Annotated in this window: 57 protein-coding genes and 1 pseudogene (1 of these 58 running past the window's edge); 19 read left to right on the top strand and 39 right to left on the bottom strand. The window is 56.6% G+C overall.

Features of this window, described 5'->3' with window-relative positions:
• The first annotated feature begins 98 nt into the window (after positions 1-98).
• Entirely contained in the window at positions 99-380 is a 282-nt protein-coding gene (locus HB664_RS04910) for a YjcB family protein (protein WP_008503385.1), read from the top strand.
• A 62-nt stretch (positions 381-442) separates the two neighbouring features.
• Here the strand turns inward: HB664_RS04910 and ssb1 are convergent, their stop codons facing one another.
• Positions 443-973, bottom strand: a complete 531-nt coding sequence (ssb1, locus tag HB664_RS04905; protein WP_029740211.1) for a single-stranded DNA-binding protein SSB1 — start codon at positions 971-973, stop codon at positions 443-445.
• A gap of 250 nt (positions 974-1223) precedes the next feature.
• On the opposite strand from ssb1, the gene uvrA reads away from it, so the two are divergent.
• Positions 1224-4046, top strand: a complete 2823-nt coding sequence (gene uvrA / locus HB664_RS04900) for an excinuclease ABC subunit UvrA (protein WP_219940423.1) — start codon at positions 1224-1226, stop codon at positions 4044-4046.
• A gap of 3 nt (positions 4047-4049) precedes the next feature.
• Here the strand turns inward: uvrA and HB664_RS04895 are convergent, their stop codons facing one another.
• The 4 genes and pseudogenes from HB664_RS04895 to tyrB all read right to left on the bottom strand — a co-directional run bounded on the left by HB664_RS04895 (position 4050) and on the right by tyrB (position 7060).
• Positions 4050-4403, bottom strand: coding sequence for an MmcQ/YjbR family DNA-binding protein (locus tag HB664_RS04895; protein ID WP_023310053.1), 354 nt, complete (start codon positions 4401-4403; stop codon positions 4050-4052).
• Positions 4404-4405: 2 nt separating this feature from the next.
• Positions 4406-4822 carry a secondary thiamine-phosphate synthase enzyme YjbQ gene (locus HB664_RS04890; RefSeq protein WP_023310052.1) on the bottom strand — a complete coding sequence of 139 codons (417 nt, stop codon included), beginning with the start codon at positions 4820-4822 and terminating at the stop codon, positions 4406-4408.
• 113 nt (positions 4823-4935) lie between these two features.
• A pseudogene (aphA, locus tag HB664_RS04885) lies at positions 4936-5649 on the bottom strand (acid phosphatase AphA).
• A gap of 217 nt (positions 5650-5866) precedes the next feature.
• Positions 5867-7060, bottom strand: a complete 1194-nt coding sequence (tyrB, locus tag HB664_RS04880; protein WP_219940422.1) for an aromatic amino acid transaminase — start codon at positions 7058-7060, stop codon at positions 5867-5869.
• Positions 7061-7266: 206 nt separating this feature from the next.
• On the opposite strand from tyrB, the gene HB664_RS04875 reads away from it, so the two are divergent.
• The 6 genes from HB664_RS04875 (at position 7267) to HB664_RS04850 (ending at position 10216) form a co-directional block, all read left to right on the top strand.
• Complete coding sequence (locus HB664_RS04875; protein ID WP_023334176.1) at positions 7267-7824, top strand: DUF2589 domain-containing protein; 558 nt, start codon at positions 7267-7269, stop codon at positions 7822-7824.
• A 75-nt stretch (positions 7825-7899) separates the two neighbouring features.
• Complete coding sequence (locus HB664_RS04870) at positions 7900-8502, top strand: DUF2589 domain-containing protein (protein WP_219940421.1); 603 nt, start codon at positions 7900-7902, stop codon at positions 8500-8502.
• Positions 8502-8951: a lysozyme gene (locus HB664_RS04865; RefSeq protein WP_048976345.1), complete on the top strand. Its 450-nt coding sequence runs from the start codon at positions 8502-8504 to the stop codon at positions 8949-8951. Before HB664_RS04870 ends, HB664_RS04865 begins: the two co-directional genes overlap by 1 nt.
• Positions 8952-8969: 18 nt before the next feature.
• Positions 8970-9452 carry a ribonuclease domain-containing protein gene (locus HB664_RS04860; protein ID WP_217072055.1) on the top strand — a complete coding sequence of 161 codons (483 nt, stop codon included), beginning with the start codon at positions 8970-8972 and terminating at the stop codon, positions 9450-9452.
• Between the two features lie 65 nt (positions 9453-9517).
• Positions 9518-9925, top strand: coding sequence for a hypothetical protein (locus tag HB664_RS04855; RefSeq protein ID WP_032662592.1), 408 nt, complete (start codon positions 9518-9520; stop codon positions 9923-9925).
• Positions 9926-10216 (top strand): hypothetical protein, encoded by a 291-nt coding sequence (locus tag HB664_RS04850; RefSeq protein ID WP_033144410.1) that lies wholly within the window; start codon positions 9926-9928, stop codon positions 10214-10216.
• A gap of 84 nt (positions 10217-10300) precedes the next feature.
• Here HB664_RS04850 and HB664_RS22785 read toward each other — a convergent pair whose 3' ends face one another.
• Positions 10301-10894, bottom strand: a complete 594-nt coding sequence (locus HB664_RS22785; RefSeq protein ID WP_226852583.1) for a response regulator transcription factor — start codon at positions 10892-10894, stop codon at positions 10301-10303.
• 317 nt (positions 10895-11211) lie between these two features.
• On the opposite strand from HB664_RS22785, the gene HB664_RS04840 reads away from it, so the two are divergent.
• Positions 11212-12342, top strand: a complete 1131-nt coding sequence (locus tag HB664_RS04840) for a hypothetical protein (RefSeq protein ID WP_032662597.1) — start codon at positions 11212-11214, stop codon at positions 12340-12342.
• A 51-nt stretch (positions 12343-12393) separates the two neighbouring features.
• Here the strand turns inward: HB664_RS04840 and alr are convergent, their stop codons facing one another.
• On the bottom strand, positions 12394-13473 hold the full coding sequence (gene alr / locus HB664_RS04835; protein ID WP_219940420.1) for an alanine racemase: 1080 nt from the start codon (positions 13471-13473) through the stop codon (positions 12394-12396).
• Between the two features lie 16 nt (positions 13474-13489).
• Positions 13490-14902: a replicative DNA helicase gene (gene dnaB / locus HB664_RS04830; protein ID WP_023310046.1), complete on the bottom strand. Its 1413-nt coding sequence runs from the start codon at positions 14900-14902 to the stop codon at positions 13490-13492.
• 66 nt (positions 14903-14968) lie between these two features.
• On the opposite strand from dnaB, the gene HB664_RS04825 reads away from it, so the two are divergent.
• A complete protein-coding gene (locus tag HB664_RS04825; RefSeq protein WP_219940419.1) occupies positions 14969-15952 on the top strand; it encodes a quinone oxidoreductase in 984 nt (327 codons plus the stop codon).
• A gap of 184 nt (positions 15953-16136) precedes the next feature.
• On the opposite strand, the gene pspG is transcribed toward HB664_RS04825, so the two are convergent.
• From pspG to HB664_RS04805, 4 genes are all read right to left on the bottom strand, one after another.
• Complete coding sequence (gene pspG / locus HB664_RS04820; RefSeq protein WP_023310044.1) at positions 16137-16379, bottom strand: envelope stress response protein PspG; 243 nt, start codon at positions 16377-16379, stop codon at positions 16137-16139.
• Between the two features lie 136 nt (positions 16380-16515).
• Positions 16516-17511 carry a tRNA dihydrouridine(20/20a) synthase DusA gene (gene dusA / locus HB664_RS04815; protein WP_063440741.1) on the bottom strand — a complete coding sequence of 332 codons (996 nt, stop codon included), beginning with the start codon at positions 17509-17511 and terminating at the stop codon, positions 16516-16518.
• A gap of 82 nt (positions 17512-17593) precedes the next feature.
• Entirely contained in the window at positions 17594-18904 is a 1311-nt protein-coding gene (locus HB664_RS04810) for a conjugal transfer protein TraF (protein WP_033144404.1), read from the bottom strand.
• A 172-nt stretch (positions 18905-19076) separates the two neighbouring features.
• Complete coding sequence (locus HB664_RS04805; RefSeq protein WP_023310041.1) at positions 19077-19565, bottom strand: cupin domain-containing protein; 489 nt, start codon at positions 19563-19565, stop codon at positions 19077-19079.
• A gap of 115 nt (positions 19566-19680) precedes the next feature.
• On the opposite strand from HB664_RS04805, the gene zur reads away from it, so the two are divergent.
• Entirely contained in the window at positions 19681-20193 is a 513-nt protein-coding gene (gene zur / locus HB664_RS04800; RefSeq protein ID WP_219940418.1) for a zinc uptake transcriptional repressor Zur, read from the top strand.
• A gap of 69 nt (positions 20194-20262) precedes the next feature.
• Here zur and HB664_RS04795 read toward each other — a convergent pair whose 3' ends face one another.
• The 4 genes from HB664_RS04795 to HB664_RS04780 form a co-directional block, all read right to left on the bottom strand.
• A complete protein-coding gene (locus HB664_RS04795; RefSeq protein ID WP_014830284.1) occupies positions 20263-20472 on the bottom strand; it encodes a CsbD family protein in 210 nt (69 codons plus the stop codon).
• A gap of 120 nt (positions 20473-20592) precedes the next feature.
• On the bottom strand, positions 20593-21930 hold the full coding sequence (gene dinF, locus HB664_RS04790; RefSeq protein ID WP_219940417.1) for an MATE family efflux transporter DinF: 1338 nt from the start codon (positions 21928-21930) through the stop codon (positions 20593-20595).
• 63 nt (positions 21931-21993) lie between these two features.
• Positions 21994-22602, bottom strand: coding sequence for a transcriptional repressor LexA (gene lexA / locus HB664_RS04785; RefSeq protein ID WP_023310039.1), 609 nt, complete (start codon positions 22600-22602; stop codon positions 21994-21996).
• Between the two features lie 108 nt (positions 22603-22710).
• The gene (locus HB664_RS04780) at positions 22711-23079 is read right to left on the bottom strand and encodes a diacylglycerol kinase (RefSeq protein WP_023334158.1); all 369 of its coding nucleotides are present in this window, start codon (positions 23077-23079) and stop codon (positions 22711-22713) included.
• A gap of 154 nt (positions 23080-23233) precedes the next feature.
• Between HB664_RS04780 and plsB the strand changes: the two genes are divergently transcribed.
• The gene (gene plsB / locus HB664_RS04775) at positions 23234-25654 is read left to right on the top strand and encodes a glycerol-3-phosphate 1-O-acyltransferase PlsB (RefSeq protein ID WP_033144402.1); all 2421 of its coding nucleotides are present in this window, start codon (positions 23234-23236) and stop codon (positions 25652-25654) included.
• 119 nt (positions 25655-25773) lie between these two features.
• Here plsB and gntU read toward each other — a convergent pair whose 3' ends face one another.
• The 5 genes from gntU to HB664_RS04750 form a co-directional block, all read right to left on the bottom strand.
• Positions 25774-27114 carry a gluconate transporter gene (gene gntU / locus HB664_RS04770; protein ID WP_023310036.1) on the bottom strand — a complete coding sequence of 447 codons (1341 nt, stop codon included), beginning with the start codon at positions 27112-27114 and terminating at the stop codon, positions 25774-25776.
• A gap of 3 nt (positions 27115-27117) precedes the next feature.
• On the bottom strand, positions 27118-27645 hold the full coding sequence (gene gntK / locus HB664_RS04765) for a gluconokinase (RefSeq protein WP_008503362.1): 528 nt from the start codon (positions 27643-27645) through the stop codon (positions 27118-27120).
• A gap of 126 nt (positions 27646-27771) precedes the next feature.
• Positions 27772-28767, bottom strand: a complete 996-nt coding sequence (gene gntR / locus HB664_RS04760) for a gluconate operon transcriptional repressor GntR (protein ID WP_021242747.1) — start codon at positions 28765-28767, stop codon at positions 27772-27774.
• Positions 28768-28868: 101 nt separating this feature from the next.
• Positions 28869-29564 carry a pirin family protein gene (locus tag HB664_RS04755; RefSeq protein WP_003861565.1) on the bottom strand — a complete coding sequence of 232 codons (696 nt, stop codon included), beginning with the start codon at positions 29562-29564 and terminating at the stop codon, positions 28869-28871.
• Positions 29565-29686: 122 nt separating this feature from the next.
• Positions 29687-30724, bottom strand: coding sequence for an oxidoreductase (locus HB664_RS04750; RefSeq protein ID WP_219940416.1), 1038 nt, complete (start codon positions 30722-30724; stop codon positions 29687-29689).
• A 256-nt stretch (positions 30725-30980) separates the two neighbouring features.
• On the opposite strand from HB664_RS04750, the gene yhhY reads away from it, so the two are divergent.
• A complete protein-coding gene (gene yhhY, locus HB664_RS04745) occupies positions 30981-31469 on the top strand; it encodes an N-acetyltransferase (RefSeq protein ID WP_033144400.1) in 489 nt (162 codons plus the stop codon).
• Between the two features lie 88 nt (positions 31470-31557).
• On the opposite strand, the gene ggt is transcribed toward yhhY, so the two are convergent.
• Positions 31558-33303, bottom strand: a complete 1746-nt coding sequence (ggt, locus tag HB664_RS04740) for a gamma-glutamyltransferase (protein ID WP_196355181.1) — start codon at positions 33301-33303, stop codon at positions 31558-31560.
• A 123-nt stretch (positions 33304-33426) separates the two neighbouring features.
• Between ggt and HB664_RS04735 the strand changes: the two genes are divergently transcribed.
• A complete protein-coding gene (locus tag HB664_RS04735; protein ID WP_045888353.1) occupies positions 33427-33804 on the top strand; it encodes a DUF2756 family protein in 378 nt (125 codons plus the stop codon).
• Here HB664_RS04735 and ugpQ read toward each other — a convergent pair.
• The 10 genes from ugpQ to livK all read right to left on the bottom strand — a co-directional run bounded on the left by ugpQ (position 33788) and on the right by livK (position 43960).
• Positions 33788-34534: a glycerophosphodiester phosphodiesterase gene (ugpQ, locus tag HB664_RS04730; RefSeq protein ID WP_045888354.1), complete on the bottom strand. Its 747-nt coding sequence runs from the start codon at positions 34532-34534 to the stop codon at positions 33788-33790. The genes HB664_RS04735 and ugpQ overlap by 17 nt on opposite strands.
• Positions 34531-35601, bottom strand: a complete 1071-nt coding sequence (locus HB664_RS04725; RefSeq protein WP_033144398.1) for a sn-glycerol-3-phosphate import ATP-binding protein UgpC — start codon at positions 35599-35601, stop codon at positions 34531-34533. The genes ugpQ and HB664_RS04725 overlap by 4 nt, the downstream gene beginning before the upstream one ends.
• A 1-nt stretch (position 35602) precedes the next feature.
• Positions 35603-36448, bottom strand: coding sequence for a sn-glycerol-3-phosphate ABC transporter permease UgpE (gene ugpE, locus HB664_RS04720; protein WP_219940415.1), 846 nt, complete (start codon positions 36446-36448; stop codon positions 35603-35605).
• Entirely contained in the window at positions 36445-37332 is an 888-nt protein-coding gene (gene ugpA / locus HB664_RS04715) for a sn-glycerol-3-phosphate ABC transporter permease UgpA (RefSeq protein ID WP_219940414.1), read from the bottom strand. Before ugpA ends, ugpE begins: the two co-directional genes overlap by 4 nt.
• Before the next feature lie 125 nt (positions 37333-37457).
• Positions 37458-38774 carry a sn-glycerol-3-phosphate ABC transporter substrate-binding protein UgpB gene (gene ugpB / locus HB664_RS04710; protein WP_143346394.1) on the bottom strand — a complete coding sequence of 439 codons (1317 nt, stop codon included), beginning with the start codon at positions 38772-38774 and terminating at the stop codon, positions 37458-37460.
• A 350-nt stretch (positions 38775-39124) separates the two neighbouring features.
• Positions 39125-39838, bottom strand: coding sequence for a high-affinity branched-chain amino acid ABC transporter ATP-binding protein LivF (livF, locus tag HB664_RS04705; RefSeq protein ID WP_008500102.1), 714 nt, complete (start codon positions 39836-39838; stop codon positions 39125-39127).
• A gap of 1 nt (position 39839) precedes the next feature.
• Positions 39840-40607 carry a high-affinity branched-chain amino acid ABC transporter ATP-binding protein LivG gene (gene livG, locus HB664_RS04700; protein WP_023310024.1) on the bottom strand — a complete coding sequence of 256 codons (768 nt, stop codon included), beginning with the start codon at positions 40605-40607 and terminating at the stop codon, positions 39840-39842.
• Positions 40604-41881 carry a branched chain amino acid ABC transporter permease LivM gene (gene livM / locus HB664_RS04695; RefSeq protein ID WP_023310023.1) on the bottom strand — a complete coding sequence of 426 codons (1278 nt, stop codon included), beginning with the start codon at positions 41879-41881 and terminating at the stop codon, positions 40604-40606. The genes livG and livM overlap by 4 nt, the downstream gene beginning before the upstream one ends.
• Positions 41878-42804 (bottom strand): high-affinity branched-chain amino acid ABC transporter permease LivH, encoded by a 927-nt coding sequence (gene livH, locus HB664_RS04690; RefSeq protein ID WP_008500099.1) that lies wholly within the window; start codon positions 42802-42804, stop codon positions 41878-41880. Before livH ends, livM begins: the two co-directional genes overlap by 4 nt.
• Before the next feature lie 46 nt (positions 42805-42850).
• On the bottom strand, positions 42851-43960 hold the full coding sequence (gene livK, locus HB664_RS04685) for a high-affinity branched-chain amino acid ABC transporter substrate-binding protein LivK (protein WP_219940413.1): 1110 nt from the start codon (positions 43958-43960) through the stop codon (positions 42851-42853).
• A 424-nt stretch (positions 43961-44384) separates the two neighbouring features.
• Between livK and panM the strand changes: the two genes are divergently transcribed.
• On the top strand, positions 44385-44768 hold the full coding sequence (panM, locus tag HB664_RS04680) for an aspartate 1-decarboxylase autocleavage activator PanM (protein WP_023334145.1): 384 nt from the start codon (positions 44385-44387) through the stop codon (positions 44766-44768).
• Positions 44769-44945: 177 nt separating this feature from the next.
• On the opposite strand, the gene livJ is transcribed toward panM, so the two are convergent.
• The 6 genes from livJ to ftsY all read right to left on the bottom strand — a co-directional run bounded on the left by livJ (position 44946) and on the right by ftsY (position 51931).
• Complete coding sequence (gene livJ / locus HB664_RS04675; protein WP_072163886.1) at positions 44946-46046, bottom strand: branched chain amino acid ABC transporter substrate-binding protein LivJ; 1101 nt, start codon at positions 46044-46046, stop codon at positions 44946-44948.
• 197 nt (positions 46047-46243) lie between these two features.
• Positions 46244-47509: a 4-aminobutyrate--2-oxoglutarate transaminase gene (locus HB664_RS04670; RefSeq protein ID WP_087823777.1), complete on the bottom strand. Its 1266-nt coding sequence runs from the start codon at positions 47507-47509 to the stop codon at positions 46244-46246.
• A 136-nt stretch (positions 47510-47645) separates the two neighbouring features.
• A complete protein-coding gene (gene rpoH, locus HB664_RS04665) occupies positions 47646-48503 on the bottom strand; it encodes an RNA polymerase sigma factor RpoH (RefSeq protein ID WP_023310018.1) in 858 nt (285 codons plus the stop codon).
• 251 nt (positions 48504-48754) lie between these two features.
• Positions 48755-49810, bottom strand: coding sequence for a permease-like cell division protein FtsX (ftsX, locus tag HB664_RS04660; RefSeq protein ID WP_032662628.1), 1056 nt, complete (start codon positions 49808-49810; stop codon positions 48755-48757).
• Entirely contained in the window at positions 49803-50468 is a 666-nt protein-coding gene (gene ftsE, locus HB664_RS04655; protein WP_025758973.1) for a cell division ATP-binding protein FtsE, read from the bottom strand. Before ftsE ends, ftsX begins: the two co-directional genes overlap by 8 nt.
• Before the next feature lie 2 nt (positions 50469-50470).
• Positions 50471-51931, bottom strand: a complete 1461-nt coding sequence (ftsY, locus tag HB664_RS04650) for a signal recognition particle-docking protein FtsY (RefSeq protein ID WP_047059433.1) — start codon at positions 51929-51931, stop codon at positions 50471-50473.
• Positions 51932-52058: 127 nt separating this feature from the next.
• Here ftsY and rsmD point away from each other — a divergent pair, with 127 nt between their 5' ends.
• Positions 52059-52661 (top strand): 16S rRNA (guanine(966)-N(2))-methyltransferase, encoded by a 603-nt coding sequence (gene rsmD, locus HB664_RS04645; protein WP_024906689.1) that lies wholly within the window; start codon positions 52059-52061, stop codon positions 52659-52661.
• Positions 52645-52926 (top strand): DUF1145 family protein, encoded by a 282-nt coding sequence (locus HB664_RS04640; RefSeq protein WP_010436509.1) that lies wholly within the window; start codon positions 52645-52647, stop codon positions 52924-52926. Before rsmD ends, HB664_RS04640 begins: the two co-directional genes overlap by 17 nt.
• Positions 52927-52986: 60 nt before the next feature.
• On the opposite strand, the gene HB664_RS04635 is transcribed toward HB664_RS04640, so the two are convergent.
• Positions 52987-53343 carry a DUF2500 domain-containing protein gene (locus HB664_RS04635; RefSeq protein WP_219940412.1) on the bottom strand — a complete coding sequence of 119 codons (357 nt, stop codon included), beginning with the start codon at positions 53341-53343 and terminating at the stop codon, positions 52987-52989.
• Positions 53344-53472: 129 nt separating this feature from the next.
• Here HB664_RS04635 and HB664_RS04630 point away from each other — a divergent pair, with 129 nt between their 5' ends.
• Together HB664_RS04630 and zntA are read left to right on the top strand one after the other, a co-directional pair.
• The gene (locus HB664_RS04630) at positions 53473-54099 is read left to right on the top strand and encodes a lysoplasmalogenase (RefSeq protein ID WP_029741976.1); all 627 of its coding nucleotides are present in this window, start codon (positions 53473-53475) and stop codon (positions 54097-54099) included.
• A 76-nt stretch (positions 54100-54175) separates the two neighbouring features.
• Positions 54176-56268: the 5' portion of a Zn(II)/Cd(II)/Pb(II) translocating P-type ATPase ZntA gene (gene zntA, locus HB664_RS04625; protein ID WP_219940411.1), read on the top strand. Its footprint extends 79 nt past the window's final position; the window shows 2093 of its 2172 coding nt (coding positions 1-2093); the start codon lies at positions 54176-54178; its stop codon lies off the right edge, out of view.

Genomic DNA, 56268 nt, shown 5'->3' with positions numbered 1-56268 from the left:
CTGGCGAATAAATCAACAAATGTGATATAGTTCACACATATTTTGTAACGAGAAACACCGTTTCATTCAGTTCGTCTGTTTTATAGAGGATGGGTTTTATGGCAACCATTACTACCAGCATGGTTCTCCTGCGCTGGCCTTTGTTGAGTGCGGTACTGATGTTTTTAGCCAGCACGCTGAACATTCAGTTTCGTAAATCTGACTATGCGGGTCTTGCTGTCATCAGCACCCTGCTAGGGCTGGGTGCGGCCTGCTGGTTTGCAACGGGCCTGCTTGGCATCACCCTGCTGGATATCGCTGCCGTCTGGGAAAACATTAAAGTGGTGATGGTTGAGGCGATGAGCCATACGCCGCCAGACTGGCCGATGGTGATTACCTGATCCCTTCCGGAATAAAAAAACCCAGACGATAGTCTGGGTTTTTTGTTTTCAGCACGCGGAAATCAGAACGGAATGTCGTCGTCGAAATCCATTGGCGGTTCGTTAGACGGCGCCGGAGCTGACTGCTGCTGCGGACGAGACTGTGCGCCGCCGCTGAACTGGTTGCCGCCCTGCGGCTGCTGAGGCTGACCCCAACCGCCCTGCTGCTGGCTCTGACCGCCACCTGCCGGTGCGCCACCGCCCTGACGGCCACCCAGCATCTGCATGGTACCGCCCACGTTGACCACGACTTCTGTGGTGTACTTCTCAGCGCCGGCCTGATCGGTCCATTTGCGGGTACGCAGCTGGCCTTCGATATAGACCTGAGAACCTTTACGCAGATACTCACCGGCCACTTCGGCCAGTTTGCCAAACAGCACTACGCGGTGCCATTCGGTCTGCTCTTTCATCTCACCGGTCGCTTTATCACGCCAGGATTCGGAAGTAGCCAGCGTAATGTTGGCAACTGCGCCACCACTCGGCATGTAGCGTACTTCCGGGTCCTGGCCCAGATTACCGACGAGAATCACCTTGTTTACGCCTCTGCTGGCCATGTTCGTGTCTCCTGAATACGTTTCTTAATAGTGTAAACGCGCGAGTGTACCATTTCCATGCTGCACTTTGATAGTTGCGTAGCACGTTCCAGAGTTCTCTCGCAACTCCACATTGTTACACAGCCAATCAGAAAATGCATTCCAATACTGTATATTCAAACAGGTCAAATTGTGTCATAATTAGCCGTTTCTGACAGCCGTTTGTCCTTCAAACAAATCAGGCAATCCGTGTTCCAACCGGGAAAGGTGAATGGATAAGATCGAAGTTCGGGGCGCCCGCACCCACAATCTCAAGAATATCAACCTCATAATCCCTCGCGACAAACTCATTGTCGTGACCGGGCTTTCGGGGTCTGGCAAATCCTCACTGGCTTTCGACACTTTGTATGCCGAAGGACAGCGTCGTTACGTTGAATCGCTCTCTGCGTACGCGCGTCAGTTCCTGTCGCTGATGGAAAAACCGGATGTCGACCATATTGAAGGGTTGTCCCCTGCTATCTCTATTGAGCAGAAGTCCACCTCGCATAACCCGCGTTCAACGGTCGGTACCATTACCGAAATTCATGACTACCTGCGTCTGCTGTATGCCCGCGTGGGCGAGCCGCGCTGCCCGGACCACGACGTCCCGCTGGCGGCCCAGACCGTAAGCCAGATGGTGGATAACGTGCTGTCGCAGCCGGAAGGGAAACGCCTGATGCTGCTGGCGCCGATCATTAAAGAGCGAAAAGGCGAACACACCAAAACGCTGGAAAACCTGGCAAGCCAGGGCTATATCCGCGCCCGTATCGACGGCGAGGTGTGTGACCTGTCCGACCCGCCAAAGCTGGAGCTGCAGAAGAAGCACACCATCGAAGTGGTGATTGACCGCTTTAAGGTACGCGACGATCTCGCCACGCGCCTGGCGGAATCTTTTGAAACGGCGCTGGAACTCTCTGGCGGCACGGCCGTGGTCTCCGACATGGACGACCCAAAAGCGGAAGAGCTGCTCTTCTCCGCCAACTTCGCCTGCCCGATTTGCGGCTACAGCATGCGCGAGCTCGAGCCGCGCCTGTTCTCATTCAACAACCCGGCGGGCGCGTGCCCGACGTGTGACGGCCTGGGTGTTCAACAATATTTCGATCCGGACCGCGTGATCCAGAACCCGGAGCTGTCGCTGGCGGGCGGGGCCATTCGCGGCTGGGACAAGCGTAACTTCTACTACTTCCAGATGCTGAAATCGCTGGCGGAGCACTACAAGTTCGACGTCGAAGCCCCGTGGGCGAGCCTGAGCCCGAACGTGCATAAAGTGATCCTGTTCGGTTCCGGCAAAGAGAACATCGAGTTCAAATACATGAACGATCGCGGCGATACCTCCGTGCGTCGCCACCCGTTCGAAGGGGTGCTGCACAACATGGAGCGCCGCTACAAAGAGACCGAATCCAGCGCGGTACGCGAGGAGCTGGCGAAGTTCATCAGCAACCGCTCCTGCGCCACCTGTGAAGGAACGCGTCTGCGTCGCGAAGCGCGCCACGTGTTTGTGGAAAACACGGCGCTGCCGACCATCTCAGACATGAGCATCGGCCACGCGATGGACTTCTTCAACAATCTGAAGCTCTCCGGCCAGCGCGCGAAAATCGCCGAAAAAGTGCTGAAAGAGATTGGCGATCGCCTGAAATTCCTGGTGAACGTCGGCCTGAACTACCTGACGCTTTCCCGCTCGGCAGAAACGCTCTCCGGCGGTGAAGCCCAGCGTATCCGTCTGGCGAGCCAGATTGGCGCGGGTCTGGTAGGCGTGATGTACGTGCTGGATGAGCCGTCCATCGGCCTGCACCAGCGCGACAACGAGCGCCTGCTCGGCACGCTGGTTCACCTGCGCGACCTCGGCAACACGGTGATCGTGGTCGAGCACGATGAAGATGCGATCCGCGCGGCTGACCACGTCATCGACATTGGCCCTGGCGCTGGCGTACACGGCGGCCAGGTGGTCGCGGAGGGAACGCTGAAGGACATCATGGCGGTACCCGAATCGCTGACCGGCCAGTACATGAGCGGCAAGCGTAAGATTGAGGTGCCAAAACAGCGCGTAGCGGCAGATCCGGAAAAAGTGCTGAAGCTGACCGGCGCGCGCGGCAACAACCTGAAAGACGTCACCCTGACGCTGCCGGTTGGCCTGTTTACCTGCATCACCGGCGTGTCCGGTTCCGGTAAATCGACGCTGATCAACGATACGCTGTTCCCGATTGCGCAGACGGCGCTGAACGGCGCGACGCTGGCCGAGCCTGCGCCGTACCGCGACATCCAGGGTCTGGAGCATTTCGATAAAGTTATCGACATTGACCAGAGCCCGATTGGCCGTACCCCGCGCTCTAACCCGGCAACCTATACCGGCGTCTTCACGCCCGTACGTGAACTCTTTGCCGGTGTGCCGGAAGCGCGTTCACGCGGCTATACGCCAGGACGCTTCAGCTTTAACGTTCGCGGCGGCCGCTGCGAAGCGTGCCAGGGCGACGGCGTGATCAAGGTTGAGATGCACTTCCTGCCGGATATCTACGTGCCGTGCGACCAGTGCAAAGGCAAGCGCTATAACCGCGAAACGCTGGAGATTAAGTACAAAGGCAAAACCATCCACGAAGTGCTGGACATGACCATCGAAGAGGCGCGCGAGTTCTTTGACGCCGTCCCTGCGCTGGCGCGTAAGCTGCAGACGCTGATGGACGTGGGCCTGACCTACATTCGTCTGGGGCAGTCGGCGACAACGCTGTCCGGCGGTGAAGCGCAGCGCGTGAAGCTGGCGCGTGAGCTGTCAAAACGCGGCACCGGTCAAACGCTGTACATTCTTGATGAGCCGACGACCGGTCTGCACTTTGCCGATATCCAGCAGCTGCTCGAGGTTCTGCATCAGCTGCGCGATCAGGGCAACACCATCGTGGTCATCGAACATAACCTGGACGTGATTAAAACCGCGGACTGGATTGTCGATCTCGGTCCGGAAGGCGGCAGCGGCGGCGGTGAAATTCTCGTCTCCGGTACGCCAGAGACCGTTGCAGAGTGCGAAGCCTCGCACACCGCGCGCTTCCTTAAACCGTTGCTGTAATTGTCACACGGAGAGTTGCTGTCGGGTGGTTTCCGGCAGCAGCTCAACCGCCTGCTGATAGGACGCGTCCACCAGGTAGTAAATCTGCGAGCCAGGAATCGATCCATCCAGATAGACGGTGCTCCAGTGCGCCTTATTAAGGTGCTTGCTCGGCCTCACGTCATCATGCTGCTGGCGTAGCAAATCCGCCAGTTCAGGGCTGGTTTTCAGCGACGCCGCCGGACGGCCTTCCACCTCTTTCACCATCGCAAACAGCACATCTCCCACTTTTATCTGCGTGGCTTTCCAGTCGCTATGAACGCTCTGCTCCGCGCCGGGCTTGCTCATGCAGTACTGAAGTATCTCCGAAATTGTCATCTTTATTCCCCTTGTAGCGTGGCGATAATTTTACGCGAACCACCGTGAATGCGATGCTCTCCCAGCCAGATCCCCTGCCACGTTCCCAACAGCAGCCGCCCGTTATGAACCGGCAGCATCAACGACACGCCCAGCAGGGAGGATTTAATATGCGAAGGCATATCGTCCGCCCCCTCATAGTCATGCTCGTAAGGCGCGTTGTCCGGGACGCTCTTCAGAAAATGGTGCTCCATGTCGGACCGGACGGTGGGATCGCAATTTTCATTAAGCGTGAGAGAGGCTGACGTGTGCTGAAGCAGCAGATGCAGCAAACCCGTTTTCACCCGCGACAGATCGCGGAGTTGCCCGATGACTTCATCCGTCACCAGGTGAAATCCGCGTGGTTTAGCGCTTAAGGTCAGGGTTTGTTGGTACCACATGTGCTGCTCCGTGATGAAAGATGAATCTTTCTAAGTGTGCAGCAAGAAGACGAAAGGTAAAACCCGCAGCAGCGAGATTTGATTAAAAAAGAGTCAAACCCGCTGCCGGATACTTAATACTCCGAGTTGACGATTACCTCTTCGCCAAACTTTCCGGCCATCGGCAGCGGTCGATAGGTCGAGTTAGAGGCGCGCAATACCCTGATCCCTCGGGCCCCCACGTCATGTGCGGCGGTGATGTCGTTATCCGAATCGCCGTAGAATACTTTGATATTTTTCTTTTCCAGCCACTGGGTTTTGGTGTTTTGCCCCTATTTGTCACCGGCAAAAATGACCGGGTTCATGCTGGTCGCCGGGATCTGGAAATCATCCTGCAGCGTTTTAGAGACGGTTTCGGTTTTGGTCTGGCTGCGGCCGGTAACAAAATAAATGCTGTCGCCGCGCTTCACGTGCATGGCAATAAGCGCACGGGCAACCTCTTTCGGGATGCTGAATTCGTCCCAGCCGTTATTCATTTTTTCCCAGAATTCCGGGTTCTTCAGATACGCTTCGCTGTCGGGTGAATACGTTTTCTTCCCGCGCCAGAAGCCAGGGCTTGAGAACAGTACGGTATCGTCAATGTCAAAACCCACGGCCATTGGCGCGCGGCCGATCAGGCTGTTTTCGATTTGGGCCACGGAAACCCAGTGAATGGGTGCCTGCTCGGCGAGAATGGCGGCGGTGGTGCCGGTGTAAAGCGGCGTCGGGGCAGAAGCTCTCGCGACGACGGCGCTGTTAAGCGAGAACAATAAGCAGGCGGCGCTGAGCGCCAGTGTGATCTTGCGCATATTTTCCCCTGAATATTCAGTTTGTTATCGTTTTAATTTGAGCGGATGGTCAAAAAACTATCCGACCATAACCCCAGCGGGAGGTGAAGGGAAGGAGTTTTTGCTTATGAAGCGGAATAAAAAGAAGACGATCACAGAATGCCGGGCAACGTTTTTGTGCGGCCTGATACCCTCACCCCAGCCCTCTCCCACGGGGAGAGGGTCGGTTGGTAAGTGCTTACATTACAGCAGCAAACGCCTGCGCCACGCGATGAACGTTGCTGGCATTCAGGCCCGCCACGCACATACGGCCGCTGGCGATCAGGTAGACGCCGAACTCTTCCCGCAGACGATCGACCTGCGCCGCGCTCAGACCGGTATAGCTGAACATCCCGCGCTGCTTGAGCAGATAGTCGAAGTTATGTCCCGGCACGGCCTCTTTCAGCACGTTAACCAGCTCCTGACGCATGGACAGGATGCGCTTACGCATCGCTTCCACTTCGGCAAGCCAGGACGCTTTCAGCTGTTCGTCACCGAGAACCGTCGCCACCACCTGCGCACCAAAGTTTGGCGGGCTGGAGTAAATACGGCGCACCGTCGCCTTCAGCTGGCCCAGGACGCGACCCGCCGCTTCGGCGTCTTCACAGACCACGGACAGACCGCCAACGCGTTCACCGTACAGGGAGAAGATTTTAGAGAAGGAGTTGCTGACCAGCGCTGGCAGCCCGGCGCTGGCCACGGCGCGGATGGCGTAAGCATCTTCTTCCATACCCGCGCCAAAGCCCTGGTAGGCGATGTCGAGGAACAGAATCAGGTCGCGGGCCTTCAGTACCTCAATCACCGCATCCCACTGGGCGTTGGTGAGATCCGCCCCGGTCGGGTTATGGCAGCATGGGTGCAGCAGCACAATGCTGCGCGCCGGTAGGGTGTTCAGTTTTTCCAGCAGAGCTTCAACGCGCACGCCGTTCGTTTCGCTGTCGAACCACGGATAGGTCGCCACGTTGAAACCTGCGCCCTCGAAGATCGCAACGTGGTTTTCCCACGTCGGGTCACTGACCCATACGCCTGAATCCGGGAAGTATTTTTTCAGGAAGTCTGCACCCACTTTCAGCGCACCCGAGCCGCCCAGCGTCTGGATGGTCGCCACGCGTTTTTGCGCGAGCACCGCGTGATCGGCACCGAATAACAGCGGAGCGATGGTGTTGCGGTAGGCGTTTAACCCTTCCATCGGCAGATAAAGAGAAGCACCGTGTGGAACAGCGTTCAGACGCGCTTCGGCTTCGGCAACGGCTTTTAATTGAGGAATGATGCCATCCTCGTTGTAATACAGACCGATGCTGAGGTTCACTTTGTCGCTGCGAGGATCTTCTTTGAAACGCTCCATTAAGGAGAGGATAGGGTCGCCGGCATAGGCGTCAACTTTCTGAAACACGCGATGGTTCTCCGGAATTCGATGAGGCAGGGATTTCAACAATAAACCGGAACATCACTCAACACCACCCCTTAAGATTATCCTGCGATCGGCATAGGTTTTTTGCGTCCTCTCGCCATGACATTTACCCAATATTTTCCCCTTCTCGCTTTCCGTAATGTGGCTCCTGCGCAACCGCGCATTCACTGATTCAAGGAGTTCACATCATGGATTCACAATTTATTGGTTCAGTTATTAACGCCCTGCCGCTGGAACATATGATCGGCGGTCCGCTGCAGGCGATGATCAAAGCACAGGTCCAGGCGAGCAAGGCCTATACCGACTTCCTGCTCTCCGTCTGTATTAAAGACGGCAAAGCTGTCGCGATCGAGTTCGATTACGACGAAACCGTAGTAGACGAACAGGGGGTCAATAAAGGCAGCGTGACCCGCAAGATGAGTATTCCGCTCCTGGCGGCTGTCACCCACCCCATCATCTGTATCGAGGACGGTACCATCGACTTTGAGCTGGAAGTGAGCCAGAGCGAAGCCAGTTCCAGCAGCACCGAAGCGGAGGCCTCCGTGGAAGCGTCCGTCGGCTGGGGCGTTTTCAAAGCGAAAATGACCGGCAAGGTCTCCCATAAATCGGAGCAGACCCGTTCGACCGATACACGCGCGAAATATTCCATTCATACCCAGATTAAACGCCAGGAGCCACCTGAAGCTCTGCAGCGCGTGATTGATTACCTGACCAACGCCAAAACCAAGCCTGTCGCCGCACAATAATCTTCCACGCCGCGACATACGTGCGATTCCGTAACGCAGGGGCTACCCGGGTAGCCCTTTTTCCAGGAGCGAAATATGTCTTTTAAAAAATGGCTGCGCGGCGGCAAGGATGAGGAGCCGGAAAACAGTGCGGACAAAGAGGATCAAGGCACGCCGTCGGTACAAGAAAACACGCCTCCATCGCCTCCAGCCGACATTCCCAGCGTGCCGATCTCGCTTGAAGATATCACGCGTGGGATGCAGTACGCGGCCACTGCGGCCAACGAACTGATTGCTCAGCAGTATATGAAGGCGCTGGATCCCTTTTTCGAACCCGCAGAAGACGGTTCGTTAATTCCACGCACGGTACAGCTGGCGCTGGATGAAAAGCATTACTTTGACCTGCCCTTGGTCGCGCTTTCGACACCGCGCGGGCTGATGCTGGAAAAGATGAAGGTCAACCTGACGATCCGTACGGAAGGCATGCAGGCGCCTTCCCGCCAGTCCGGTGAAAACGAATTTGGCCGCTTTCACGTCAGCCTTTCGCCTTCCAGCGATAACAAAGGCGGGCGTGACAGCCGCCACGTCGATGTAGAGATGCAATTTACCGCACTTGAGCCACCGGAAAGCGTCATGCGTTTAATTGACGAATACACCAACAAGGTGATTCCCCGCCCGAAAGCAGAGGAGACTCCGTAATGCAAAAACAACCAGAACGTACAGGTGACAGGGGCATTCAGCTTATTTGCCAGTTTGAAGGGCTGAGGCTGGAGCGTTATCGCGATGCCGTAGGTTTATGGACCATCGGCTACGGCCATTTGATCCTCAAAGAGGAGATGGAAAAGCTTACCAAAATTACCACCGGTGAAGCCAAAGATCTGCTGCGCAAAGATCTGAAACGCACCGAGGACGGCGTGAAAAAACTGCTGAACAACGCTTCGACGCAGAACCAATTCGACGCGCTGGTTTCGTTCGCCTTCAACCTTGGCGTGGGCAATTTAAAGAAATCCACGCTGCTCAAAAAATTCAACGCAGGCGATATCCAGGGCGCCGCACTGCAGTTCAAAAGCTGGAATAAGGCAGGCGGTAAGGTTTTGACCGGGCTTACCCGACGCCGCGAGGCGGAAATGAAGCTATTTCTTAGTTAATTCAACAGGAAAATTACAATGAAACCACTATACATAGTGAAAATGGCCGTACTGTCTGTTTCGTTATTCAACGTGTTACAGGCAACCGCCGCCATGCCAACCTGCGAAGAGGAAATAAAGGAAGCCAACGCCTTTTTATCTTCTCAGGGTATGGTGCCCGTCAATAACGTGACCGATCTGGCGACAACGCTTCGTCATATAAAAAATTTTGGGCGCCTGCCCGACCGCTATATTACCTCGGATGAGGCCAAACGCCTCGGCTGGTCGGGAAGTGAAAGCGAATCGCTTTGGGGTCTTAAACCCACCAATCAAAAATGGATCGGTGGCGATAAATACAGCGATCGCGCTCTTCCTGCCAGTCAGCCCTGGCTTAGCGCGGATGTCGATGTCGTGAAGGGGTATCGCTCTCCCAAGCGTTTGATTTACAGCCTGTCAGGGCAACAGCGCTTTATTACGACCGATAAGTATCAGCATATTGTTGAGCTGGATCCCTGCCAATAATAAGCGCCCGTTACGATAATAAATCCCCTTTTCCGAGGGGATTTATCCTTGCAGAGGATGAACGTATGTCTGACATCTATCTCCCGACCCTCATCAGTGAAGCCTTGCTGGCTTTTTCAGGTTTATTTGGCGGCGTCAGTATCTCGTTTTTCTGGCAACCGCAGCGATTGCACCAGCACAGCCGATTTATGGCAGGCATTATTTTTGGTGGAATCAGCATGGGCGCGGCCGTCGCATTAGGTGGATTAGCAGCCCGCTGGTTAAAGATAGACCTTAATCAGGCCGATATCACGCTTGGTTTAGGGTATATCCTCGGGGCAATGAGTAATGGCCTGATCGTCTGGCTGGCAAACTTTTTTCGCCGGCATGAGCAGCGCGATATTTTTGATGTTGCAAGCGTCATTAAAAATAAAGTCAGACATGAGTCACTTTCTCCGCCTGATTTAACCCACAACAAACCCGATGGAGAATAAATGCTTAACATAATGAATGGCTGGGTGCTTCCCTTTATTATCTTCGTCGACCTGGTAACATCGCTGCTGATTTTGTTTGCCGCCTATAGCCGAAGAGTCCATGCCCTGCCGGTAATGTGTAAAATTGGCTTAGCCGCCCTCGCCTTTGGTTTTTTTGGTGAGAGCAGCTTAAACATGAAATTTATTCTTACCGGTGCTGATATACTGAGTGACAGCTTTCCATTCTGGCTATTGCAGGACTTCGGAACGCTGGTGGTGGTGATATATTATTTCAAATCTCAGTACCGTTAAAAAACAAAGCGCAACAGAGGTCCATCTGTTGCGCTTTTCTTTTAACGCATTTTGGCTGCAGCCCTTCGCTTTGCTGAAAATCGGCTAATTAGACATATATTTAAAATAGAGCATTGCGGCCTGTGTCCGATTGTTGACCTGTAGTCGGTGAAAGATGGATTCCAGATGCACTTTGACCGTACCTGCGCTGATATTCAATTGCCGGCTGATCTGCTTATTTGTTCCTCCATTCGCCAGCAGCTTAAGAACTTCCTTCTGCCGACGACTCAGGGAATAGATTGGCAAACCGCCAGTGGGTTGTTCTCGCTGGACCACGGCTTGCTCCGGAAAACAGACCACCCCCGAGGAAACCATGCAAAGTATCTGGCTGATTTTCTCCGCGGGGAGATCCTTGGTAAAAATGCCCTTAATGCTTTGGCGGATGTAGAAGTTGAATATCTTATCCGTCGTTTTTCGTAACATCACCACGATCGGTAGCTCAGGCCAGTTTGTCATCAAATTAGTGATAAAATCACGGCACTTCATTTCACCATCCAGCAAAATAATGCTGACCGGCATAGAGGTTAAAATTGCGTGTGCATCTTCAAAATTGCTCGCTGCAAAAACAGTGCATTCCGGCATGACGCGTTTCAGCTCTGTTTTCATACCGTGAATGAAGATCGGTAATTCATCGATCATTAATATATTCATCGTAGCATAACCCCGTGTGAAATCTATTTTCTTAGGCTATTCAACCAACTTATTCCGAAATTAAGTATGCGTGCTATTACAAAACTGTAAAAACAGCATTCGGCATAAGGCAAACGTCATATACCCAAAGCAAAAAGTTAAGCAGTACTACACATTAGACATAGCCATATTTAATTAAAAACGATCTTATCGTTATTAAAAACAGCCTGGGCTCAATAGCATATTCCCAGAAATATTGCTGACACGTATTATTTTACTGCACGCGTGCCATCCACCTACATATTAATATTTCAATGAGGTCATTTATGACAATACTAACAGTGTATTTCTGTGGTACTGGATCTAATAAATTTGATGAGTCTCATGCTAATTACTGGAACGGCGAGCTCATCTCTTCTCTGGCAGCCAATAACAAGGGTAAAGAGTTCGCCGAATGGGTCATTCTTGATGGCCCGGGGAGCGGCAATCTACAAAGCGATGAGCTTTGGGTCAAAAGCGGAGAATATTCTCAGCTTCGCGCCCAGCTTCTGGGCAGCGGCTGGAATGAGAATGTTCAGCATGCGATCAATATTATCAAAGGACACGTTGACTGGCAGCGTGAGAAGCTCACAAAAGAAAACTATGAGCAGCTTAAAAAGGCGGGCGTACCGATTCAGGACGTTGAGGTTACCGGCTCATTTTGGTGGCGCAAATATGACTATGGCGATCGTAAAGTGACCCAGCAGGCGCTGCAGCAGCAAATCATCAAAACCTTCCGCCAGGGTCAGATCCTGCCCACTCAGGTGAACCTTGTTGGGTGGAGCCGGGGCGGAATTAGCTGCCATATGCTTGCCAATGCAATGCTGGCCGACCCCCTTTTGACGACGATTCCGGTGAATATTTTTGCGGTCGATCCGGTTCCGGGCATGGGTAATTTCCAGGCGGACAAAGTCACTCTGGGCAGCAACGTGAAGGAGTATGTGGCTTTCTATGCCAGACATGAGCGGTCAAAAGGTTTCTCGTGCGTCATTCCGCAGACCGATAGCGCGACAAAAGTCCATATTTATCCCATGTCTGGTCGCCACGCTACGCTGGTAGGGAATGCTTCGGCCAATGGGAATAGCGGGGAAAAAGTGGTCCATGAGCCCGGCACGATCGTGCGTCATTTCGCCGAAGTTTGCCTGCAAAGATGGGGCGTCACGCTGGATAAAAAGCTCAATCTGGATGGAGTGCAGCTGCTGGAATTGCATCAGGCCATTCAGCGTAACGCTCCGCTATTCGCCGAAATGCAGAAAACGGTGTACACCATTTCGGAAAACGATGGGGGGGAGCGTTATGTCTCGTTGGGCAGCACCGGAAAACGGTTCTCGTCCATCCAGGGTTCGCGCTTCAGTCCGGAGTCAGGGCTCGCGTCGGATTATTTGACTAATCAGGCGATCTATAACGTGTTGAAATAAGCGTTACGCGTCCAACGGCAGCTAATGCCGTTGGACGACTATCTGCGAGTCTCAGTCGATGTACTTCATCGCAACCCTTGACGTCAGGCGCGTGATAAGTTCGTAAGCACTCACTTTCGTAATTTCAGCAATGCGTTCGACGGGCAAACCTTCACCCCACATCACGACATCGTCGCCGGGCTTATCCTGGGCTTCAGGCCCCAGATCGACACAAATCATGTCCATCGCCACGCGGCCGACGATCTTCACCTCGCGACCGTTGACCAGAACCGGCGTACCCGACGGCGCGGTGCGCGGATAGCCGTCACCATAGCCCATCGCCACCACTCCGAGACGGGTATCACGCTCGCTGGTCCAGGTACCGCCGTAGCCCACCGGCTCGCCCGCTTTATGGTCACGCACGGCAATCAGGTTAGAGACCAGCGACATGACCGGCTGGAAGCCAAAGTCCGGCCCCCAGGGTTTATTCTCCAGCGGCGACACGCCGTAGAGAATGATGCCCGGTCGCGCCCAGTCGAAATGCGACTGCGGCCACAGCAGAATACCGCCGGATGCCGCAATCGAGCGCATCCCCGGCTTGCCTTCGCAGAAGGTGTTAAAGATATCCAACTGGCGCTCGGTCGCACCGCACTCGGGCTCATCGGCGCGGGCGAAGTGGCTGACGATATTCACCGGCTGACGCACGTTTTTGCACCGGCATAAACGCTGATAAAACGCTTCCGCGCTTTCCGGACGCACGCCCAGACGGTGCATGCCCGTGTCGAGCTTCATCCAGACGGTCACCGGCTCGCTCAGTTCGGCGGTTTCGAGTGCGGCGAGCTGTTCTTCGTTATGTACCGCGGTATGCAGATGCTGGTCAGCAATGGTCGGCAGATCGCTGGCTTCGAAAAAGCCTTCGAGGAGTAGTATGGGTTGAGTAATGCCGCCCGCGCGCAGGCGGAGGGCTTCTTCGAGACGGGCGACGCCAAAGGCGTCGGCATCGGGGAGCGTTCGCGCGGTCTCAAGAAGACCGTGTCCGTAAGCGTTCGCTTTCACGACTGCAACGAGCTTGCTGGCAGGCGCCAGTTCACGCAGACGTTGCAGGTTGTGTCGCAGAGCGCGGCGGTTAATAACAACAGTTGCCGCTTGCATTTGAATTCCTTAGAAATTACTCATCATCATATTGAGGACCGGCATAGTTGTCGAAACGCGACCACTGTCCGTTAAAGGTCAGACGCACCGTCCCGATTGGGCCGTTACGTTGTTTACCAATAATAATTTCGGCGATCCCTTTCAGGTCGCTGTTCTCGTGATAAACCTCATCACGGTAGATAAACATGATTAAGTCGGCATCCTGCTCGATGGAGCCGGACTCACGCAGGTCAGAGTTGACCGGGCGCTTGTCGGCACGTTGTTCCAGAGAGCGGTTCAGCTGCGACAGCGCGACGACCGGTACGTGCAGCTCTTTGGCTAACGCCTTGAGCGAGCGGGAAATCTCCGCAATTTCAAGCGTACGGTTGTCGGAAAGCGACGGGACGCGCATCAGCTGAAGGTAGTCGATCATGATGAGGCCGATGCCGCCGTGTTCACGGGCGATACGGCGCGCGCGGGAGCGCACTTCCGTCGGCGTCAGGCCGGAGGAGTCATCGATATAGATGTTACGTTTTTCCAGCAGAATGCCCATGGTGCCGGAAATGCGCGCCCAGTCTTCATCATCGAGCTGGCCGGTACGAATGCGGGTCTGATCCACGCGCGACAGCGACGCCAGAGAACGCATCATAATCTGCTCGGAGGGCATCTCAAGGCTGAAGATCAATACCGGCTTATCCTGCAACATCGCCGCGTTTTCGACGAGGTTCATCGCAAAGGTAGTTTTACCCATCGACGGACGCGCGGCGACGATAATCAAATCCGACGGCTGCAGACCGGCGGTTTTCTTGTTCAAATCGTCATAGCCGGTGTTTACCCCGGTCACACCGTCGTGCGGCTGCTGGAACAGCTGTTCGATACGGGCAACGGTGGCGTCGAGGACATCGGCGATGTTTTTTGGACCTTCGTCTTTATTGGCGCGGCTTTCGGCGATTTTAAAGACACGGGATTCAGCCAGATCGAGCAGGTCTTCGCTGGTACGCCCCTGTGGATCAAAACCGGCTTCGGCGATCTCATTCGCCACCGAAATCATCTCGCGGACGACGGCACGTTCGCGCACGATATCGGCATACGCGCTGATGTTCGCCGCACTAGGCGTGTTTTTTGACAGTTCCGCCAGATAGGCAAACCCGCCGCAGCTGTCGAGCTGACCAAGGCGCTCCAGCGATTCCGCGAGCGTGATCAGGTCGATTGGGCTGCCCGACTCCTGCAGGCGCGCCATTTCAGTAAAGATGTGGCGGTGCGGGCGGGTGTAGAAATCTTCCGCCACGACGCGCTCGGCGACGTCGTCCCAGCGCTCGTTATCCAGCATTAAACCGCCCAACACCGACTGTTCCGCTTCAATCGAGTGCGGCGGGACCTTTAACCCTGCGACCTGGAAATCACGCTCGCGAGGTTCAGTCTGTTTGTTGAAGGGTTTGTTTCCTGCCATAGTGAATGGAGTTACCGAGATAAAGAGTGGGTCGAAAGATTACCATATTTTTCTTACGGAGGGAGCATGGCAACGCGCATTGAATTCCAGAAACACGGTGGGCCAGACGTACTGAAAGCGGTGGAGTTTACCCCTGCCGCGCCTGGCGAAAACGAAGTGCAGGTTGAAAACAAAGCCATCGGCATAAACTACATCGACACTTATATTCGCGGCGGTCTCTACCCGCCGCCGTCAATGCCGAGCGGCCTGGGCACCGAGGCGGCCGGGGTCGTCGTCAAAGTGGGCAGCGCGGTTAAGCATATTAAAGAGGGCGACCGCGTGGTGTACGCGCAGTCTGCGCTGGGCGCTTACAGCTCCGTCCACAACGTTCCGGCGGATAAAGCCGCCCTGCTGCCTAACGCTATCTCCTTCGAGCAGGCGGCGGCCTCGTTCCTGAAAGGTCTGACGGTTTACTACCTGCTGCGCAAAACCTATGAAATTAAGCCCGACGAGCAGTTCCTGTTCCATGCCGCAGCGGGTGGCGTCGGGCTCATCGCCTGTCAGTGGGCAAAGGCGCTGGGCGCGAAGCTGATCGGCACCGTCGGAAATGCACAAAAAGCGCAGCGCGCGCTGCAGGCGGGCGCCTGGCAGGTGATTAACTATCGTGAAGAGAGCATTGTTCAGCGGCTGAAGGAGATCACCAGCGGCAAAAAAGTGCGCGTGGTGTATGACTCGGTGGGGAAAGACACGTGGGAAGCTTCGCTGGACTGTCTGCAGCGCCGTGGTCTGATGGTCAGCTTCGGCAATGCGTCTGGCGCGGTCACCGGCGTTAATCTCGGTATTCTGAATCAGAAAGGTTCGCTGTATGTGACTCGCCCTTCCCTGCAGGGATACATCACCAACCGGGAAGAACTTGAGGAAGCCAGCAACGAGCTGTTCTCGCTGATCGCCAGCGGCGTCATCAAAGTGGATGTGGCAGATGCGCAGAAATTCGCGCTGACCGATGCGCAGCGTGCGCATGAGGTGCTGGAGAGCCGGGCGACGCAGGGGTCGAGCTTGTTGATTCCCTGAGCCCCAAAAAGAAATTGGGCTTCCCGTGGGAAGCCCTTTCTTTTTTTAGTTCGGCTGTATGTAGGGTACAGCTCGATGAATTCTTTAACGGCAGTCATAGTGACAGATTCGATAACTAAATCCTATTCTGTTCTAAGCCATGCCGCCGGAAAAGTTACAAGTATGTGACGAACCCCTCAATACCTTAGTAACGGAAGCGGTTATTGCGCTGATAACTGGGCACTTTTGGCGCTTTAATCGCCCGAATCACCCACACGACCGCAATGGCCAGCAGTAGCCACGGCAACAGTTTGATCGTCAGCGCAAACAGTCCGCCAATAAACATGACCACCGTCGCCACCACGATAGCCGCCAGAATGCCGAGCAGCGAAACGCCTGTCGCTAACAGCATGACAAAAAAGCCAATCACAAAAAGTAGTTCCAGCATGGTGCTCTCCCACGAGTTCCCGAGTAATGCACTCAGCATTACAAGAATCATGCCAGTATTAACCTGTTGTTATTAAAGCAAAACGCCCCGCGAACGTTCGCAGGGCGTGGTGAATTTGACGAACTTTTAGCGAAAGTTATCGCTTGTCTGCCACCAGTCGCAGCGCATGTTCCAGCACCTCAATATCGGCACCGGCTTTATGCGCATTCTCGCTCAGGTAGCGGCGCCACTGACGCGCGCCCGGAATCCCCTGGAACAGGCCAAGCATATGGCGGGTGATATGGCCGAGATACGTGCCATTGCTCAACTCGCGCTCAATGTAAGGGTACATCGCACGCACGACGGCAACCGGATCGGTGTCCGCGCCTTCGATGCCAAAGATTTCGCGATCGACCGTCGCCAGAATGCCCGGATTCTGATACGCCTCGCGGCCGACCATCACGCCATCCATATGCTCCAGATGCGCTTTGGCCTCTTCCAGCGACTTGATGCCGCCGTTGATGGACATCGTCAGGTGCGGGAAGTCACGCTTCAGTTGATACACGCGCGGATAGTCCAGCGGCGGGATCTCACGGTTCTCTTTCGGGCTGAGGCCGGAGAGCCAGGCTTTTCGCGCGTGGATGATGAACATCTCGCACTCGCCTTTCCCGGATACCGTGTTGATGAAGTCGCACAGGAATTCGTAGCTATCCTGGTCGTCAATGCCGATACGGGTTTTGACCGTGACCGGAATGGAGACCACATCGCGCATCGCCTTGATACAGTCCGCTACCAGCTGTGCATTCCCCATCAGACAGGCGCCAAACATGCCGTTTTGCACGCGGTCGGACGGGCAGCCAACGTTCAGGTTGATCTCGTCGTAGCCGCGTTCTTCCGCCAGCTTCGCGCACTGCGCCAGCGCGGCCGGATCGCTACCGCCCAGCTGCAGGGCAACCGGATGCTCTTCTTCGCTATAGGCCAGATAGTCGCCCTTCCCGTGAATGATTGCGCCCGTGGTCACCATTTCGGTGTACAGCAGCGTATGGCGGGAGAGCTGGCGCAGGAAATAGCGGCAGTGTCTGTCCGTCCAGTCGAGCATCGGCGCAATGGAGAAACGGTGTGCAGGGAAAGCGGTCTGTAATTCTGACGACATGGCGAAGTTTTAAGCATCTGGTGGAAAAGGGGCGCTACTATAGCACAAAGAAAAGCCGGAGGCGCAGCGCCTCCGGTGGACTTTAGAACGTCATGCTCAGCTGAGCCCCGGCGCCCCAGGTTTCGTCCTCGCCGTACAGGCCCATCAGGTCAACATGAACGGTACTGAACGGCGCGAACCCGACACCGCCGGTAAAGACATTGCTGTCGTTACCCTTCACGTCCGCGCGATAACCCGCACGCACCGCCAGCCAGCTGAGCGGCGTAACCTCGGCACCGACGCCAACGTACTGCGACGTATCTTCGCTCTTGAAGCCTTTGGTTTCCGTCAGATCGCCATCGGCGGTCAGCGTCACCAGGTCGTTATGCCAGGCGGCGCCGGCGGTCACCAGCGGACGGATCTGGTAGGTGTCTTTGTAGCTCACCACTTCTCCCGTCCGGCCGTTGCGGATACGGATATCTTTGGTGTCGATATCGCGCGACATCAGGTTTTGACCGCTCACGCCAACCGTCCAGTGTTCGCCGAAATCAGCCGCGATACCGGCATCGACGTTAAAGCCCGTGTCGTCCGTGCGGTAGCGGCTGTCGTTCCACTTATTACTGTCGTAATCGTAGATTGACGTGGTGTAGTTATAGACCCAGGTTTTTTGCAGCTTTGGCGTCACGCCTACGGAAACCGGGACGCCGCCGAGGTCAAACTGACGGGCAACGGCAACACCATAGTCGGACACAATCGCTGCCCGGCCAGACGCCGTTGAGTTAAGGTTTTTAGTGATCTGATCCGTGCCGTTCAGCGCAGCATCCAGGGCAACACCGGCAGCCACCACTTTGCTTTGTTGAATACCGCGCAGATAATCAATATCTTGCTGATCGATAGACGAGCTCACCCGGCCATGGGCATAGCCTTTCGCCATAAAGGCCACGGAAAGCACATCGTTAGGGATACTCACGGCAAGCCCTGCACCTGCCGTCGCGCGTGCGGTTTTGCCCTTCAGGTAGTCCAGCTCATCGGCCAGATCTTTGGCCGCGCCCTGGAATTGATTAATGGAACCTAACGGATTGGTGATGATCTCCCTTGGCGTGAGGTCATCAACCACATCCTTATAGTGATTGATTTTGTCGTTGATGGTATCAATCTCGTCCTGAAGATTGTCCTCATCCGTTACCTGTACGCCAACGGACGGCAAAATGACCGTCACATCATCGTCCGGTTTTGCCTTTGCCAGCAACGCGGGGTTGATTAACGCCCCGCTACCATAGCTCCCGGAGGCAACGCCAGTGCCACCCATTGCGTCGCTACGTGATTCTGTCCAGGTATTGGCTGCTCCCGCCTGATTTGCCATAAACAAGGAAACAGCGATACTAACCACCGAAAATTTAAAATTTTTTTTCACAGTATGCCCGTTATAGTCTGTTATGAAATAACCCCTGTCTGTTATCACCCAAACAGGAACGAACTATTGCTGTGAATAAGTAGTAAAAGACCCGCTATTTCTATCCCTAAGTAAAACTCCCTTACGGCCTGTTATATTTTGTGACGGCCCTCAATATTTATAGAAGAGGAAATTATTTTTTCCCAGGTTTTCCATCATGCGGTCCAAAAAACTGGGGCGGGTGGTCTACCCAGCGATCCTCACGGGTAGCGGCATACACGGGGTTGAGCGGATAGTAGATGCGGTTGTGCTTTTTGTTGGCCTCGCCAACGACCAGTAACCGCACCTCTTCGTCCGTGTTGTTGATAAAGGTGTGGCAGATACCGGTTCCGGCAGGAAACCCCACGCTGTCGCCCGGTTCAAGTTTCCATAAATAGCCATTGATCCACGCTTCTGGATGACCTTCGAGCACATAAACGAACTCTTCTTCATCGCTTTCCGCGTGCGGATAGGACGTCCTGCGCCCGGGCGGTAAACGCTCGTGATGGATACCAATGCGCCCGAGCCCAAGCTTGCGAGCCAACGGGGCGCCGATAGAAAAACGCTCATCGCTATCTGGATAGGTCGAATCATCCGCGCCTTCAACGTCGCGCCAGTGCCGAATACAGTCAGGTTTTTTCATTGGTTATTTCCCGGTTTGCAATGGGTCAGGTATAGCACAGACTGGCGGATCTCGGCGTTTTTACCAGAACATGATAAAGTGAGGGTTTTCCGTCCTATAACATCCGGGGTGCTAAATGGATAAGTCCACAAAAGAGCTGTTAGCGCAGGCCGAAAAGCTGTGTGCGCAACGCAATGTGCGCCTGACTCCGCAGCGCCTTGAAGTCTTACGTCTGATGAGCCTGCAGCAGGGTGCCATCAGCGCTTACGATCTGCTGGACCTGCTCCGCGAAAGCGAGCCGCAGGCGAAACCACCGACCGTGTATCGCGCCCTGGATTTCCTGCTGGAACAAGGATTCGTGCATAAAGTTGAGTCCACAAACAGCTACGTGTTGTGCCATCTGTTCGATCAGCCCACCCATACATCGGCGATGTTTATCTGTGACCGCTGCGGCGTGGTGAAAGAAGAAGGTGCGGAAGGCGTGGAAGATATTATGCATACGCTGGCGGCGAAAATGGGCTTTGCCCTGCGTCATAACGTGATTGAAGCGCACGGGCTGTGCTGTGCCTGCGTGGAAGTGGAAGCCTGCCGTCATCAGGACGCATGTCAGCACGACCACTCTATTCTTGTGAAGAAAAAACCGCGTTAGCAGTAAAAGCAAAGGCGGCTCATGGCCGCCCTCAGGGTGTACTTCCTTGTACTTGCGGGTATAGCCCGGTTACCAGCGGTAGTCGTTGCGTTTTTCCCAGTCGCCCACTTCTTTTTCCGCCTGGTCTTTTGCGTAGCCGTAACGCTCCTGGATTTTACCGACAAGCTGATCGCGTTTACCTTCAATGACGGTCATATCGTCATCGGTCAGCTTACCCCACTGTTCTTTCGCTTTACCTTTGAACTGCTTCCAGTTGCCGCCGATTTCGTCTTTATTCATCATCGTGTCCTCTTAGTTAAGCGTCGGGTCGTAACGTCCGTTACGTTCTTTTCTGCTGGACGTGATAATTATTGTAGTTAAGGATTCGGCAGTTGATTTCATATTCGGAATCTTTAACCGTCACGATATATCGTGACGTGAAGGGAACCAGGTATCGTTTTGCCAGTGGCGGTGCCAGATAAAAGCCAGCGATATCCCTCGCAGCGAGAGGAAAACGGCCAGGGCCAGCCACAAACCGTGATTACCCAGCCAGGGAAGCGCCAGCAGCGTCAGACCAAACCCTGCCGCCGCGACCGCCATGCTGTTGCGCATTTCCGCTCCGCGCGTCGCACCAATGAACATGCCGTCCAGCAGATAACACCAGACGCCGACCACCGGTAAGATGACTTGCCAGATGAGATAGTGACTCGCCAGCTCGCGCAGCGCAGGAAGAGACGTAAGCAACGCGACAATTTGCTCACCAAAGCAGGCGTAAACCAGGCCAAACGCCAGCGCCACCAGCCCAGACTGGCGGCAGGCTGCCCGCCAGACGTCCCTAAGCTGCTCGCTTTCGCGCGCCCCGTACGCCTGCCCGGAATGCGCTTCTACCGCATAGGCAAATCCGTCCAGCGCGTAGGCGGTAAAGGTCAGCAGCGTCATCAATACCGCGTTGACCGCGACGATTTCTGGCCCCAGTCGGGCCCCGAAAACCGTCAGCGCGCCGAAGCAGAGCTGAAGCAGCAGCGAGCGCAGCATGATGTCACGATTGAGCGCCAGCAGCCTACGGATATTGCCGCGCCATGCGGTTTTGAGCAGCGCCAGGGAGATCCCGCGCATCGCCAGCACGCGCCAGACCATCCACAGGCCGATAATCAAGGTTCCGTATTCGGCAATTGCCGTCGCCAGCGCCGCGCCCCGCACGTTCATATGCAGGCCCATTACCAGCCAGACATCCAGCACAATGTTGAGAAGGTTGCCTGCCACCAGCAAAATCACTGGCGCACGGGCGTACTGAACGCCCAGTAGCCACCCCAGCAGAACCAGGTTTGCCAGCGAGGCGGGCGCGCTGAGCCAGCGAATTTCAAGGAAACGTCGCGCCTGCGCCAGTACCGCCTCGCTGCCGCCAACAACATGGAGCGCAAGGTCGATCAGGGGCGTATGTAATAAAACGATTAACACTCCCGCGCCAAGCGCAAGGATCAGCGGCTGGACCAGCGCGCGCGCCAGACGCAGCGGATCTTTTGCACCATAAGCCTGTGCCGTGAGTCCGGTGGTGCTCATGCGCAAAAAGAGCAGCAGCATAAACAGGAAGCTGGTTGCCGTTGCGCCAATCGCCACGCCGCCAAGATAAACAGGCGAATCAAGATGACCAATAACGGCAGTATCGACCAGCCCCAGCAAGGGCACGGTGATATTGGAAAAAATCATCGGCAGAGCGAGACGCCACAATGCCTTATCTGATTCCGTCAGCAGTGACATGAAAAATACCGGGAGTGGAGAATGAAGCAGGCTACAGCGGCGCCATAGCCTGTCAGGAAGAGATTACAGCCATTCACCGTTGCGAATGACCCCAACCGCCAGTCCTTCGATAGAGAAGTTGTGTTCGCGGAGATCGACCACAATCGGGGAGAACTCGTTGTTTTCAGGCAGCAGCTGAACGGTGTTACCCTGTTTTTTCAGACGCTTGACGGTAACTTCATCATCAATGCGCGCGACAACTACCTGGCCGTTACGCACATCCTGCGTTTTGTGCACCGCAAGCAGATCGCCATCAAGAATACCGATGTCTTTCATCGACATACCGCTAACGCGCAGCAGGAAATCTGCGCTCGGTTTGAACATGCCAGGATCGACCTGGTAGTGGCCTTCAATATGTTGCTGTGCCAGTAAAGGCTCACCGGCGGCAACACGGCCTATCAGCGGAATGCCCGTCTCTTCTTCCACCAGCAGGCGGATACCGCGTGACGCGCCTGAAACAATCTCAATCACGCCTTTACGCGCCAGCGCTTTCAGGTGTTCTTCGGCAGCATTCGGAGAACGGAAGCCCAGACGCTGCGCGATTTCCGCACGCGTGGGTGGCATACCCGTCTGGCCGATATGATCCCGGATGAGATCAAACACCTCTTGCTGCCTGGTCGTTAACGCTTTCATTCCGCCCCCTGGGTGTATATACAGTTATGCTGTGAGTATATACAGTCAAAGGCGATTTTGGAACCAAAAACTGCACAAAAAACCAGGGACTTAATTATTCCTCGAGGCTCATCGGAAATGTGACCAAAGCAGCGTGACCCAGGTGATAACGGCAGTGATAATCGCCAGCAACACGGCAGCAGAGCCCATGTCTTTTGCGCGGCCAGAAAGCTCGTGGAAATCTGAACCAATGCGATCAACAACGGCTTCAATAGCGCTATTAAGAATTTCCACTATCATCACCAGAAGCACGGAACCGATTAGAAGTACGCGGGTAATAGCATCAACATCAAGGAAACAGGCGATGATCACCGCGATGATAGCGGCGACGCCCTCCTGGCGAAAGGCGGCTTCGTTGATCCACGCGGCACGGAAACCTTTCCATGAATAGCCGGCGGCTTTGATGATACGCGTTAACCCAGTGGTATTATTGGCCATTAAAAGAACCTTTTATGAAAAAAAGCGTCAGTAACAGGAACTGTAGCGCGTTTCGCTACAGCCTGAAGTATGACGGGTAACAACAGAAATTTTGCGCGCTTTCTGTTATCCTTGCGCCGCAATTGCATTATTAACCAGAGGCTTTACATCGTTTATGTCCGGCTGGCCACGAATTTACTACAAATTACTTAATTTACCATTAAGCATCCTGGTAAAAAGCAAGTCTATCCCAGCAGAACCCGCGCTGGAATTGGGGCTCGATACCTCGCGTCCTATTATGTACGTTTTGCCTTATAACTCGAAGGCAGACTTACTGACGCTTCGCGCCCAGTGTCTGGCGCATGACTTACCGGACCCGCTTGAACCGCTTGAAGTTGACGGTACGCTGCTGCCGCGCTACGTGTTCATTCACGGTGGACCGCGCGTGTTTACCTACTACACGCCAAAAGAAGAGTCCATCAAGCTGTTCCACGACTATCTTGACCTGCACCGCAGCAACCCCGATCTGGATGTGCAGATGGTGCCGGTATCGGTGATGTTTGGTCGTCGTCCGGGCCGTGAAAAAGGTGAAGAGAACCCGCCGCTGCGCATGCTTAACGGCATCCAGAAGTTCTTCGCGGTCTCCTGGCTGGGACGCGACAGCTTTGTGCGTTTCTCCCCTTCCGTTTCGCTGCGTCGAATGGCGGACGAGCACGGTACCGACAAGATCATCGCGCAAAAACTGGCGCGCGTGGCGCGTATGCACTTCGCCCGCCAGCGCCTCGCTGCCGTAGGGCCGCGTCTCCCGGCGCGTCAGGATCTGTTCAACAAGCTTTTGGCCTCCAAAGCGATTGCCCGCGCCGTTGAAGACGAAGCGCGCAGCAAGAAAATATCGCATGAGAAAGCCCAGCAGAACGCCATTGCGCTGATGGAAGAGATTGCAGCGAACTTCTCTTACGAGATGATTCGCCTGTCCGATCGTATTCTCGGCTTTACCTGGAACCGCCTGTATCAGGGCATCAACGTTCATAATGCTGAACGTGTGCGTCAGCTGGCGCACGATGGCCATGAGATTGTCTATGTTCCCTGCCACCGCAGCCACATGGACTACCTGCTTCTTTCCTACGTGCTCTATCACCAGGGGCTGGTACCGCCGCACATTGCTGCCGGTATCAACCTGAATTTCTGGCCAGCAGGTCCGATTTTCCGCCGCCTGGGCGCGTTCTTTATCCGTCGCACCTTCAAGGGCAACAAGCTCTACTCCACCGTGTTCCGCGAATATCTGGGCGAGCTGTTCAGCCGCGGCTATTCCGTGGAGTACTTCGTGGAGGGCGGTCGTTCCCGTACCGGACGTCTGCTCGATCCGAAGACCGGCACGCTGTCGATGACCATTCAGGCGATGCTGCGCGGAGGAACCCGTCCAATCACGCTGGTGCCAATCTACATTGGCTATGAGCACGTGATGGAAGTGGGCACGTACGCCAAAGAGCTGCGCGGTGCGACCAAAGAGAAAGAGAGCCTGCCGCAGATGCTGCGCGGCTTGAGCAAGCTACGCAACCTCGGTCAGGGCTACGTGAACTTCGGCGAACCGATGCCGCTGATGACGTATCTGAACCATCACGTTCCCGAGTGGCGCGAGTCCATCGATCCTATCGAAGCGATTCGTCCGGCCTGGCTGACGCCAACGGTCAACGGCATCGCGTCCGAGCTGATGGTGCGCATTAACAACGCCGGTGCGGCTAACGCCATGAACCTGTGCTGTACGGCGCTTCTGGCTTCGCGTCAGCGCTCGCTGACCCGCGAACAGCTCACGGAGCAGCTGGATTGCTATCTGGACATGATGCGCAACGTGCCGTATTCCGTTGATTCAACCGTGCCTTCTGCTACCGCCAGTGAGCTTATCGATCACGCGCTGCAGATGAACAAGTTTGAAGTCGAAAAGGACACGATCGGCGACATCATCATTCTGCCGCGCGAGCAGGCAGTGCTGATGACCTACTACCGCAACAACATCACCCATATGCTGATGCTGCCGTCACTCATGGCGGCTATCATCACCCAGCATCGCCGTATTTCGCGTCAGGAGCTATTGCGTCACGTTGAGACGCTCTATCCGATGCTGAAAGCGGAGCTGTTCCTGCGCTGGAGCAAAGACGAGCTGGCGGGCGAACTGGACAAACTGACGGAAGAGCTGCGTCGTCAGGGGCTGATCACCGTCTCAAACGACGAGCTGCACATCAATCCGTCGCGTTCCCGAACCCTGCAACTGCTTGCTGCCGGTGCGCGCGAAACGCTGCAGCGCTACGCCATTACGTTCTGGCTGCTGAGTGCGAACCCGTCTATCAACCGCGGCACGCTGGAGAAAGAGAGCCGGACGCTGGCACAGCGCCTGTCCGTTCTGCACGGCATTAACGCCCCGGAATTCTTCGACAAAGCGGTCTTCAGCTCTCTGGTCCTGACGCTGCGTGACGAAGGCTACATCAGCGATACGGGTGATGCCGAGCCGGAAGAGACGCTGAAGGTGTACCAGATGCTGGCCGAACTCATTACGTCGGATGTGCGTTTGACGATCGAGAGCGCGACGCAGGGCGAGTGATGTGAAAAAGCCGGGTTGGTGGTTTCACCTGACCCGGCCTGGCGTTCTGCATAATATAAAGGCCCGGTAAGCGTTAACGCTACCGGGCCTTATTTTTGAGCCTTGTTAAATCACCGCATTCAGCTCAGCAGTGTGAAAGCAATCATCCCGACAATGGCGCCCGTCGTGCCAAGGATGGTTTCCATCAGCGTCCAGGTTTTCAGGGTTTGCGCTTCGGTGGCGCCGGTAAATTTACCGAACAGCCAGAAGCCCGCGTCGTTAACGTGAGAGACCACAATCGAACCGCCCGCGATACAAATAGACAGCGCCGCCATCTGCGCACCGGAATAGTTCAGCTGTTCAATCACCGGCATCACCAGACCCACGGCGGTTAAGCACGCCACGGTTGCGGAACCCTGGATGATGCGCACCGCCGCGGCCAGCACGAAGCAGGTGACCGCAATCGGCAGGCCCATCCCGGTCAGCGCTTCGCCCAGAGCTGGGCCTACGCCGGAATCCACCAGCACCTGCTTGAACACGCCGCCAGCGCCGATCACCAGCAGGATAATGCCCGCCGGCTGCAGCGCGGCACCGCAGATCTCCATCACCCGGTCTTTTGGCATTCCCTGACGCATCGCCAGGCCGTAAATCGCCACCAGACAGGCCACCAGGATCGCCGTGAACGGGTGGCCGATGAACTCGAACCATTCGTAGGCGCTGGAACCCACCGGCACAAAGCGCGCGGCGATGGTTTTCAGACCCACGAGAACCAGCGGGAGCAGGATCAGCGACAGGCTGAAGCCGAAGGACGGCATTTTGCCCTCGCCGAGGTGCGGCTCGGTGACGTCGTCCGGAATATGCAGCTCAACGTAACGGCTGATGAAGTTGCCCCACAGCGGACCGGCAATAATCATCCCCGGGATTGCCGCGCACAGGCCAATCAGGATCATCCAGCCAAAGTCGGCGTGCATCTGGGACGCCAGCAGCATCGGAGCAGGCCCCGGAAGCAGAAACGCTGCGGCTGCCGCCACGCCCGCAAACAGCGGAATGACCAGCTTCACGAGGTTAGTGCCGGTATGGCGCGCCATGGAGAACGCGACGCTTATCAGCAGCACTACGGCCACTTCGAAGAACAGCGGCAGCGCGCAAATCAGACCAGCCAGACCAATCGCGTAGTGCGCGCGGCTGTGACCGAAGGATTTCAGCATCTTGACGGCAATCTGGTCGACCGCGCCCGTCTCGTGCAAAATCTTGCCAAACATCGCGCCAAGGGCGACCACAATCGCCAGGAAGCCCAGCGTGCCTCCCATCCCTTTTTCCATCGTCGCGGCGATCTTGTCGAGCGGCATACCGGAAAAGAGACCTGCACCTATAGAAACCACCATCAAAGCGACAAAAGCGTGCATACGCGCCTTCATCACTAAAAACAGCAGCAGCAACACGGAACCCACTGCTGTCAAAACTAGCGTTAATGTACTCAAAACTTACTGCCTTTTATTAATGACCTCGATGGTGCTGGCAACAACACCTTCCAGTGACTGATCGATATCAACCACTAAGACATCTTTCTCATCTTCACCCGGCTCCTGCAGCGCTTCGAACTGCGTCACCAGCATCTGGGTTTTGAAGAAGTGACCTTTACGCGCCTTCAGGCGGCTTTCAATCACCTCGAAGTCCCCTTTCAGGTAGATGAAAGAGAGGTTCGGGTTACCGTCGCGCAGCAGGTCGCGGTAGGTTTTTTTCAGCGCAGAGCAGACGATCAGGGAGACTTTGTTGGTACGCTGCATGGCGAACGCGGCGTCATTCAGCGCCTGCAACCACGGTTTGCGGTCGTCGTCGTTCAGCGGCTCGCCGGAGGCCATTTTCATGATGTTGCTGCGCGGATGGAGGAAGTCGCCATCAAGGAACGCAGCCTGGAGTTGATGCGCCACTTCGCTGGCTACGGCTGATTTCCCGCTACCGGAAACGCCCATCAGGACGTAGACGTGGTGATCGTGATTAGTCGTGCTCAAAGGGTGTCCCTCAGTCAATTGTTACGGGTAACAGTTATCGGTAACATTGTCCTGCCGGGGCAAAAGAGAAGCAATATCCAAACGTGCGCGAAGTGAATAAGTGTGAGCTACTTCAAATTTGTCAGTTCAAATAGATCCACCCGGTGACAAGGTGAAACCTAAATCTAACATTTTTGGGGTAACCGTCTCGCCACGAATGCGCGCCAGCAGGCGTTCTGCGCCAATGCGGCCCATACGTTCACGCGGGGTCAGGACGCTCGCCAGACGCGGCTCCATCACCTGGCCGATGTCGTGGCCGTGGAAACCGGCAATTGCCATATCATCCGGGATCTTGAGCCCCAGACGCTGGCACTCAAACGCCGCACCGACCGCAAGGTCATCGTTGGTACAGAAAATACCGTCCAGTTGCGGATACTCGCGTCGTGCCTGGCGCATCAGCTCAATACCCGACGTATAGGAAGAGGACTGCTCCACCATCACGCTGTACGGGGTTAGGTTCGCGTCGAGCATCGCCTGCTCGTATCCCTTCTGTTTGATGATAGTACGTTCATCAAGACGCGCACCCAGATAGGCGATATGACGATGCCCACGGGCGATGATCGCCGCCGTCATCTGGCGCGCCGCTTCAAAGTTATCGAACCCCACGGCGATGTCGAGGCACGGCGACTGGCTGTCCATCAGCTCCACCACCGGGATACCGGCCACTTCAATCATTTTGAGCGTGCGGGCAGTGTGGGTACGTTCCGTTAAAATCAGGCCGTCGATGTTCCAGGAAAGCATCGATTCAAGACGTTCCTCTTCCAGTTCCGGCTTGTACCCGTAGTGGGCGAGCATGGTCTGATAGCCAAAAGCATCGGTGACGCTTTCAATGCCGCGCAAAACTTCGGCGAAAACCTGGTTGGTCAGGGAAGGAAGCAGGACGCCCACCGCACGGCTGGTCGCATTGGAGAGAATATCGGGCGCGCGGTTGGGGATATAACCCAGTTCATCAAGGGCCGCGGCAATCTTGCCACGCAACGCCACGGAAACCTGTTCCGGGTTACGTAAAAAACGGCTGACCGTCATTTTGGTCACACCGACGCGATCGGCGACATCCTGAAGTACGGGGCGTTTCTTTTTCATCGTCCTGAGAAATCTTGAAGTGAGAGATTTGCTCAGTTTATCACGGACAAAGCCCATCCTTCCCCTGTCAAAGGGAAGGATGGGCATTTATTTATGATTTATTACACCGGCGGCAGGTCAAACAGCAGAATTTCACTTTCGCTGTCGGCATGCACGGAGAGCGCCTGCTCATCCCAGACGGCCAGGCCATCGGCGGTTGTCGCTTTGGTGCCGTTGATGGACACTTCACCTTTCACCACCTGGATCCAGACGCGGCGGTTGGCGGCAATCTGGTGCACAGACTGTTCGTCTTTCGCCAGCGCCCAGCGGTACAGCTCCATATCCTGATGAACCTTCAGAGAACCTTCACGCGCATCCGGGGACAGCACCAGCTGTTTGCCCTGTTTCGCGTCGAAGCGGCGCTGCTCGTAGCGCGGCGTGATGCCGGTCTCTTCTGGAATGATCCAGATTTGATACAGGTGCAGTTTTTCCGTTTTGCTCGGGTTGTACTCGGAGTGACGCACCCCGGTACCCGCGCTCATAATCTGGAACTCGCCCGCCGGAACCTGCTCTTTGTTACCCATGCTGTCCTGGTGTTCCACCGCCCCTTCCAGCACATAGGTCAGGATTTCCATGTCCTTGTGCGGGTGGGTACCGAAGCCCTGGCCTGCATCAATCACGTCGTCGTTAATCACGCGCAGTGCGGAGAAGCCCATGAAGTTCGGGTCGTAGTAGTCGGCAAACGAGAATGAATGCCATGAGTCCAGCCAGCCATGATTCGCGTGACCACGTTCGTTTGCTTTGCGTAAGTAGATCATTGTTTCACCCTCAGTTCGTTTCGATGGAGTAAGTGTGGACGTAAACCGCCTGGGATCATAGAGGGTGAAAATTGACTCCTCTGTTCAAAAATTATGAACAAGCTCAGAGGAGCCGTTTTTGCTTATTTCGCGAGGGTTACCGTGGCAGGAGAAGCCTGCTCAAAGGCCCGCTCGAGGATTTCCAGGTTGGTCAGAACGTCAGATTCCTTGACGTAATTCGGCGCGCTAGTTGTGAGAGTTTCATACAGCGCATCGTAGACGCGGCCATAGTCGCCAATTTCCGGCTTCAGCTCTTCTCTCACCGTCACCCCCTCATCGTTCACATACTCCAGCACGCCCACGGAATTATCCGCCGCAAAGCCCGCTTCACCCGGCATGATGTTGGCCTTCAGGCTGGTCTCCTGCTGGTCGATGCCGTACTTAACGAACGATCCTTTGGTGCCGTGAACGATAAATTTCGGATAGTCGATTTTCACCAGATGGCTGGTTTTGACGATGGCCTTCAGGTCGCCGTAGAACAGCTGCGCTTCAAAGGTGTCGTCCGGGTTGGCTTTGTTACGCAGGCTGCGGATGTCATACGCCACGTGGTCCGGTCGGCCAAACAGAGAGATGATCTGGTCCATCGTATGCACGCCCAGACCATAGAACGAGCCGTCCTGCGGCAGGCCGGGTTGGGTTTCCGCCACCGGACGGTAGTAATCGAAGTGGCTTTCGATTTCCACAATGTCGCCCAGCTTGCCGCTTTCAATCGCCTTTTTCGCCGTCAGGAAGCAGCTGTCAAAGCGACGGTTTTGATACGGCGTAACGGTCAGGCCTTTACTTTTCGCCAGCGCGAACAGCGCTTTTGCTTCGGCGATGGTCGGGGTGAACGGCTTTTCCACCAGCACGTTTTTACCCGCTTCCAGCGCGCGTTTCGCATAGTCAAAATGGCTGTCGGCGTGGGTGCAGACAACAACCAGTTTGACCTGCGGATCGTTAAGTACTTCATCAAGATCGCTGGTGAAATGGATATGAGAATACTGCGGGGATTGCTCTTCCGGCTTCGCGCGGCGGCGGAAGATGTGCGCGACGTGCCAGCTGTCTTTACGGTTGAGAACATACGGCAGGTGGTAGCGGGTCGTACTTTTACCAAATCCAATAAATGCGCAATGTAGTGTCATGGCTCAGTCCTTTTGGAAGGTTACTGAGTCTAACCATAACAAAAAAAAAGCCAGCTAAAAGCTGGCTAAAGTAATACTGGAAGCAATGTGAGCAATGTCGTGCTTTCAGGTTCCCGTAGCGGTCTTCCTGAATGCAGAGCAATAATAATCATTCTCATTCGCACTTGTCCAATACTTTTTGCAAAAAATAGCGGTTGACTCAAATTTTAAAGTCATTGATGTTGAAAGGGACGTTTAACTGACTGAGGAACAAGGAATGAGTGAGATAGTGATACGCCATGCGGAACCGAAAGATTATGACGCCATTCGTCAGATCCACGCCCAGCCGGAGGTGTACCACAACACACTACAGGTTCCTCATCCCTCTGAGCAAATGTGGCAAGAACGGCTATCCGACCAGCCCGGCATCAAGCAGCTCGTCGCCTGCATAGAAGGTCATGTCGCCGGCCATCTGTGCATCGTCGTCGCGCAACGCCCGCGCCGCAGCCATGTGGCTGATTTTGGGATTTGTGTCGGCGCGCAGTGGCAAAACCGGGGCGTTGCCAGCGCTCTGATGCGCACTATGATTGATATGTGCGATAACTGGCTTCGCGTTGACCGCATTGAGCTGACGGTATTTGTCGATAACGAACCGGCGATTGCGGTGTACAAAAAACACGGGTTCGAAATTGAAGGCACCGGCAAACGCTATGCCCTGCGCAACGGCGAGTATGTGGACGCGTATTATATGGCGCGAATGAAGTAGTTTGTTGCCCTCACCCTAACCCTCTCCCACAGGGAGAGGGAATGAAAAACGTAGGCCGGGTAAGGCGAAGCCGCCACCCGGCAAACCATCAATACCCCGCCGACAAATCATCCACCGACCGCGGATCCGACGCGCCAAACAGCGCCCCGTCCGGCCCGACCATAATGCTCTGGGTGCTGCCCATCGCCTCCTTCACCGCCACCTTCTGCCCGCGCTGTTCCAGCAGCTTGATGGTGTCAGGGCTAAAGCCCTTCTCCACGCGCAGCTCGTCCGGCAGCCACTGGTGATGGAAACGCGGAGCGTTGGTCGCTTCGGCGACGTTCATCCCAAAGTCGATGCTGTTCACCACCATCTGCAGCACGGTGGTGATAATACGGCTGCCGCCAGGGCTGCCGGTCACCAGCCAGGTTTTCCCGTCTTTCACGACAATGGTGGGCGACATGGACGACAGCGGACGTTTCTTCGGCCCTACCGCATTCGCATCGCCGCCCACCAGCCCGTAGACGTTCGGCACGCCCGGTTTGGCAGAGAAGTCATCCATCTCGTTGTTCAGCAGAATGCCGCTGTTGCCCGCCACAATCCCGGTGCCGAAGGTGGTGTTGAGCGTGTACGTCACCGCCACCGCGTTACCGTCTTTATCCACCACCGAGAAGTGGGTGGTCTGGTTGCTTTCATACGGCGCCAGCTTGCCGGGGCGGATCTCGCTCGACGGTTTAGCCTTGTTGATGTCGATCTGATCGGCAATGGATTTAGCATACGCCTTGTTGGTCAGCGCCTGCCACGGCACCTTCACGAAGTCCGGATCGCCGAGATATTCCGACCGGTCGGCGTAGGCGCGTTTTTCCGCTTCCGCCATCACCTGCATGGCGTCCGCGCTGCCGAAGCCGAACTTATGCATATCGAAGTTTTCGAGAATATTGAGGATCTGCACGATGTGGATCCCACCGGAAGACGGCGGCGGCATGGAGAAGACCTCGTATCCGCGATAGGTACCGCTAATCGGCTCGCGCTCCACCGCCTTGTATTCCGCCAGATCCGCTTTGGTGATGAGCCCGCCGTTCTTCTGCATCTCTTCCGCAATCTGGTCGGCAATTGCCCCTTTGTAGAAGGCGTCCGGACCGTGCTCCGCAATCAGCTCCAGGCTTTTGGCGAGGTTCTTCTGCACCAGCCTATCGCCCTTCTTCAGCGGCTCACCGTCTTTCCAGAAGATGGCCTTGCTGTTTTCGTGATTCGGAATCACTTCGCTGCCGTAGGTCTTGAGGTCGTCCGCCAGCGCATCGTTTACCACAAAGCCGTCGCGCGCCAGCTTGATGGCAGGCTGCACCACCTTGTTCAGCGGCATCGTGCCGTATTTTTCCAGCGCCAGCGAGAAGCCCGCAACGGTGCCCGGCGTGCCGGTGGCGAGGTGCGAAGTCAGGGATTTTTTGCTGTCAGGGTTACCCTGATCGTCGAGGAACATATCGCGGGACGCCTGAGAAGGCGCCATTTCGCGGAAATCGATGGCGGTGGTTTTGCCGTCTTTAGTGCGCAGCATCATAAAGCCGCCGCCGCCCAGGTTCCCCGCCTGCGGATGCGTCACCGCCAGCGCATAGCCGACGGCGACCGCTGCATCCACCGCGTTACCGCCCTGTTTGAGAATATCGACGCCCACTTTTGTTGCCAGCGCATCCACTGACGCCACCATGCCATGGGTTGCCCGCACGGGATGAAAAACATCTTCCTCCACGCCGTAAGAGACCGGAGGCGCCGCTGGCGGGTTGGCCGCCACGCTAAATGTACCGCCTGCCATCAGCGCGGCGATGGCGACCCAGCGCAAAAACGTTGGTTTCATCATTATTGTTCTCCAGGTGAAGGGATCCATATTCCCCGCTTAAGCCTGGTTCACAACTCCTAAAAAATCATCGTCATGGTGAAATCGGGGTAAACTTAAGAGAGACCTCAAAAGGAGGAAATGACAATGAAACGCTTATGGATCCTTACGGCGCTGATCCCGTTTGCCGCGCTCGCACAGCCACTCAACACCCTGAACAACCCGAACCAGCAGGGTTACGTTATCCCGAGCCAGCAGCGTATGCAGACGGAGATGATGAGCCAGCAACAGCAGCAGAAAGGAATGCTTAATCAGCAGCTTAAAACGCAGACCCAGATGCAGCAGCAAAGCCTGCAAAATCAGATGAACGCCAACACCCAGCGCGTGCAGCAGGGGCAGGTGCGCGAGCAGCCGCTGCCTAATAAAAACGGCGGGATGTTAGGAGGAATGACGTCGTCAGGCAGCGGACAGCAGCACATGCTGCCGCCGCAGTCGAATGGCAGTATGCTTAATCCGCAGAACTAAAGTCCGGGCCGATCAGGTCGATTGCATCGGTACAGATGCTGTCCACGCCCCAGCGCAGCAGTTCGGCTGCGCGCTGGGGTTTGTTAACCGTGTAGACCAGAATATGCAGGCCTGCGTCCTTCAGCATCTTCACCCGCGCCTCATCCAGCAGCCTGTGGTTGAGATGGATAGAAACGCACGCTAAGCGTGTCGTCAGCTCGCGCCAGTCCTCGCGCCACTCGTCAAGCAGCAGCCCGCGCGGCAGTTCCGGTACGGCCGCCTGTGCGGCCTCCAGCGCATCGATTTCAAATGATGACAGCAGCGGTGCGGTCATCCCTTCCCACAGCTCGCGCGCGGCCAGGGCAATGACTTTGCCCGTCAGCGGCCCGGTGCCGGTGGTCGGTTTGATTTCGATATTGGCCATCATGCCGTGCTGGCGACAGCGATCGGCCACTTCCGCCAGCAGCGGCAGCGGTTCGCCTTTGAATTCGCCGCTGTACCAGCTTCCGGCGTCCACCTTCAGCAGATCGCGCCACGGCAGCTCGCCCGCCACGCCCCAGCCGTTGCTGGTGCGTTCGAGGTTATCGTCATGCAGCAGGAAAATTTCGCCGTCTTTCGACAGCTTGGCGTCGAACTCGATCATTGTGTGACCGTAGCGCGCGCCAACGTCAATCGCCGCCAGGGTGTTCTCCGGCGCCAGCTTACCGCCGCCACGGTGGGCGACGACGTGGGGATAAGGCCAGTTGCTCATACTCGTTGTCCTGTTTCACCGTCAAACAGGTGCAGATGGTTTTCCGGCAGGTGCAGCCACAGCGTGCTGCCTGCTTTCGGGCGCTCCTGATGCGGCAGGCGCACCACCATTTTTTGTTCGCCCCAGCGCCCGTGCGCCAGGTTATCTGCACCCAACATCTCCAGCGTGTCCATCACCAGCGGCACGCCGCCGTCCGCCTGAGAGGTTAAAACGATATGCTCGGGGCGGATACCGAGCGTCATCTTACGCCCGGCGTAGCCACGATAGTACCAGTTGATCGGCAACGCCATCCCGCTTTCCAGCTCAAAATGCGTGCCCGCGCTGCTGATACGCCCTTCAAGCAGGTTCATTGCCGGGCTGCCGATAAAGCTCGCCACAAAGCGGGTGGCCGGTTTCTCGTACACTTCCACCGGAGTGCCAATCTGTTCGGCGATGCCTTTGTTCATCACCATCACGCGCTGGGCGAGGGTCATGGCTTCGACCTGATCGTGGGTCACATACAGGGAGGTGGTGTTCAGGCGACGGTGCAGCTGCTGCAGCTCAAGACGCATCTGCACGCGCAGCTTGGCGTCGAGGTTAGACAGCGGCTCGTCGAACAGGAATACCGCCGGATCGCGCACGATGGCGCGCCCCATCGCCACGCGCTGGCGCTGGCCGCCGGAAAGCTCGCGCGGGCGGCGCTTCAGCAGTCCGTCCAGCTCGAGAATGCGCGCCGCTTCTTTCACGCGCTCGTCGATATGGCCTTTGCCCATGCCGCGGATTTTCAGCCCCCAGGCCATGTTCTCTTCCACGCTCATGTGCGGATAGAGGGCGTAGTTCTGGAACACCATTGCGATGCCTCTGTCTTTCGGCTCCATCTCGGTGACGCGCTGACGGTCAATCCAGATATCCCCGGAGGTCACGCGCTCCAGCCCCGCCACCATGCGCAGCAGGGTGGATTTGCCGCAGCCGGACGGGCCGACCATCACGATGAATTCTCCGTCCGCCACGTCGAGCGTCAGCGGCTGAATCACCTGGGTTTTGCCATCCCAGCTTTTGGTTACTGCCTGAAGTTTTAAACCTGCCATCTTATTTCTCGCTATCGACCAGGCCGCGGACAAACGCGCGCTGCATGGCTAAAACAATGACTACGGGTGGGATAAGGGTGAGCAGCATCGCCGCCATCACCTGGTTCCAGAGGGTGGTGCCTTCGCCGGTGGCGATCATGCCTTTGATGCCCGCCACGGCGGTACCGAGGTTAACGTCCTGAATAATCAGCAGCGGCCACAGGTACTGGTTCCAGCCGTAGATAAAGGTGATCACAAACAGCGCTGCGAGGTTGGTTTTCGACAGCGGCAGCACGATGTCGCGGAAGAAGCGCATCGGCGACGCGCCGTCGATGCGCGCCGCTTCAATCAGCTCGTCCGGCAGGGTCATAAAGAACTGGCGGAACAGGAAGGTGGCGGTCGCCGAGGCCATCAGCGGCAGGGTTAAGCCCGCGTAGCTGTCGAGCAGCTTCAGGTTGGCGATCACTTCTACCGTCGGGAAGATACGCACCTCCACCGGCAGCATCAGGGTGATAAAAATCATCCAGAAGAAGAGGTTACGCAGCGGAAAGCGGAACCAGACGATGGCGAAGGCCGAAAGCATCGACACCGTAATTTTGCCGACCGTAATGCCAAACGCCATGATGAAGCTGTTGAGCATCATCAGCCAGAACGGCGCGCTGTTGGCGCCCACGCCCTGAGTCCAGATGGTCTTCATGTTCTCGAACAGATACCCGCCGGGGATCAGCGTCATCGGCGTGTCGAACACCGCTTTGGTGTCCAGCGTGGCGGCGACAAACGCCACGTACAGCGGGAAGAGGATGACGATGATCCCTAAAATCAGCATGGTATGGCTGAAAATCGTCAGCCCGCGACGGTTCTCAATCATTGGTAGCGCACCTTACTTTCGACATAGCGGAACTGCACCACCGTGAGGATGATGACGAGGAACATCAGCACGACCGACTGCGCGGCAGAGGCGGAGAGATCCAGACCGGCGAAGCCTTCGCGATAGATCTTATAGATAAGCGTCGTGGTCGCCTGCACCGGGCCGCCTGCGGTCGCCGCGTCGATCACCGGGAAGGTGTCGAAGAAGGCGTACACGAGGTTAACCACCAGCAGGAAGAAACTCACCGGGGCGATCAGCGGCAGCGACAGCCTGAAGAAACGACGAATGGGCCCTGCGCCGTCAATCGCCGCGGCTTCCACCAGCGAGCGCGGAATGGACTGCAGCGCGGCAAAGAAGAACAGGAAGTTGTAGCTGATCTGCTTCCACACCGAGGCGAACACCACCAGGAACATGGCCTGACCGCTGTTCTGGGCGTGGTTCCAGTCGCAGCCGAACTCGGCCAGGAAGTGGGTAATCAACCCGCGACCGGGGTTAAACAGGAAGATCCACAGTACGGCGGCGACGGCGGGAGCCACGGCGTAAGGCAGCAGCATCAGGGTTTGATAAATACGGCTGCCGCGCACCACGTAGTCCACCAGCGCGGCGAAAAACAGCGAGGCAACCAGACCGCTGACGGTCACCAGCGCGCTGAACTTCATCGTCGTCCAGAAGGAGTCCAGGTAGTAGCTGTCGTGGAAGAGCGCGGTAAAGTTGTCCAGGCCAACAAACTGGCTGGAAAGCCCGAACGGGTCGACGCTTTGTACCGAGTACCACAGCGCTTCGCCCGCAGGCCAGATAAAGAAGATAACGGTGATGACCAGCTGCGGCGCGACCAGAAGATAGGGCAGCCAGCGGGAACGGAACACCGGACGGGATGATGACATAGGTTTGCTCTGTAGGTATTCCCCTCAACCCGGCCCTCTCCCCAAAGGGGCGAGGGAGAAAAGACGGCTCCGCGCAGTCCCCTCTCCCCTATGGGGAGAGGGTTAGGGTGAGGGGCAGGTTTGAATTACGATTTGGTCGACTGCTCAAAGCGGCGCAGCAGCTGATTCCCGCGCTCTACCGCAGAGTCCAGCGCCTGCTGTGGCGTTTTCTTACCGGTCCACACGCTTTCCAGCTCTTCATCCACGATGGTGCGGATCTGCGGCATGTTGCCCAGACGCAGGCCTTTGGTGAACGGCAACGGCGGCTTGTTCAGCATCTGACGCGTCGCGATGTCCGCGCCCGGGTTCTTGCTGTAGAAGCCCTGCTCGCGGGTCAGGTCGTACGCGGCTTTGGTGATCGGCAGGTACCCGGTCTTCTGGTGCCATTCTGCGGCGTTTTCAGGCTTCGCCAGGAAGTCGAGGAATTCGGCTACGCCTTTGTAGGTGCCCTTGTCTTTACCCTGCATCACCCACAGGCTCGCCCCGCCGATGATGGCGTTCTGCGGCGCGCCCTTCACGTCAGCGTCGTACGGCATCATGCCCACGCCGTAGTTGAATTTGGCGTAGTGGCGGATATCCGCCAGCGAACCGGAAGAGGCGGTGGTAATGGCACAGTCGCCGTTGTAGAACTTCTCGGTGGATTCGTCTTTACGTCCGAAGTAGCTGAAGTCGCCCTTCTTGTTCAGATCGGCAAGCAGCGCGATGTGCTTCACCTGCTCCGGCTTGTTGAACTCCAGTACCGCGTCGGTGCCGTCGAAGCCGTTGTTTTTGGTCGCCACCGGCAGGCCGTGCCAGGCGCTGAAGTTTTCAATCTGGATCCAGCCCTGCCAGCCGCTGGCGTAGCCGCACTTCATCCCCGCCGCTTTCAGCTTCGCGGTGTACTCCGCCAGGTCCTGCCAGGTTTTTGGCGGCTGCTCCGGGTCTAAACCGGCTTTTTTGAAGGCGTCTTTGTTGTAGTACAGCACCGGCGTGGAGCTGTTAAACGGCTGAGACAGCAGGTGGCCGGTTTTGGAATCGGTGTAGTAACCCGCTACGGTCTGCACGAACTGCGACTCATCGAAGTTGATGCCCGCTTCTTTGAACACTTCATAGACCGGCTTGATGGCTTTGGAGGCCATCATGGTGGCGGTACCCACTTCATAAACCTGCAACAGGGCCGGTGCGTTACCGGTACGGAAGGCGGCGATGCCCGCGCTCAGGCTCTGCTCGTAGTTGCCTTTGTACACCGGCACAATTTTGTAATCCGGATGGGTGTCGTTGAAACGCTGCGCCAGGGAGTCAACTTCTTTACCCAACTCCCCTTCCATGGAATGCCAGAACGGAATGGTGGTGACAGCCATTGCGTTCGTCGCAAAAGCCAGACCCAGTGCCAGACCCAAAGCTGTGTGTCGTAACGATGTCATTGTCATCTCTCTTATTGTGCCGGATGCGCGATATCACGCGTTTTATGCTCGCGAGGTAACATGACATGCTCGAATTACAGAAAAATAACTGTTTGTTTACAGATAAGTGACAGCCAGGCGTCAGGGGGATGATGGTTGTGTGAAAGGGGCTGGGGGGTGGTTTAGGTGCTGTCTGGTGCCCTCACCCCGCCCCTCTCCCACGGGGAGAGGGAGAAAACACTAAAAAAGGCAACTTGCGTTGCCTTTTTGCTTTTACCTCGTGCGGTCTGGTGCCCTCACCCCGCCCCTCTCCCACGGGGAGAGGGAGAAAACATTAAAAAAGGCAACTTGCGTTGCCTTTTTGCTTTTACCTATCCGCCCAGATACGCGCTCCGCACCGCTTCGTTCGCCAGCAGCGCGTCGCCGGTATCCTCCAGCACCACGCGGCCGTTCTCCAGCACGTAGCCACGATCGGCGAGCTTCAGCGCCTGGTTGGCGTTCTGCTCGACGAGGAAGATGGTCATCCCCTCTTTGCGCAGCTGCTCGATGGTGTCGAAGATCTGCTGAATGATGATCGGCGCCAGACCAAGCGACGGTTCGTCCAGCAGCAGCAGGCGCGGCTGGCTCATCAGCGCGCGGCCAATCGCCAGCATCTGCTGTTCACCGCCGGACATGGTGCCCGCACGCTGGATGCGGCGCTCCCACAGGCGCGGGAAGAGTTCATATACCCACTTGATGCGGGTCTGGTATTCATCGCGGTGAGCGAAGAAACCGCCCATCGCCAGGTTCTCTTCCACCGTCATGCGGGAGAAGACGCGGCGCCCTTCCGGAACAATCGCCACCGCCTCGCGCATGATTCTGGCGGTCTGCCAGTCGGTAATGTCTTTACCATCGAACACAATCCGCCCGCTGGTGGCGCGCGGGTCGCCGCACAGGGTGCCGAGCAGCGTGGTTTTGCCCGCGCCGTTGGCGCCAATCAGGGTCACGATTTCACCCTGATTGATATGCAGGCTGACGTCGTGCAGCGCCTGGATCTTGCCGTAGTGCGCGTTGACCTTGTCGAACGTTAACATCGCTTTTTCCATCTTATGCCTCACCAAGGTATGCGCGGATCACGTCCGGGTTGTTGCGGATCTCTTCCGGCGTGCCGTTTGCCAGCGGCGTGCCCTGGTTTACCACGTAGATACGGTCCGAAATGCCCATCACCAGCTTCATGTCGTGCTCAATCAGCAGGATGGTGGTGTCGTGACTGTCGCGCAGCTCGGCAATCAGCTCGTCCAGCTCTTTGGTCTCTTTCGGGTTGAGCCCTGCCGCCGGTTCGTCGAGCATCAGGATTTCCGGCTGCGTCACCATGCAGCGCACGATCTCCAGGCGACGCTGGTCACCGTAGGCCAGGTTGCTCGCCTGACGGTTGGCGTGCTGCAGCAGGCCAATTCGGTCGAGCCAGGTGGCGGCGCGGTCAAGCGCTTCATCCTGCGCGCGGCGGAAGGCCGGGGTTTTAAGCAGGCCGGAGAACAGCCCGGTTTTCAGCTGCTGATGCTGCGCCACCAGCAGGTTCTCAATCACCGTCATCTCGCGGAACAGACGAACGTGCTGGAAGGTACGCACCACGCCCATGCGGGCGATCTGCTGGCCCGGCAACCCTTCCAGGTGCTGATCGCGCAGCATGATGGTGCCGCCCGTTGGCTTGTAGAAACCGGTCAGACAGTTAAAGACCGTGGTTTTCCCTGCGCCGTTCGGACCAATCAGGGAGACAATCTCTTTCTTGTGCAAATCCAGATTCACGTTGTTGACCGCCAGCAGGCCGCCAAAACGCATCATCAGGCCGTTAACGGATAATAATGGCTGACTCATGCCTGCTCTCCTTTCGCTTGCCCGTTCTTCAGCTTCAGCTGTGGACGGGTCATCGGCAGCAGACCCTGCGGACGCCAGATCATCATCAGCACCATCAAACCACCCAGCATCAGCATGCTGTATTCGTTAAAGTCGCGCATCAGCTCGCGCGAGACCACCAGCAGGATGGCCGCGAGGATAACGGCGAACTGCGAGCCCATCCCGCCGAGCACCACAATCGCCAGCACAAAGGCGGATTCGGCGAAGGTGAACGATTCCGGGCTAACGAAGCCCTGACGCGCGGCAAACAGCGTTCCGGCGAAACCGGCAAACGCGGCGCTGATGGTGAACGCGGTCAGCTTGATGCGGGTCGGGTTCAGGCCCAGAGAGCGGCAGGCGATCTCATCTTCACGCAGCGCTTCCCACGCGCGGCCCAGCGGCATGCGCAACAGGCGGTTGATCACGAACAGGGTAATCACCACCAGCAGCAGCGCCACCAGATAGAGCCAGATCACGCGGTCGGACGGGTCATACTTCACGCCGAAGAAGTTGCTGAAGGTATCCCAGCCGCCTTCGCGGGCGGTACGGCTGAACTCCAGCCCGAAGAAGGTCGGTTTCGGGATCTGGCTGATGCCGTTCGGGCCGCCGGTCACTTCGGTGTTATTGAGCAGCAGGATACGGACGATTTCGCCGAAGCCTAAGGTCACAATCGCCAGGTAGTCGCCGCGCAGGCGCAGTACCGGGAAGCCAAGCAGGAAGCCTGCAGCGGCAGAGACCAGCCCTGCCAGCGGCAGGCAGGTCCAGAAGCCGAGACCGTAATAGTGGTTCAGCAGCGCGAAGGTATAGGCGCCGATGGCGTAGAAGCCGCCGTAGCCCAGCACCAGCAGGCCCGAGAGCCCCACGACCACGTTCAGACCGAGGCCGAGAATCACGTAGATCATGGTCAGGGTGGCGATATCCACGGTGCCACGCGACACCACGAACGGCCACGCCACGGCGGCCACCAGCAGCGCCACGAGGAACAGCTTCTGCTTAACAGTAGAACCGTCGATTGCCGGCAGGACGAATTTCGGACCGGAGACGTTTTTCAGCGTCTTCTGGAACAGCGGACGCAGCAGCTGGAACAGGAACACCACGGCCGTACCGATAAATACCCACTGCCAGCGGATGTCAGCTGCGGTATCGACAACCAGTTTGGTGCCATTCAGCTCAAGCTGGACGCCCATAAAGACGCTGGCCAGCACGAAGAACATGGCGGCAGAGAGCAGCGCCATTGCAAAATGCATCGGTTTCATACTTTCTCTACCTCCGGACGGCCCAGAATACCGGTAGGCATCACCAGCAGAACCAGAATCAGCAGGGCAAACGACACCACGTCTTTATACTCCGTGCTCAGGTACGCCGAGGAGAGCGCTTCGGCCACGCCCAGAATCAGGCCGCCGATCATCGCGCCCGGAATACTGCCGATACCGCCCAGAACCGCCGCGGTGAAGGCTTTCATCCCGGCCATAAAGCCGATGTACGGGTTGATCACGCCGTAGAACTGGCCGAGCAGGACGCCCGCCACCGCCGCCATCGCGGCGCCAATCACGAAGGTCAGGGCAATCACGCGGTCGGTGTTGATGCCGAGCAGGCTCGCCATCTTCAGGTCTTCCGCGCAGGCGCGGCAGGCGCGTCCCATACGCGAGTAGCGGATGAACAGCGTCAGGGCAAGCATCGCAATAAAGGTCACGACCCAGATAACCAGCTGCATGGTGGTGATAGAGGCCGCGAAGTTTTCGCTGGCCCCCACAATCCACTGGCCGTTAAACAGGCTTGGCAGCGCCACGTCGCGCGAGCCTTCGGTCAGGCTGACGTAGTTTTGCAGGAAGATCGACATCCCGATCGCGGAAATCAGCGCAATCAAACGCTTGGAGCTGCGCACCGGCCGGTAGGCCACGCGCTCAATGCTCCAGCCGTAGGCGCTGGCAATCACGATCGCGCCGACAAACCCGGCGGCGACCAGCAGCCAGCTGCTGTCGATGCCCATCATCATCAGGGCGGCGATAATCATAAAGGAGACGTAGCTACCGATCATGTATACCTCGCCGTGGGCGAAGTTGATCATGCCGATAATGCCGTAAACCATCGTATAGCCGATGGCGATCAGCGCGTAGGTGCTTCCCAGCGTAACGCCGTTAAACATCTGCTGCAGGAAATAGAGAAACTGCTCGGACATATGCAAACCTTTTTATACCCGCCCGTCATGCCGGGCGGTGGGATAATTATTTGGCGGCCGAGGATGAACCGTCGGCGTGCCACTTAAAGACACCAAACTCAAATCCCTTCAGATCGCCTTTCCCATCCCAGTTCAGCGGCCCAATCACGGTGTTCGCCCCGTGTGCTTTTAAATCTTTCACCAGATCCAGCGGTTCTTTGCTGCCGGAGCGATCCAGCGCGGTGGCCAGAGACTGTACGGCCGCGTAGGTGATCCAGACGTACGGACCACTCGGATCTTTCTTCTGCGCCTTGAGCGCATCCACGATAGCCTTGTTGGCCGGATCCTGGTCATAGCGTTTTGGCATCGTCACCAGCATGCCTTCGGCAGAATCCCCCGCGATGTTTGACAGGGAGGCATTGCCCACGCCCTCTGGCCCCATAAACTGGGTTTTCAGACCGGTGGCGCGCGCCTGACGCAGCATCTGGCCCATCTCCGGGTAATAGCCGCCGTAGTAAACGAAGTCGATATTCTCTTTTTGCAGACGGGCAATCAGCGCGGAGAAGTCTTTCTCACCGGCGGTAATGCCGTCGAAGAAGACGATGTTCGAGCCGCCTTTTTTCAGGCCGTCCTGCACGGAGCGCGCCAGGCCTTCGCCGTACTGCTGTTTGTCATGAATAATGGCAATGCGCTGTGGCTTAACGCTCTCGAGGATGTATTTGGCGGCGGTAGGGCCCTGCGAGGAGTCCAGACCGGCGGTACGCATGATGTGCTGGTAGCCGCGCTGGGTCAGTTCCGGGTTCGTTGCGCCTGGGGTGATCATCAGAATGCCTTCGTCTTCGTAGATATCAGACGCCGGCTGCGTGGAGGATGAACACAGGTGGCCGATCACATACTGAATACCGTCGTTGACGATTTTGTTGGCGACCGCGACGGCCTGTTTAGGATCGCAGGCGTCGTCATATTCCACGCCCACCAGCTTGTCGCCTTTGATACCGCCCTTGGCGTTGATGTCTTTGATGGCCTGGCGCGCGCCGTTGAACTCCATGTCACCCCACTGGGCAACAGGGCCGGACATCGCGCCCACTACCGCAACTTTAATGTCGTCTGCCATAGCGGCATGCGAGATCGACAGTGCGACCATCCCCGCGATTAACGTCTTCGCGTTCCTTTTCATCTCTGAATCCCCATTCGTGATGTCGTGTTTATATTTTGTTTTATTATGGTTAAAAAGCATTCTGTACTTTTAATGAACAACGCTATTTTTACCAGTGCCTTTAATGGTTTAGCGCAGTTTTTTGTCAAAAACCAGACTAAAATCTCTATTTTTCAGGCGATTAAGCAAAGATAATATTCTGAAATCAGGCAGAGATAAACAAATAAAAGTGCAGTTTGCAGCATAAAATAACGGTACAAAGCGCCGAATAAATCACTACCGTTCAGGTTAAAATTCTGCTTATTTTTCGATCCATGTGTTTTCAAACTGCCCAACGCGTTGCCAAAAAACTAATCACCTGGTTAATGAGAATAAAAAGAGGAAGCCGCTGAGTGAATAAATTGAGTACACTGCCCCTACTCAATCTGATTTGGACAAGTGGCTAATGAAACTGACTATCGTGCGTCTGGTGACCTTTAGCGACCAGGATCATATCGACCTGGGCAAGATCTGGCCGGAATATTCCCCTTCGTCGCTGCGCGTTGATGAGACCCACCGCATTTATGCCGCGCGTTTTAACGAACGCCTGCTGGCAGCGGTTCGCGTAACCCTGAGCGGTACAGAGGGAGCGCTGGACTCGCTGCGCGTGCGTGACGTCACCCGTCGTCGCGGTGTGGGACAGTATTTAATTGAAGAAGTGATCCGCGAAAACCCGAGCGTGACCTCATGGTGGATGGCTGATGTGGGCGTGGAAGACCGCGGCGTGATGGCGGCGTTTATGCAGGCGTTAGGGTTTACGGCGCAGGAGAGCGGGTGGGAGAAGCGCTAAAAGAAAGCCGGGTGGCGGCTGCGCCTTACCCGGCCTACATTCTCCACTGTATTTTCCCAAGCATTTCGTGTTGCAGGAAGGCGGCAAGTTATGAAATCCCCGGGAGCTTACATAAGTAAGTGACCGGGGTTGAATAACGCAGCCAACGCACCTGCGGCGCGAAAGGCGACGGGAAAATTATTTGGCGTCTGTCGCCGTACCGTTAGCATGCCAGTCAAACACGCCGAACTCGAAGCCCTTCAGGTCGCCCTTCGCGTCCCAGGAGAGTGGTCCCATGACGGTCTCGACGGTATTCGCTTTCAGCCAGGTGGCAATCTCAGCCGGATCGGCTGACTGGTTCAGGCCCGCCTGCAGAGACTGCAGCGCCGCGTAGGTGGTCCAGACGAACGCGCCGCTTGGATCCTGTTTCTTCGCCTTGATGGCATCTACGATAGGTTTGTTCGCAGGGACCTGATCGTAGTTCTTCGGTTTGGTCACCAGCAGGCCTTCGGCTGATTCACCCGCAATGTTAGACAGGGAAACGTTCGCCACGCCTTCCGGGCCCATAAACTGGGTTTTCAGGCCCGCAGCGCGCGCCTGGCGCAGGATCTGGCCCATTTCCGGGTGGTAGCCACCGTAGTAAACGAAATCAATATTCTCTTTCTTCAGGCGCGCCACCAGGGTGGAGAAGTCTTTCTCACCGGCGGTGATCCCGTCGAAGAACACCACGTCGGCATTCGCTTTCTTGAGGTTATCCTGCACTGAACGCGCCAGACCTTCACCGTACTGCTGCTTGTCATGAACGATGGCAATGCGCTTCGGCTTCACTTTTTCAACGATGTATTTCGCCGCGGTTGGGCCCTGGTCAGAGTCCAGACCGGTGGTGCGCAGGGTCAGCTTGTAGCCGCGCGCGGTCAGCTCCGGTGCGGTCGCTGCCGGGGTGATCATCAGAATACCTTCGTCTTCGTAGATGTCAGACGCAGGCTGAGTCGAGGAAGAGCACAGGTGACCGATAACGTATTTGATCCCGTCGTTCACCACTTTGTTCGCGACCGCGACCGCTTGTTTCGGGTCACAGGCATCATCATATTTTACGATCTGCAGTTTTTCGCCCTTGATACCGCCCTTAGCATTAATGTCTGCAACCGCCTGTTCAGCGCCGGTAAATTCCTGGTCGCCGTACTGTGCTACCGGACCGGACATTGCGCCAACCACAGCCACCTTGATGTCTGCCTGTGCCATGGTGCTGAATGCCAACGCGATACATCCTGCCAGTAACGCTTTACCCTTCATGTTCATCCTGAGATTCCCCATTATTATGGTTATTACGATTGTTGTGATGTTGTTGTGCAGCGCTTTATGTCAGTTATAGGTGTGCTGTTCGCGCTTTTTCAGCATACTCTGCTAAAACATACCCGATTTTTATGATTTTGGAATAGCTAATTTGAAATGAATATATGATAAGCCCGGCAGGGATTTTCGCCGGGCATATGGCTTTAACGTGTCAGCGACGCGGAGATAATGTCCAGCGCTTTACGGAACTGCGCTTCAGGGATAGTCAGCGGATACAGGAAACGAATGACGTTGCCGTAGACGCCGCAGCTCAGAAGAAGCAGCCCTTCCTGCAACGCGCGCTCCTGCACCTGGCGGGTAAATTCCGGCGAAGGCTGGCCCGTTTGCGGGTCGTTAAACTCCACCGCCACCATCGATCCCTGCGCGCGAATATCAGCGATATACGGGCAGTGTTCTTTCGCCTTGTTCAGCACTTCCACCAGGTGATGGCCAAGATGCGCCGAGCGCGTGCAGAGATCCTCTTCATCAATCACGTCGAGCACGGCATGCGCCGCCGCAATCGCCAGCGGGTTCCCGGCGTAGGTACCGCCCAGCCCGCCCGGTGCAGGGGCGTCCATGACCTCCGCACGGCCAGAAACCGCTGAGAGCGGCATCCCGCCCGCCAGGCTTTTCGCCATGGTGATCATATCGGGCTTCACGCAGTGGTGTTCCATCGAGAACAGCTTGCCGGTACGGGCGAAGCCGCTTTGCACCTCGTCGGCAATCAGCAAAATACCGTGGGTGTCGCACAGGGCGCGCAGCGCCTGCATAAAATCAGCTGGCGCAATGTTGAAACCGCCCTCTCCCTGAACCGGTTCGAGAATAATGGCCGCGACCTGGTCGGGTGCGATATCCGCTTTAAAGATGCGTTCCAGGCTTTTCAACGCTTCCGCCGTGCTGACGCCGTGCAGTTCATTCGGATACTGCGCGTGATACACCGAACCGGGGAACGGGCCAAAGCCGAGCTTGTACGGCGCAACTTTTCCGGTCAGCGCCATGGTCATAAAGGTGCGGCCGTGGAACGCGCCGCCGAAGGTGATTAGGCCGGGACGTTTAGTGTACGCCCGGGCAATTTTGACCGCGTTTTCGACCGCCTCTGCCCCCGTGGAGAAGAACGCGGTTTTGGCCGGACCGTCAACGGGCACGCGCTGGTTGATGCGCTCGGCAAGCGCCACATAGCCTTCGTACGGCACAATCTGGTACGCAGTATGGGTAAACGCGTGGAGCTGTTTTTCAATCGCGGAAATGACTTTTGGATGGCGATGGCCGGTATTCAGCACCGCGATCCCGGCAGCGAAGTCGATGTACTCGTTGCCTTCCACGTCCCATACCGTGGCGTTTTCAGCTTTATCGGCATAGAAGTTACACATCACGCCGATGCCGCGCGGCGTCGCCTGTAAACGCCGGTCGTTCAGTTCGTTATTTTTCACCCTGTCCCCCTGAGAAAGTCGCCTGCTTAGCGCATCAGTAAGTGTTTGCCAGGGGGAGGGAATTCGCCAGAGCGGGCGCTAAAAAAACAAACCCCCCAGACTTTCATCCAGGGGTTCTCGGTGTACTTCGCGAAAATTAAGCTTCGATAGCGGCGCGAAGTTTTTTCATGGCGTTCTTTTCAAGCTGACGGACACGTTCCGCAGAAACGCCGTAGCGGTCGGCCAGCTCCTGCAGCGTGGACTTGTTGTCTTCGTCCAGCCAGCGGGCGCGGATAATATCCTGGCTACGTTCGTCGAGGCCTTCCATCGCATGGGTCAGCTTGTTCGCGGCCTGATCTTCCCAGTTATCCTCTTCGATGCCGTCAGCAAAGTTAGAGGTTTTATCCTGCAGATACAGAACCGGCGCCATCGGCTGGCTGTCAGATGCGTCGTCGTCGGAGGACATATCAAAGGTCATGTCCTGCGCGGCCATACGGGATTCCATCTCACGCACGTCTTTGCTGGTTACGCCCAGCTCGCGCGCCACCATTTCCACTTCATCCTGGTTGAACCAGCCCAGACGCTGCTTGGCTTTACGCAGGTTGAAGAACAGTTTGCGTTGCGCTTTTGTCGTGGCGACTTTCACGATACGCCAGTTGCGCAGCACGTATTCATGAATTTCTGCTTTGATCCAGTGCACAGCGAAGGAGACGAGTCGCACACCCACTTCCGGGTTAAAGCGACGCACAGCCTTCATCAGGCCGATGTTGCCTTCCTGAATCAAGTCCGCCTGCGGCAGGCCATAGCCCGCATAGTTACGAGCAATGTGAACAACAAAGCGCAGGTGAGACAGGATCAGCTTTTTCGCTGCTTCCAGATCGCCCTGGTAATGCAGCTTTTCAGCAAGCTCCTTTTCTTCCTCGGCCGTTAACATCGGCCAGGTGTTCGCAGCCCGGATATAAGATTCCAGGTTACCAACAGGGGCTAAAGCTAAAGTTTGCATTTCTTTGGTCATTCATTCCTCTCAATGTTTCTTCTGGTCCTGGTCGTCCCCGTCAGGCAACAACCATGCCAAAGCGTTTGAGCAACGAGATTAGCATTCACTCTTTTATCAGACAGTGATTTTATCCACAAGTTCCAGGTGCAACGGTGAATAAATTACGCACAAATTGTGACATGGAGATGATAACAGGGGAAGCGACAACAGGGACGCTTTCCCTGCAGAGCGAGCATCTCGGTGCAGGGAAAGATTATATCACGCTTTTATTAGTCGGGAGTAAAGTGACGTAAATGTTGAACGGTTGCCAGCCAGGCTGCCACCCACCCAATCATCGAACAAACCAGCAGCAGCAACAGGCACTCATCGAAGCCTAAGCCACTGATATCAAACTTCGTTCCGAAAACCTGCGCCACTTCAGTCACGGCAGAAGAGAGCCGCATCACCAAAATTTCTGACAATATCAGTGAAAGAAATGCACCGGAAAAACCGAGCAATGCGCCACCGTAAAGGAACGGTCGGAGGATGAAACCATCCGTCGCACCAATCAGTTTCTGCACGTTAATGGTATCGCGACGGGCAAAGATGCTCAGGCGCACGCTGTTGCCGATGACGAGGAAGACCGCCGCTACCATCAGCACGCCAATCATCGCCGCGACGCGTCCTACCAGCCCGGTCAGGGCAGCAAGGCGCGCAAACCAGCTGTCGTCCATGCGCACTTCATCAATGCCCTTAATGCGCGTGATGCGATCGCGCAGGGTGTTAAGCGAATCGGTCCCCTGGAAATCCAGCTTCGGGATCACCACCGCCACGGCGGGCAGCGGGTTCTCTTCGAGCATATCCAGCGCGCCGCCAAAACCAGACCAGTTACGGAACTCGCCCAGCGCGTCTTCACGGGAGAGATAGTTGACCTTCTCCACGCCCTGCTCGGCCTGGATTTGCCCGACCACCTGTGCCGCGGCGTTATCGTCGAGCGCTTTATCCATATAGACCGTGATCTGCGGAGACGGATAATACTGTGAGGCCGCCTGGTTGACGTTTTTATAGACCATATAGCAGACGCTTGGCAGCGTCAGGGAGATGGCGATCACCATCACCGTCAGGAACGTCGCCAGCGGTTTGCTTTTCAGGTCCTGCAGCGCGCCGTGGAAGGCGTAGCGCACCTGCTCGTTAAACACGTTGGTTTTACGGGAGGCCGGTTTTGGCGCGGCCTTCTGGCGCTTCGGCGCATTACGATTGCCGTCACCACCGCCCTGCGGCTTACGGAAACGGTCAAACCGGTTCCCGAACTGCCGAATCTGGTTTATTGCATCACGCTTATTCACCGTGGCCTCCGTGCAAATGCCCGTCGCTCAGGGTCAGCATGCGGTACGAACGACGGGAAATGAGCCCGATGTCGTGCGTCGCCATCAATACGGTGACTCCTACGCGGTTAAATTCCTCAAACAGACGCAAAATCCCTTCGGACAGGGCATCGTCCAGGTTACCGGTTGGTTCATCCGCCAGCAGTACGGCAGGCTTGTTCACCACCGCGCGGGCGATGCCCACGCGCTGCTGTTCACCGCCGGAGAGCTGGATCGGGAAGTTCTTCGCTTTGTCCAGCAGCCCGACCTTATCCAGCGCCGCAGAAACGCGGCGGCGGATATCGTCATAGCTGGCGCCGGCAATAATCAGCGGAATGGCCACGTTATCGAAAACGGTGCGATCCATCAGCAGGTGGTGATCCTGGAAAATCATGCCGATCTGACGACGCAGGAACGGCACTTCGCGGTTTTTCAGGCGGCTGATCTCATGGCCGCCGAAAAAGATTTTCCCGGCGCTTGGCCGCTCGATCCCACAGATAAGCTTGAGCAGGGTACTTTTCCCCGCGCCGGAATGGCCGGTCAGGAATGCCATCTCGCCCGGCTGCAGGTGGAATGTCACCCCCTGCAGCGCTTGTCTCCCACCGAGATAGGCCTTGCTGACGTGTTCAAAGCGAATCATTGTTAGTCCTCTCGGGCAAATAATGCCTCAATAAAGTCGTCCGCCTTAAACGGACGCAAATCCTCAATACGCTCGCCCACACCGATGTAACGGATAGGAATACCGAACTGATCGGCCACGGAGAAGATCACCCCGCCTTTCGCGGTGCCGTCCAGCTTGGTCAGCGCGATCCCCGTCAGTCCTACCGCTTCATTGAACAGCTTCGCCTGGCTAATGGCGTTCTGTCCGGTGCTGGCATCAATGGTCAGCATAATTTCATGCGGCGCGTCTTCGTCCAGCTTCTTCATGACGCGAACGATTTTCTTCAACTCTTCCATCAGGTGCGATTTGTTCTGCAAACGCCCTGCGGTATCGGCAATCAGCACGTCCACGTTGCGCGCCTTCGCCGCCTGGATGGCGTCGAAGATCACGGACGCGGAGTCCGCGCCGGTATGCTGGGCAATCACCGGAATGTTGTTGCGCTGGCCCCAAACCTGCAGCTGCTCAACCGCTGCCGCGCGGAAGGTATCGCCCGCCGCCAGCATCACCGATTTGCCCTGCTGCTCGAACTGACGCGCCAGCTTGCCGATGGTGGTAGTTTTACCCACGCCGTTCACGCCGACCATCAGAATAACAAATGGCGTTTTGCCTTCAATATTAAGCGGTTCGTCAACTTTTGCGAGAATTTCACCCATCTCGTCTTTCAGCAAACCGTACAGCGCTTCGGCGTCGCGCAGCTGTTTGCGGCTCGCCCCTTCTGTCAGATTGGCGATGATCTTACGGGTGGTTTCCACGCCGACGTCCGCAATCAGCAGCTGTTCTTCCAGCTCTTCAAAGAGATCGTCGTCGATCTTCTTGCCGCGGAACAGACTGATAAATCCGGAACCTAAGTTTTCTTTGGTTTTGAGCAGGCTGCGCTTCAGGCGCGCGAAGAAACCTTCTTTGGTCGGTTTTTCCTGCTCCTGGACGCTCTCTTCTTCGGCCTGCTCTTCTACCGGCACGACGATGACCGCTTCTTCCGCGGCTTCTGCCGCCAGCGCCTGGGCTTCCAGCTCTTCATCGGTCAGCTCTGGCTCGAGTGCCGCTTCTTCTTCCACCGCCTCAACAATTTCAACGGTTTCCGCTTCGGCCTGCCACTCTTCGGCAGAAACCTCTTCGGCTTTCACCTCTTCCGGCAGCGGCAGCTCTTCGTGTTCGATAACGGCCTGCGGCGCTTCGGCAAGGGCCTCAATGACAACCGGCTCTGGCTTCTCGCTCTCCTGAACCTGTTCCGTGACCTCAACCACCTCTTCAGCAAAGGATTCAATCTCTTCTTTGCTGTGCGCCGTTTCTTCCGCTTCGACAACCGCGGCGGTTTCTACAGGCGTTTCAGGCTGTGACTGCTCTTCAACGGCTTGTTGCTCTTCGGTTTTCTGTTCTGTTTCTTGCTCTTTTTCACCGAAGCCCAGCCAGGAAAAGAAGCCACGTTTTTTTTGTTTTGCCATCTGCGACTACACTCCTCGCGGCGCTATATACATGGAAGCTAAAAAAATGATGAAATAGTCTAACACTTTACTTAATTGACATCACCGCCCGCAATCGCAGGCCAATTGTTAACAGAGCTTTCCTGAGATGAAGAAACCCAACCGCGCCCCGGCCGGTCAAATTCGTATTATCGGCGGTCAGTGGCGAGGCCGGAAATTACCGGTGCCGGACAGCCCCGGTTTACGCCCTACTACTGACCGCGTGCGCGAGACGCTGTTTAACTGGCTGGCCCCGTCAATGGTAGACGCCCACTGCCTGGACTGCTTCGCCGGAAGCGGCGCGCTCGGCCTGGAAGCGCTGTCGCGCTATGCCGCCAGCGCCACGCTGCTGGAGATGGAGCGCGGCGTTGCGCAGACGCTGCAGCAAAATCTGGCGACGCTGAAGGCGGGCAACGCCAAAGTCGTGAACACCAATACGCTGAGTTTTCTTGCGCAGAAAGGCACGCCGCATAACGTGGTGTTTGTCGATCCGCCGTTCCGCAAGGGGCTGCTGGAAGAGACGTTATCCCTGCTTGAGCAAAACGGCTGGCTGGCGGATGACGCGCTAATTTATGTTGAAAGCGAAGTGGAAAACGGTTTACCGCCGGTTCCCGCCCACTGGGATCTGCACCGCGAAAAGGTCGCCGGCCAGGTCGCTTATCGTCTTTATCACCGTCAGGCACAAGGAGGCTCCGATGCCGGTACTGATTAACCTGGGACGTTTGCTGATGCTGGGCGTCTGGGCGTTTTTAATTCTCAACCTGGTACACCCCTTCCCGCGCCCGATGAATATTTTCGTTAACGTCGCGCTGATTTTCACGTCGTTTATGCACGCCCTGCAGATGGTGATGCTGAAAAACGGCCTGCCGAAAGACGGCCCGCAGATGACGGGCTGGCAGCAGCTGCGCGTGTTTATTTTCGGCGTGTTTGAACTGCTGGTGTGGATGAAGAAGTTTAAGGCGCAGGTGAAGAAGTAAGGCGCGGCCTGATGCCCTCACCCTAACCCTCTCCCACAGGGAGAGGGGACCGTTCGTGCATTATTCCGTCCTGAACCCTTCAAACCGCGTCCCTTTGTAGCTCAACGTCCCTTTCTCCCCCACCGTCAGCTGATGGTACTGCTGCGCCTCCAGGCGGAAGGTCATCTCCAGGCCGCCCGTTTCCGGCTTAAAGCTCGCTTCATAGCGCATGCTGGTTCCCGCAGGCGTCACCTGCTGCTGGCGCGAGCGGCGGTCGTTGAGGGGCTTCTCACGCTTGTTCGTCACCACCACGCGCTTTTGCATCAGCGGTGCGGCATCGTTATCCGCCTTCTCGCGGCGCTGCTGCACGAAACGGAACGAGGCGGCAATGACGATAATCGCCACCACGATAATGAAAAAAAGCGGCATCTTGCTCATTCTAAAATCCCATAAGATTATGCGGAATTCAGGATACCTTGCCTTCCCCGCCATTGCCAAACGCCCGCCCGCGTCACTACACTGGATCAGAAACTGATTATTCAGACTTAACAGATACAGGGAGTTAATATGCTTTGGTCATTTATCGCTGTCTGTTTTTCCGCATGGCTTTATGTCGATGCATCGTACCGCGGTCCCACCTGGCAGCGCTGGTTGTTTAAACCGGTCACGCTGTTGCTCCTACTGCTGCTGGCCTGGCAAGCGCCGATGTTCAACGCCGTCAGCTATCTGGTGCTCGCCGGGCTGTGTGCATCCCTGATAGGCGATGCCTTAACCCTGCTGCCGCGACAGCGCCTGCTGTACGCCGTTGGGGCGTTCTTCCTCTCCCATCTGCTGTATACCATCTACTTTGCCAGCCAGATGACGCTCTCCTTCTTCTGGCCGCTGCCGCTGGTACTGCTGGTGATTGGCGCCCTGCTGATTGCGGTGATCTGGTCACGACTGGAAGAGATGCGTTTGCCGGTCTGTACGTTTATCGCCATGACGCTGGTGATGGTGTGGCTGGCAGGTGAACTGTGGTTCTTCCGTCCGACCGCTCCGGCGATGTCCGCGTTCTTCGGCGCCGCGCTGCTGCTGATCGGGAATGTCGTCTGGCTGGGCAGCCACTATCGCCGCCGCTTCCGGGCGGATAACGCGATAGCCTCCGCGTGTTACTTTGCCGGGCATTTCTTGATTGTGCGTTCGCTGTATATCTAAATAGCGCTTGACTCTGGAGTCGACTCCAGAGTGTATGCTGCGGTTAATGAGAAAATTATCATTGCCGGAGACTGCCATGTCGACTCCAGAAATACCAAAAAAAGTCCCTCAATTCTCGGCACTTAAGCTCAGCCCGGCTCCGTCGAAAGACGACTGCTGCTGCGAAGGCGCGTGCGAAACGCCAACTCAACCCCTTCCTGAAAGCGGCAACCGCTACAGCTGGGTCGTCAACGGCATGGACTGCGCGGCCTGCGCCCGCAAGGTGGAAAACGCCGTCAAGCAGGTGCCGGGCGTGAGCCACGTTCAGGTGCTGTTTGCCACCGAAAAGCTGCTGGTCAGCGCCGATAACGACGTCAGCAAGCAGGTTGAAGCTGCCGTCAGCCAGGCGGGCTATACCCTGCGCAGCGAAACGGCGCCCGTTGAAAAAGCCTCCTCCCTGAAAGAAAACCTGCCGCTCATTACCCTCATCATCATGATGGCCCTGAGCTGGGGGCTGGAGCAGATTAACCATCCGTTCGGCAATCTGGCGTTTATCGCCACCACGCTGGTCGGCCTGTTCCCGATTGCCCGTCAGGCGCTGCGCCTGATGAAAAGCGGCAGCTGGTTTGCCATCGAAACGCTGATGAGCGTGGCGGCGATCGGCGCGCTGTTCATTGGCGCGACGGCAGAAGCGGCGATGGTGCTGCTGCTGTTCTTAATCGGCGAACGCCTTGAGGGCTGGGCGGCGAGCCGGGCGCGTAAAGGGGTCAGCGCGCTGATGGCGCTGAAGCCGGAAACTGCCACTCGCGTGATAAACGGCACGCGTGAAACGGTCGCCATCAATACGCTGCGCCCGGGCGACGTGATTGAGGTGGCCGCAGGGGGGCGTCTGCCTGCCGACGGCGCGCTGCTTACCGCCACCGCGAGCTTTGATGAAAGCGCCCTGACCGGGGAATCCATTCCGGTAGAGCGCGCCGCGGGTGAAAAAGTGCCTGCTGGCGCCACCAGCGTCGACCGTCTGGTGCAGCTCACCGTGCTTTCCGAGCCGGGCGACAGCGCCATCGACCGTATCCTGAAGCTGATTGAAGAGGCCGAAGAGCGCCGCGCGCCGGTCGAACGCTTTATCGATCGCTTCAGCCGGATTTATACCCCTGCCATCATGCTGGTTGCCCTGCTGGTCACCGTCGTCCCGCCGCTGTTCTTTGGCGCCCCGTGGGAGGGCTGGATTTATAAAGGGCTGACGCTGCTGCTGATTGGCTGCCCGTGCGCGCTGGTGATTTCCACCCCGGCGGCGATTACCTCAGGTCTGGCGGCGGCGGCGCGGCGCGGCGCGCTGATTAAGGGCGGCGCGGCGCTGGAGCAGCTGAGCCAGGTTCAGCATATCGCCTTCGATAAAACCGGTACGCTGACCGTGGGCAAGCCGCAGGTGACCGGCGTGTATCCTCAGGAAACCAGTGAAGATGAGCTGCTTACACTGGCCGCCGCCGTTGAACAGGGGTCCACTCACCCGCTGGCGCAGGCGATTGTGCGAGAAGCGCAGTCGCGCGGGCTGAATATCCCTCCGGCAACCGCCCAGCGGGCGCTGGTCGGGTCAGGGATTGAGGCCACCGTTGACGGTAAAAATGTGCTGATTGTCGCGGCAGGCAAGTCTTCCAGTCCAGAGGTTGAGGCGTTAGAACAGACCGGACAAACCGTCGTGAGCGTTATGCAGGACGGCGTGGCGAAGGGAATGCTGGCGCTGCGCGATACCCTGCGCGATGACGCCAAAGAAGCCGTAGCGGCGCTGCACAAGCTGGGCGTGCAGGGCGTTATTCTTACCGGTGATAACCCTCGCGCGGCGGCAGCGATTGCCGGTGAGCTGGGGCTGGAGTTTAAAGCCGGACTGTTGCCTGCGGATAAGGTCAGCGCCGTGACGGCGCTGAACGCCCGCGCGCCGCTGGCGATGGTCGGTGACGGGATTAACGATGCCCCGGCGATGAAAGCGTCCACCATTGGTATTGCAATGGGCAGTGGTACCGACGTGGCGCTGGAAACGGCCGACGCGGCGCTGACCCACAACCGCCTGACCGGGCTGGCGCAGACGATCGCCCTGGCGCGCGCGACGCGGGCCAACATCCGTCAGAACATCGGCATTGCGCTCGGGCTGAAAGGGATTTTCCTGGTGACGACCCTGCTCGGCATGACCGGATT

Source organism: Enterobacter sp. DNB-S2, from assembly GCF_019443845.1.
Lineage (GTDB): Bacteria > Pseudomonadota > Gammaproteobacteria > Enterobacterales > Enterobacteriaceae > Enterobacter > Enterobacter asburiae_B.
The sequence above is the reverse complement of the archived record's forward strand: the minus strand, read 5'-3'. Positions and strand labels throughout refer to the sequence as shown.

Bases quoted from the DNA above. Each gene is read 5' to 3' on its own strand.
- HB664_RS04910 (WP_008503385.1), top strand. From the start codon at position 99: ATGGCAACCATTACTACCAGCATGGTTCTCCTGCGCTGGCCTTTGTTG.
- ssb1 (WP_029740211.1), bottom strand. From the start codon at position 973: ATGGCCAGCAGAGGCGTAAACAAGGTGATTCTCGTCGGTAATCTGGGC.
- uvrA (WP_219940423.1), top strand. From the start codon at position 1,224: ATGGATAAGATCGAAGTTCGGGGCGCCCGCACCCACAATCTCAAGAAT.
- HB664_RS04895 (WP_023310053.1), bottom strand. From the start codon at position 4,403: ATGACAATTTCGGAGATACTTCAGTACTGCATGAGCAAGCCCGGCGCG.
- HB664_RS04890 (WP_023310052.1), bottom strand. From the start codon at position 4,822: ATGTGGTACCAACAAACCCTGACCTTAAGCGCTAAACCACGCGGATTT.
- HB664_RS04875 (WP_023334176.1), top strand. From the start codon at position 7,267: ATGGATTCACAATTTATTGGTTCAGTTATTAACGCCCTGCCGCTGGAA.
- HB664_RS04870 (WP_219940421.1), top strand. From the start codon at position 7,900: ATGTCTTTTAAAAAATGGCTGCGCGGCGGCAAGGATGAGGAGCCGGAA.
- HB664_RS04865 (WP_048976345.1), top strand. From the start codon at position 8,502: ATGCAAAAACAACCAGAACGTACAGGTGACAGGGGCATTCAGCTTATT.
- HB664_RS04860 (WP_217072055.1), top strand. From the start codon at position 8,970: ATGAAACCACTATACATAGTGAAAATGGCCGTACTGTCTGTTTCGTTA.
- HB664_RS04855 (WP_032662592.1), top strand. From the start codon at position 9,518: ATGTCTGACATCTATCTCCCGACCCTCATCAGTGAAGCCTTGCTGGCT.
- HB664_RS04850 (WP_033144410.1), top strand. From the start codon at position 9,926: ATGCTTAACATAATGAATGGCTGGGTGCTTCCCTTTATTATCTTCGTC.
- HB664_RS22785 (WP_226852583.1), bottom strand. From the start codon at position 10,894: ATGATCGATGAATTACCGATCTTCATTCACGGTATGAAAACAGAGCTG.
- HB664_RS04840 (WP_032662597.1), top strand. From the start codon at position 11,212: ATGACAATACTAACAGTGTATTTCTGTGGTACTGGATCTAATAAATTT.
- alr (WP_219940420.1), bottom strand. From the start codon at position 13,473: ATGCAAGCGGCAACTGTTGTTATTAACCGCCGCGCTCTGCGACACAAC.
- dnaB (WP_023310046.1), bottom strand. From the start codon at position 14,902: ATGGCAGGAAACAAACCCTTCAACAAACAGACTGAACCTCGCGAGCGT.
- HB664_RS04825 (WP_219940419.1), top strand. From the start codon at position 14,969: ATGGCAACGCGCATTGAATTCCAGAAACACGGTGGGCCAGACGTACTG.
- pspG (WP_023310044.1), bottom strand. From the start codon at position 16,379: ATGCTGGAACTACTTTTTGTGATTGGCTTTTTTGTCATGCTGTTAGCG.
- dusA (WP_063440741.1), bottom strand. From the start codon at position 17,511: ATGTCGTCAGAATTACAGACCGCTTTCCCTGCACACCGTTTCTCCATT.
- HB664_RS04805 (WP_023310041.1), bottom strand. From the start codon at position 19,565: ATGAAAAAACCTGACTGTATTCGGCACTGGCGCGACGTTGAAGGCGCG.
- zur (WP_219940418.1), top strand. From the start codon at position 19,681: ATGGATAAGTCCACAAAAGAGCTGTTAGCGCAGGCCGAAAAGCTGTGT.
- HB664_RS04795 (WP_014830284.1), bottom strand. From the start codon at position 20,472: ATGAATAAAGACGAAATCGGCGGCAACTGGAAGCAGTTCAAAGGTAAA.
- dinF (WP_219940417.1), bottom strand. From the start codon at position 21,930: ATGTCACTGCTGACGGAATCAGATAAGGCATTGTGGCGTCTCGCTCTG.
- lexA (WP_023310039.1), bottom strand. From the start codon at position 22,602: ATGAAAGCGTTAACGACCAGGCAGCAAGAGGTGTTTGATCTCATCCGG.
- HB664_RS04780 (WP_023334158.1), bottom strand. From the start codon at position 23,079: ATGGCCAATAATACCACTGGGTTAACGCGTATCATCAAAGCCGCCGGC.
- plsB (WP_033144402.1), top strand. From the start codon at position 23,234: ATGTCCGGCTGGCCACGAATTTACTACAAATTACTTAATTTACCATTA.
- gntR (WP_021242747.1), bottom strand. From the start codon at position 28,767: ATGAAAAAGAAACGCCCCGTACTTCAGGATGTCGCCGATCGCGTCGGT.
- HB664_RS04755 (WP_003861565.1), bottom strand. From the start codon at position 29,564: ATGATCTACTTACGCAAAGCAAACGAACGTGGTCACGCGAATCATGGC.
- HB664_RS04750 (WP_219940416.1), bottom strand. From the start codon at position 30,724: ATGACACTACATTGCGCATTTATTGGATTTGGTAAAAGTACGACCCGC.
- yhhY (WP_033144400.1), top strand. From the start codon at position 30,981: ATGAGTGAGATAGTGATACGCCATGCGGAACCGAAAGATTATGACGCC.
- ggt (WP_196355181.1), bottom strand. From the start codon at position 33,303: ATGATGAAACCAACGTTTTTGCGCTGGGTCGCCATCGCCGCGCTGATG.
- HB664_RS04735 (WP_045888353.1), top strand. From the start codon at position 33,427: ATGAAACGCTTATGGATCCTTACGGCGCTGATCCCGTTTGCCGCGCTC.
- ugpQ (WP_045888354.1), bottom strand. From the start codon at position 34,534: ATGAGCAACTGGCCTTATCCCCACGTCGTCGCCCACCGTGGCGGCGGT.
- HB664_RS04725 (WP_033144398.1), bottom strand. From the start codon at position 35,601: ATGGCAGGTTTAAAACTTCAGGCAGTAACCAAAAGCTGGGATGGCAAA.
- ugpE (WP_219940415.1), bottom strand. From the start codon at position 36,448: ATGATTGAGAACCGTCGCGGGCTGACGATTTTCAGCCATACCATGCTG.
- ugpA (WP_219940414.1), bottom strand. From the start codon at position 37,332: ATGTCATCATCCCGTCCGGTGTTCCGTTCCCGCTGGCTGCCCTATCTT.
- ugpB (WP_143346394.1), bottom strand. From the start codon at position 38,774: ATGACATCGTTACGACACACAGCTTTGGGTCTGGCACTGGGTCTGGCT.
- livF (WP_008500102.1), bottom strand. From the start codon at position 39,838: ATGGAAAAAGCGATGTTAACGTTCGACAAGGTCAACGCGCACTACGGC.
- livG (WP_023310024.1), bottom strand. From the start codon at position 40,607: ATGAGTCAGCCATTATTATCCGTTAACGGCCTGATGATGCGTTTTGGC.
- livM (WP_023310023.1), bottom strand. From the start codon at position 41,881: ATGAAACCGATGCATTTTGCAATGGCGCTGCTCTCTGCCGCCATGTTC.
- livH (WP_008500099.1), bottom strand. From the start codon at position 42,804: ATGTCCGAGCAGTTTCTCTATTTCCTGCAGCAGATGTTTAACGGCGTT.
- livK (WP_219940413.1), bottom strand. From the start codon at position 43,960: ATGAAAAGGAACGCGAAGACGTTAATCGCGGGGATGGTCGCACTGTCG.
- panM (WP_023334145.1), top strand. From the start codon at position 44,385: ATGAAACTGACTATCGTGCGTCTGGTGACCTTTAGCGACCAGGATCAT.
- livJ (WP_072163886.1), bottom strand. From the start codon at position 46,046: ATGAACATGAAGGGTAAAGCGTTACTGGCAGGATGTATCGCGTTGGCA.
- rpoH (WP_023310018.1), bottom strand. From the start codon at position 48,503: ATGACCAAAGAAATGCAAACTTTAGCTTTAGCCCCTGTTGGTAACCTG.
- ftsE (WP_025758973.1), bottom strand. From the start codon at position 50,468: ATGATTCGCTTTGAACACGTCAGCAAGGCCTATCTCGGTGGGAGACAA.
- ftsY (WP_047059433.1), bottom strand. From the start codon at position 51,931: ATGGCAAAACAAAAAAAACGTGGCTTCTTTTCCTGGCTGGGCTTCGGT.
- rsmD (WP_024906689.1), top strand. From the start codon at position 52,059: ATGAAGAAACCCAACCGCGCCCCGGCCGGTCAAATTCGTATTATCGGC.
- HB664_RS04640 (WP_010436509.1), top strand. From the start codon at position 52,645: ATGCCGGTACTGATTAACCTGGGACGTTTGCTGATGCTGGGCGTCTGG.
- HB664_RS04635 (WP_219940412.1), bottom strand. From the start codon at position 53,343: ATGAGCAAGATGCCGCTTTTTTTCATTATCGTGGTGGCGATTATCGTC.
- HB664_RS04630 (WP_029741976.1), top strand. From the start codon at position 53,473: ATGCTTTGGTCATTTATCGCTGTCTGTTTTTCCGCATGGCTTTATGTC.